This window comes from Curtobacterium sp. RM9 (genome assembly GCF_054956955.1).
Genome location: NZ_CM143271.1, coordinates 1189149 through 1246819 on the forward strand (window position 1 = coordinate 1189149; position 57671 = coordinate 1246819).

Below are 57671 nucleotides of genomic sequence, written 5' to 3' on the forward strand. Positions count from 1 at the left end.
CTCGTGACCATGCTGCGGGACGTGGTGATCGCGGAGACGGCGCAGCCCGACCACGTCGTCGACCCCGCCGCGGCTGCGGTACCGGCAGCGGGTGCTGCGCCGACCGGGTCGATCGGCACCGGGGCACCGGCGCCCGCTGCCGCTGCCGCCCCCGCCGCTGCCGGTCCGGCGCACCCGAGCCCCGCCCGCCCGGCGACCCTCGACCTGCTCCCCGAGGAGGCCCTGCAGCGCACGACCGCCATGGCCGCCCGGCTCTTCGACGCGCCGATCGCCCTCGTCGAGGTGCTCGACGAGGACCGGGAGTGGTCGCAGTCCTGGATCGCTGAGGGGGTGGACGACGCCGCCCGCAACATCAGCTTCCGCAACGGCTTCGCCCCGGTACCGGTGCCCGTGGTGATCCCGGACGGTTCGACGCACCCGGAGATGCGGGAGAGCTCGCTCGTGACCGGCCCACTCGGCATCCGGTTCTACGTCAGCGTGCCGCTCCTCACCCACGAGGGGACCGCGATCGGCACCCTCGCCGTGCTCGACACCCGGGCGCGCGAGGCCACCGAGGCCGACCTGGCGAACCTCCGCGACCTCGCCGCGCTGGCGGTCACGCAGCTCGAGATCCGGCAGGAGTCCCTCCGCACCACGAGCGACGCGCTGCCCGTGAGCCGCGGGGACGGCACCGCGGCCTGACGCCTGACGCCTCGCGCCTGACGCCCCGCGCCGCGCCGCCGCCGCGCCCTACCCCTCCGTCAGCGCCGCCGCGTACGCCCGCACCGACCGGTGGTACCGCGGGAGCGTCGGCTCCAGCGTCTCGACGGCGACCCGCAGCGCCTCGTCCACGCGCCCCGCACTGTGCAGCGCGAGCGCGAGGAACACCCGCGGCGCCGCCCCCGTCGACGGGTGCTCGGGAGCATCTCGCAGCATCGCGATCGCCTCCTCCACCCGCCCGAGGTTCCGCAGCGTCGACGCGTGCTGCACGACGAGCTGCGCCGCACGTCCGGGATCGACCCGGTCGAGCCCGGCAGCGGTCGCGGCGGCGTACTGCTCGTCGGCCTCCGCCTCGTGGCCGGTCGAGTCGAACGCCCCGCCGAGCTCGAACGCCCCGAGCGCCGGGTGCGGCGCGGCCGCGGCGAGCGCGCGCATGCGCGCGACCAACGCGTCGTCCGCCACGTCCTCAGCCCAGAGCGCGGCGACCTCCGCTTCCCACGCCGTACCGGACGGGAGGCGCGGTGCGGCGCCGCCCCGCGCCTCCCGTCCGTCGTCGGCGCCGGTCCGGTCCGTGGTGGTGTCCGTCTCGTTCGTCACGGTGCGAGGCTAGTGGGCCGACCGTCCGCGACGGTGACCCGGAAGGAGCGCACCAGGGGCGTGCCCGGCCAGACCGTCTGCGGTGCCTCCCAGGCGAGCGCGGAGCCGAGCGCGGGGTACTCGGCCACGCGGACGAACCACGGGTCGTCGTGGCCGAGGGCCTCGAGGCGGACCGTCGCCGGGCGACCGTCGAAGCGTGCCGACCACTCCACCCACGGCGTCCGCGAGCCGTGCACCGCCGCCTCGTCGCTGCTCGTCGCGGTGCGGACGTGGACGTCCTCGCACGGTGGGAACCGCCAGGTCAGGCCGCCGTACCCGGCGCCGGCGCGGCCGTGGCTGCCCGGGCTGCCGAGGGTGACCGGTGCGTGTCCCGGCGCGACGAGCGCAGTGGTCCACGTGCCCGTCCAGCCGTCGGCCGTCGCGGCGACGCCGAGGGTCCGTTGCTCGTGCAGGAGGACCGCGCCGTCCGGACCGCGCCAGGCGAGCTCCTGGTCGAGGCCGTCGGCGGGGTGCGTCGCGCCGAGGACGGGCTGCGTCGCGCGGAGGACGGGGTGCGGCGCGCGCACCGGGAGCGTCGTGCGGAGGACCTCCACCCGGCCGTGGTCCTCGCGCCACCGGTAGCCGGTGCCGTGCTCGTACGTCGGGCCGCCCCAGCAGTTCCGGCCGTCGACGTCGGGGATCGCGACGCTCACCCCTGCGTGCCAGGGGTGGTCGACGGGCGCGACCGCCGTGAGGACGGTGCCGCCGAGGGTCCGCACGGGGTGCAGGTACGGGCGCGGGGCATGCTCGGGTGGCAGGTCGGTGCCGTCGTGGAGCTCGGCGACGACGGTGCCGTCGACGAGGAGGTCCCGCGCGCCGTCGCCCATGTCGTCGACACTACCGGGAGGAGCACGGCGGGGTGGTCGCGGTCAGGCGCGGCGGACGAGCACCACGCTGTCGACCGTCTCGTGGGTGGCGCCGTCCGGGGTCGTCGTGGTGCGCGGGCGGAGCTCGGCCGTGACGACCGTCCAGGCGTCGGCCGTGACGACCGTCCAGGCGTCGGCCGTGTCGGCCGCGTCAGCCGTGTCGGCGGCGTCGGCCGTGTCGGCCCTGCCACGTGCCTCGACCCCGCCGAGACCGATCGCCTCGAGGTCACCCGCCGGCGTCGGGAACCGGTACCCGTGCATCTCCTCCGGCAGGTCCCCGTGCGGCGGCGCCCCGTGCGCGGTCACGAGCAGGAACCCGCCCGGGGCGACGAGGTCCCGCGCCCGCCGGAGGATGGCCGCCCGCGGGATCTCCGCCGGCCACGACTGCAGGAACGACGCCGTGACGAGGTCGTACGTCGTCCCCGCTGCCGGTGCCCAGGTCGCGAGGTCGGCCGCGACGAAGGTCGTGCGCTCGGGGACGTCCTCGATCACCGAAGCCCGCCGTGCCCGCTCGACCGCCGTCGGGGAGAGATCGACCCCGGTCACCTCCCACCCGTGCTCGGCGAGCCAGATCACGTCGGCTCCCTCGCCGCAGCCGAGGTCGAGCGCCCGCGGCGCGTTGCCGGACCACACGGGCAGCGACGGGACGGTCGCCGCCAGGACGGCGTTCACCCGGCCGGACCAGACACCGTCGGAGTCCGCGTACCGCTGCTCCCACCACGTCGCGGGGTCGGGCGTGTGGGCGGTGGCGGGGGCGTCGGCGTGCTCGTGTCCGTGCATCCGGTCAGTGCACCGCGTCCGACCCGCTTCGCGCAAGTCCGCGTGCCGGTCCGGCAACGTGAGCCTGAGGCGTCAGGCCTCGTCGACCGGGACCGGCTCGGCGTTCTCGATGCGGGCGCTCGCCGTGGCCATGTGCGCGTCCATTGCTCGCTGCACCGCGAGGACGTCGCGATCGCGCAGCGCGTCGAGGATCGCACGGTGCTCGTCGTACGCGGCCTCGGTGGCCTGCCGCGTCCGGACCCGACGGCCGACCCACACGCTGAGCATCGACCGGAGGCTCTGCAGCAGGTCGGCGAGCACCTCGTTGCCGGCAGCCCGCGCGAGCAGCACGTGGAAGCGAACGTCGGCGTCGATGAAGGCGTCCGGGTCGTCGAGCGCGGCCTCCTGGCGATCGAGGTAGGTCTGGAGCTCTGCGAGCTGCTCGGGGGTGGCGCGTTGCGCGGCGAGGATCGCGGCGGTCCGCTCGAGCGACGAGCGGACCTCGAGCAGCTCCCGTGTCCGGTTCGACGCGAGCATGAGCCCCCACGACAGCGTCGTCGGCAGGAGGTCGGACGTCCCACCGCGCAGGTAGGTGCCGGAGCCAGGGCGCACCTGCACGATGCCGAGGATCTCGAGCGCCGCGAGGGCCTCGCGGACCGCGGACCGGCCGACGCCGAGTCGCTCGGCGAGCAGGCGTTCGGCGGGCAACCGCGACCCGGGCGCGAGGTCGCCGGCGGTGAGCAGCGCGACGAGCTGCCGGGCGACCTCGGACGCGGGGGAGCCGACGGGCACGGACTCCAGCTCGAGGCGGATGTTGAGCGGATCGTCCGGGCTGAACGCGGGCATGGTCCGAGCGTACCGGTCGGTCAACCGGTTCCGGCGGCTGCTCGCCGTCGGTGCGATCGCGATGTCTGGTCAACCGGTTGACAACTTGACCGGGTCCACGCACACTGGTGTCCGGCGCACCGAAGCGCCCGCTCCGTGCCGAGCGCAGCAGCCCGGCCGACGAGCGCGAACCCCCACCGAGCAGGAGTCATCGTGGACATCCCCGCCACGCGAGGCATCCCCACCTCGGTCGTCGAGAAGACGGCCATCCGCAAGATCGCGATCCGCATCGTGCCGTTCGTGGCACTCATGTTCTTCATCAACTTCCTCGACCGGACCGCGATCTCCTTCGCGGCGCCGAACGGCATGGAGGCCGACCTCGGTCTCACCGCCGCCCAGTTCGGCTTCGCGTCGGGGGTGTTCTTCATCGGCTACCTCGTGCTCGAGGTGCCCTCCAACCTCGCCCTGCACAAGTTCGGCGCCCGCGTCTGGCTCGCCCGGATCATGATCACCTGGGGCATCGTCTCGCTGCTCTTCACGTGGGTGCAGAACTACCCGCAGCTCGTCGGCCTGCGCTTCCTGCTCGGTGTCGCCGAGGCCGGCTTCTTCCCGGGCGCGATCCTGTTCCTCTCGACGTGGGTGCCCGCCCGACACCGCGGCAAGATGCTCGCGCTGTTCTACCTGGCGCAGCCGCTCACGAGCGTGATCGGCTCCCCGCTGGCGGGCTGGCTGATGACCCACGAGGGGCTGCTCGGTGGACTGGCCGGCTGGCGCTTCATGTTCCTCTGCGTCTCGATCCCGGCGATCGTCGTCGGCGTGCTCTGCCTCTTCGTGCTGAAGGACAAGCCGTCGCAGGCGAAGTGGCTGGACGACGACGAGCGCACCTGGCTCGAGTCCGCGCTCGCCAAGGAGAACGCGGCGAAGGAGACCGCGGGCGGCGCCCACGGCAAGGGCGGCCTGCGTGCGGCCTTCGGCTCCGGCCGGGTCTGGATGCTCGCGGCCGTGTACTTCGGCTTCATCTACGGCCTCTACGCGCTGAGCTTCTTCCTGCCGACGATCATCGACGGCTTCCAGGAGCAGTTCGGCACCAGGTTCGACCTGTTCCAGAAGGGGCTCATCACGGCGATCCCGTACGTGCCCGCCGCGGTCGTCCTCTACTTCTGGTCGCGTGACGCCTTCCGCCGCGGCGTGCGCGTCTGGCACATCGCGGTCCCGGCGCTCGTCGGCGGCCTGAGCATCCCGGTCGCGCTGTACATGAACAGCCCGGCCGCCACCGTCGCCGTCATCGCGGTCACGGCGTGCTCGATCTTCGCGGCGCTGCCGAACTTCTGGACCGTGCCGACGCAGTTCCTCACGGGTGCAGCAGCGGCAGCGGGCGTGGCGCTCATCAACACGGTCGGCAACCTGGGTGGCTTCGCGGCCCCGTACATCACCGGCGCGGTGAGCGAGTGGACCGGCGGCTACCAGGTGCCGATGTTCATCGTCGGCTTCTTCATGCTCCTGTCGAGCCTCCTCATGGTCCTGCTCGCCCGGAACACCCGGAAGGCCGGCGGAACCCTGAACGGCACCACCGGCACCACCGGCACCACCGGCACCGCCGGCACCGCCGGCACCGCCGGCACCGCCGGTACCGAGCGCGCCATCGCGACCGAGGCCGGCGCATGACCCGGCTGTACAACGACCCCGCGGACTTCGCGGACGAGATGGTCGCCGGCTTCGTCGCCGCGAACGGCCGCTGGGTCCGGAAGGTGCACGGCGGGGTGGCCCGCGCCACCGCGAGCCCGGACGGCACGGTCGCCGTGGTGATCGGCGGCGGCTCCGGCCACTACCCGGCCTTCGGCGGTCTCGTCGGCCACGGCCTGGCAGCCGGTGCCGCGATGGGCAACCTCTTCGCGAGCCCGTCCGCCCAGCAGGTCACCGCGGTCGCGCAGGCGGCCGAGCACGGCGGCGGAGTGCTCCTCTCCTACGGCAACTACGCCGGCGACGTCCTGAACTTCGACGCCGCCGCCCGTGCCCTCGACGCGCAGGGCATCCCGGTCCGCACGGTCCGGGTGACCGACGACGTGGCGAGCGCCTCCGCTGCCGAGGCGCACCAGCGTCGCGGCATCGCCGGTGACCTCTGCGTCTTCAAGGTCGCGGGGGCCGCAGCCGAGCGCGGGGACGACCTCGACACCGTCACCGCGATCGCGGAGCGGGCCAACGCCCGGACCCGCAGCTTCGGCGTCGCGTTCTCGGGCTGCTCGCTGCCGGGCGCCGACGAGCCGCTCTTCACCGTCCCCGAGGGACGGATGGCGATCGGCATGGGCATCCACGGTGAGCGCGGCATCGCCGAGGCCGAGGTCCCGTCCGCCGCGGGGCTCGCGGAGCTGCTCGTCGAGCGGCTCCTCACCGAGCTCCCCGAGGGCGTGGCCGTCGACGGTGCTCGGGTCGTGCCGGTCCTCAACGGACTCGGCAGCGTGAAGTACGAGGAGCTCTTCGTGGTCTTCGGCACCGTCCAGCGGCTCCTCACGGCGGCCGGCGCGGTCGTGGTGGAGCCCGAGGTCGGTGAACTCGTCACGAGTTTCGACATGGCCGGTGTCTCGCTGACCCTGTTCTGGCTCGACGACGAACTCGAGGAACTCTGGGCCGCACCCGCAGACAGCCCGGCGTACCGGAAGGGCGGTTCGGTCCCACAGGAGCGCCTGCCCGAGCACGAGCTGGTGGCCGGCGAGCGCGTCCCCGTCATCCCCGGATCGACGGCGTCACAGGCCGCCGCCGTCCGTGTCGCCGCCGCCGTCGGCGCGGTCCGTCGCGTCGTCGACGAGCACGTCGACGAACTCGGCCGCATCGACGCGGTCGCCGGGGACGGCGACCACGGCATCGGCATGCAGCGCGGGTCGACCGCCGCGGACGCTGCCGCCCAGGACGCGGCGGGCCGAGGCGCCGGTGCAGGATCCGTCCTCGCGATCGCGGGGGACGCCTGGTCGGACAAGGCCGGTGGGACGTCCGGTGCGATCTGGGGCGCCGCCCTGGAGGCGCTCGGTCGCGTCGTCGGGGACGAGTCGCGTCCGTCGTCGACGACGGTCGCGGACGCGGTGCGCGCCGCCACCGAGGCGGTGCTGGCCTTCGGGGCCGTGCCCGGCGACAAGACCATGGTCGACGCCCTCGTGCCGTTCGACGACGTCCTCACCGCCCGTGTCACCGCGGGCGACGACCTGCCGACCGCATGGGCCGCCGCGTCCGCCGCCGCACGCGAGGCCGCTGACGCGACGGCGGCCCTGCTGCCGCGGAAGGGCCGTGCCCGGACCCACGGCGAGGACGCGGTCGGCACGCCGGACGCGGGCGCCGTGTCGTTCGCACTCATCACGGCCGCGGTCCTCGCGACCCTCACCACGCAGAAGGAAGAGCAGCATGTCTGAAACCGCGACCCCCGAGCAGCAGTTCCGCCTCGTCGTCGGCTCCGACGACGCCGGGTTCGAGTACAAGGAGACGATCAAGCGCGACCTCGAGGCCGACCCGCGCGTGGTGAGCGTGGTGGACGTCGGCGTCGATGCGGACGGGCACACCGCCTACCCGCACGTCGCCGTCGACGCCGCGAAGCTCGTCGCCGACGGCGAGGCGGACCGGGCGATCCTGATCTGCGGTACCGGGCTCGGGGTCGCGATCGCGGCGAACAAGGTGCCGGGCATCCGGGCGGTGACGGCGCACGACTCGTTCAGCGTCGAGCGCTCGGTCCTGTCGAACGACGCGCAGGTGCTCTGCATGGGGCAGCGGGTCGTCGGGGTCGAGGTCGCGCGGCGGATGGCGAAGGAGTGGCTCGGCTACACGTTCGACACGAGCTCGGCCAGCGCCGAGAAGGTCGCCGCCATCTGTGAGTACGACGGCTCCGCGCCGGTCGGGACCGACGCGCCGTGACGCTCGTCGGGGTGTCGCTGAAGATGTACTTCTCGCACGCCAGGACCCTCGAGTGGACGGCGGCCGTCGTCGAGCTCGCCCGCACCCACCCCGCGGTGCGGTCCGGCGCGGTCGAGCTCTTCGTCGTCCCGACCTTCCCCTCACTCGTCCCGGTGCGCGAGGTGATCGGCGATGCCCCGGTCCTCCTCGGCGCGCAGGACCTGTCGTGGGCCGACGAGGGCGCCTTCACCGGCGAGGTCTCCGGCCGCGAGCTCGCGGAGATCGGCGTCGACCTCGTCGAGATCGCCCACGCGGAGCGGCGGACCCTGTTCCACGAGTCGGACGACGACCTCGCCGGCAAGGTGCACGCCGCCTTCCGCAACGGGCTGCGTCCGCTCATCTGCGTCGGCGAGACCGAGCGCACGGCCGACGGCGACCCCGCGCCCGCGATCGCCGAGGTCACCGCGCAGCTCGACCGCTTCCTCGCGACGGCGACCGCGGACCACCTCGCCGGTCCGGTCGTCGCGGCGTACGAGCCGGTGTGGGCGATCGGTGCACCGGCGCCCGCTCCCGACGCGCACATCGTCGCGGTGCTCGCCGGCATCGAGGAGCACCTCGCGGCACGTCCGGACCTCGCGGGCAGCGTGGCGATCTACGGCGGCAGCGCCGGTCCGGGGCTCCTCACCCGGGGCCAGGGTCGCATCGGCGGACTCTTCCTCGGCCGCTTCGCGCACGACCCGGCCGCCGTCGCGACGATCCTCGACGAGGCACTCGCCCTGCAGCCGAGCGGAGCCGACCGATGACCTCCCTGCTCGGCCTCTCGACCTACGCCTACGTCTGGCGGATGTCGGACCGCGTCCCGGAGCCGATGTCGCTCCACGACGCGATGCGCGACGCGGCGTCCCACGACGGCGTCGACCTCTTCCAGATCTGCGACCACCTGCCGCTCGACACGGCCACGGACGAGCGGCTCACGGCGATCCGGGCCCTGGCCGACGAACTCGGGCTGGTCCTCGAGGTCGGCACCCGCGGTACCCGTCCGGAGCACCTCGCCCGGTACCTCCACGTGGCGCAGCAGCTCGGCGCGACGCTCGTGCGCAGCATGTGGACGAGCGGCGACGACCAGCCCGACGCCGCGGAGACCGAGCGACGCCTGCGGCAGGCGCTCCCCGCCTACGAGCGCGCGGGTGTGACCCTCGCGCTGGAGACGTACGAGGTCGTCGCCACCGCCGACCTCGTCGCCGTCGTCGAACGCGTCGGGAGCGCAGCGCTCGGCGTCTGCCTCGACCCGGCGAACACCGTCGCCCGGCTCGAACACCCCGCGGACGTCGTCGCGCTCACCGCCCCGCACGTGGCGAACTGGCACGTCAAGGACTCCGGGTTCACCCGATCACCCGGCTGGGTCGGGTTCCAGTACACCGGCGTCCGCACCGGCACCGGGGTGCTCGACTACGACGCCGTCCGCACCGCGATCGACCCGGACACCCGTGGGATCAACCGCGTCATCGAGTTCTGGCTGCCGTGGCAGGACGAGCACGCGGACGCCGACCCGCTGCCGGAGGAGACGCCCGCCGAGACCACCACCCGCACCGAGGCGGCGTGGACCGAACACACCATCGAGTACATCAGGAGCAAGGAATCATGACCGACACCGACACCGCCACCACCACCCACACCGTCGCTGCCGGTTCCGGCACCGCCGACGTCACCGTCGCCGTGATCGGTGCCGGCGGCAAGATGGGCACCCGCGTCTCGAACAACTTCGCCAAGAGCGAGTACACGACGCTCTACAGCGAGGCCTCGCCCGCCGGGCAGGAGCGCATCCAGGAGCTCGGCCGCACGCTGACCGACAGCATCGAGGCCGCGAAGGTCGCCGACGTCGTCGTGCTCGCCGTCCCGGACGTCGTGCTCGGCACGGTCTCCGAGCAGCTCGTCCCGGTGATGAAGCCCGGCGCGACGATCCTCACGCTCGACCCGGCCGCCGCCTACGCCGGCCTGCTGGCGGAGCGAAAGGACGTCCACTACGCGGTCGCGCACCCGTGCCACCCCTCGGTGTTCCTCGAGCGCACCACCAAGGAGGAGTGGGACGACACCTTCGGCGGCATCGCCGCGCCGCAGGAGGTCATCGCCGCCTTCGACGCCTCCGAGTCGCTCGGCGACGCGGGCGACGCCGCGAAGACGATCGCCGAGGCCGTCATCACGACGATGTACGCCCCGGTCATCCGCGTGCACTGGGTCACGGTCAAGCAGCTGGCCGTGCTCGAGCCCACCCTCGTCGAGACGATCGCGTGCATGATCGGCGACTTCCTCAACGACGCCCTCGAGGAGACCGTCACCGGCGTCGGGGTGCCGCGCGAGGCCGCCCGCGCCATGCTGCACGGCCACACCTGGATCGCGCTCACGAACGGCCTCCGGGGCTCGAACCCGTTCTCCGATGCGTGCCACATCGCGATGGGCTACGGCCGCGAGAAGCTCATCAAGGAGGACTGGAAGCAGGTCTTCGACGACAGCGAGCTCGACTCGGTGATCGCGAAGATGCTCAAGATCGACGCCGTCAAGCGCTGACCGACCCGTCGACGGCGGCGGCCGCCGGCGTGCGCGTCCCGTCGGACGCGACCACGCCGCGCGGCCCCCACGCCTCGGCGAGCGTGATCGTGGCCACCCCCGGCACCGAGAGCGCCTCGACCGACGCGGCGGACCACGCTCCGGCGGCGGCCGAGTGCTGCCCCGGGTCCGTGGCGTCCGGCACGCTCTCCGGTCCGTACCCGCCGTCGACGCTCGCCGTCGTCGCCACCCGTCGCGGCGACGTCGCGACCGCGTTGCACCGCGGTCGGAGCGTCACCGGTCCGACGTGCAGCGGCCTGCCGGCGCGGAGGACCGGCACCCGCGGTGGACGACGTCGGCGACCTCGGATCCGCGGAGGCGGAGCGACCACGGTCCGACGCGGACCTCCTCGTCCGGACCGGTCGGGTCGTCCCACGTGTCGTCGTCGGTCACGGCCCCTTGCTACCAGTCGGTCGGCCCGTCGGTCGCGCACCAGGCCGGCGCCTGCGCCGACCCCGAGCGGAGAGTCCGGATGACGCGGGTCCCGGGACGGGCCGTGCCGGGGCCACGGTCGCTGCGTAGCGTCACGCGCATCGACGAGCCCGTCCTGCGCACCGCGGACGCGGACCCGAGACGGGCCCGCCCCGGCTCGCGATCCTGGCGAGAACGCATCAGGGAGCGTGCCATGTCCAGCTACGAATCGAACGACGACGTCCAACCGGTCCGCGTGACCACCTACCGGCACCTGCGCAAGGCGTCGCGGCGTGGGTGGGCGATGCCCGCACAGGCCGAGCCCTCGCTGGCGGACCTGGTGAGCGACCGGTCCCGGCCCGCACGTCCCGGCCGTGGACGATCGGTCGGGACGTGACCGCCGCACCGGACCCCGACCCCGGTCCGTCCGGGGCGGAGGCCGGTGCGGCTCCCGAGCCGGACGCCGTGACCCGCCGGGCCTCGGTCCGCGAGAGCATCGTCTCCGGCACCGAGCCCGGCGACGCGGCCGAGTACCTCCGCGGGGTCGTCGGGGCCCGCGAACTCCGCTTCGGCACGGCGAGCGCGGCCCCGGACGACCATGGCTTCGCCTTCCGCTACCGGTCCACCGGAGACGGCAGCGTCAGCCTCCGCACCGCCTCGTGCGCCACCGCCTGCTCGGGGTGGTTCCTCCTCGAGCGGCAGTACGTGCTCGCGTGGACCACCGGCAGCGCGGTGTCGATCGACGACGATCGCGAGAGCTCGACCACCCTCCGCACCGGCGCCCCCGTCATGCTGCCCGTCGGGCGCCCCTTCCACGCCGCCGCCGAGGCCGGCACGGTCCACCTCGTGCACTTCGACGCCGCCTTCCTCGAGGCGGTGTCCGTCGTCGACAGCGAGGCCGGACCCGCACCGCTCCGCTTCCCCGTCGAGGTCGGGCCCGAACGGCTCGCGCTGCTGCAGGCCGTCCTGCGCGAGGTCGCGCGCCCCCTCCTCGACGTCTCGGTCACCGACGGCGACCGCGCGGTGCTCGACCTCCGGCTCGCCGAGGCCGCCCTGGAGTCCTTCCGCCCCGTCCCGGACGGCGGCGACCACGAGGCCCCGGTCGGGACCGTCGCCCGCGCCAAGGCGTTCATCGAGGCGCACTTCGACCGTCCCCTCACCGCGACCTCGATCGCCGCGGCAGCCGAGGTGAGCGTCCGCACGCTCCAGGAGTCCTTCCAACGCCACGAGGGGACGACGCCGATGAACCACCTCCGTGACCTCCGGCTCGAGAAGGCGCGGATCGGGCTGCAGCTCGCGGACCCGCGCGAGACCTCCGTCGCGGCCGTGGCGCAGGCGTGTGGCTTCCGGCACATGGGCAGGTTCTCCGGCGCCTACGTCGCCGCCTACGGCGAGTACCCGGGCGACACCCTGCGCGGGCAGCGGCTCGCCGACGTCGGCCGGCGCTGACGTCGCGCGTCGGCTGTGCCGACCATCAGGTCGACCGGGAGGCGCGCACCGCCCTGCGTGGTCCCGCCCAGCCCGTCCATCGGTCGCCTGGGTAGTTTCGGATGATGCAGCCCGAGACCCGTCCAGCCGCCACCGTGGCCGCAGCCGAGGTCGCCGTCCGTGGCACCGGCACCCCGGTGCTGGTGGTGCACGGCACCCCCGGCGGGATCGACGTCGCGCAGATCATGGGGCGCTTCCTGCCGTCGTCGGACTTCCGCGTCGTCACGCTGTCCCGCCCGGGGTACCTGGGGACCCCGCTCTCCGGTCCGGAGGCGACGCTCGACGACGAGGCCGACCTGTTCGCCGCCGTCCTCGACGACCTCGGCATCGAGCGCGCCGCGGTGCTGGCCTGGTCGGGCGGGGGACCGGCCGCCTACCGGTTCGCCGTCCGGCACCCGGAGCGCCTCCGGTCGCTCGTCGTCGCGGCCGGGCTGACCGACCGGTGGGTCCCGCCGACGGTCTCCCTGCCCGAACGGCTCGTCGGTGGTTCCGCCCTCGGTGCCGTCCTCGCCCGCGCAGCCGCCCGGCTCCTGCCGTCGACGGTCGTCCGCCTGGCGGTGTCCGGCGTCAGCTCGCTCCGGGGACGGGCGCTCCACGAGCACGTGCAGGGCGTCCTCGGCGACCCCGAGCGGCGGGCCTTCGTGCTCGACCTCGCGCGGACCGGCAACACCTCCGGCCCGCACCGCGCCGGGTGGGACGCCGACGTCCGCAACCTGGGTGCGGTCCACGACCTCGGCCTCGCCGGGGTGCAGGCCCCGACGCTGCTCGTGCACGGCAGCGCCGACACGGACGTCGAACCCACGCACAGCGCCCGCGCGCTCGCCGAGGTCCCGCACGTCGAGCTCGTGACGCTGCCCGGCGGCACCCACTTCGCGCTGTGGGACCACCCGGACGCCCCGACCGTGCAGCAGCGGGTGCGAGAACACTTCGCCGCGCGAGCCTGAGACGAACCGCAGGAACCTCCGGGGAGCGCTCAGCCGCGAGCCGGTCCGTGACCAATACGTTATCTTCCCGAGTCGCCTCGTCAGAGGGCGTCGCGAACCGGAAGGAACCATGGGACGTCACGCCCTGCCCGCAGCCCACGACGGCCACGAGCGACAGTCGGCGCCCGCCGCCACCTCCGCGTCCCCGACCGCTCCCGCCTCGGTGACCGCTCCCGCCGACCTGCGCCGCCCGCGTGGCCGCCGCGCCGCATCCGTCCCCGCCGTCGCCCGGTCCACCTTCGTGGAGCACACGCGTCCCGCCCGGACCGGGACGCTCGCCCAGGGGCACGTCGCCTCGACCGCCGTCGCCGGCGCCGTGGTGCTCAGCCGGACGGCGTCGCTCCGGGCGGAGCGCGCGACCGATCCCCGGCACATGCGTCGGGCCGCGAACGCCAAGCGCGCCGCGATCCTGCTCGCCCCGGCCCTCGCCGTGACCTCGAGCCTGACGCTCGCCCTGCCCGCGAACGCGGCCACCCCGTCCACCGACGCGCACAGCGGTACGACCACCACGCAGCCGACGCAACGCTTCACGGTCGCGCGCGACGTCAAGGTGCCCGTCGTCTCGACCGACGGTATGACGACCACCACCACGATCGTCTCCTACCCGACCATCGTCACGAAGTACGGCGTCTCGACGCAGCAGGCGGAGGACGCCATCTCGGCGGTCCTCTCCGCGGGCGGCGAGCGGGCCACGATCGTGTCCACCGCCCTGCAGTACATGGGCGACCCGTACGTCGAGGGCGGTGCGAGCCACGAGGGCATCGACTGCTCCGGCCTGACGATGGTGGCCTACGCCGCCGTCGGGATCCCGCTCGTGCACTACGTACCGACGCAGGACGACGCCGCGACGACCATCCCGGAGTCCGAGGCGAAGCCGGGCGACCTCGTGGTGTTCGACGACCAGGACCACGTCGGGATCTTCCTCGGCGACGGCCTCGTGCTGCAGGCCCCGCACCCGGGCGACCCGGTCGACATCGTCCCGATGTACCCGAACGCCCACCACTTCGCCCGCCTGCTGCCCGCCGGGAAGTGAGCCGGGCGGTGGGGCCGACCGCCCGACCGCGTGCGGGACGTCGTCGACGGGTTGCGCGCCTCCCGTAAGCTGGAGTGATGGCCACCGACACCCGCACCCCGTTCGAGGAGCAGCGCTCCGCGCGCCCGCAGGTGCGTCCGCGCACCGAGGGCTGGACGCAGGCGCAGGACACCGAGGGCCGTCCCCTCCTGCAGTTCGCGTCCCCGAAGCGGGGCAAGCCGCCCGTGCACCTGGCGGACCTGACCGTCGAGGAGCGCGTCGAGAAGGTCAAGGAGCTCGGGCTGCCCGGCTTCCGCGCCAAGCAGCTCTCGACCCACTACTTCACGCACTACTCGTCCGACCCGGCGACGATGACCGACCTGCCGGCCGCCCAGCGCGAGGATCTCGTCGCGGGCATGCTGCCGCCGCTGCTCACCGAGACCCGGCGCCTGGCGACCGACAACGGCGACACCATCAAGTTCCTCTGGAAGCTGCACGACGGTGCCCTGGTCGAGTCGGTGCTCATGCGGTACCCCGGCCGGATCACGCTCTGCGTGTCGTCGCAGGCCGGGTGCGGCATGAACTGCCCGTTCTGCGCGACCGGGCAGGCGGGACTCACCCGCAACATGTCCACCGCCGAGATCATCGAGCAGATCGTCCGGGCCAACGCGGCCATCGCCGCGGGTGAGCTCGGGGGCGACCCGCGCAAGGGCGGGCAGGACCGCGTCGACGCCGAGCGGGTGACGAACATCGTGTTCATGGGCATGGGGGAGCCGCTCGCCAACTACAAGCGCGTGATGGACGCCGTCCGCACGATGATCGCGCCGCAGCCGAACGGCCTCGGCATGAGCGCCCGCGGCATCACGGTGTCGACCGTCGGCCTGGTGCCGGCGATCAAGAAGCTCGCGGACGAGGACATCCCGCTGACCTTCGCGCTCTCGCTGCACGCGCCCGACGACGAGCTCCGCGACGAGCTCATCCCGGTGAACTCGCGATGGAAGGCCGACGAGGCCATCGACGCCGCGTACGAGTACTACGCCAAGACGGGCCGACGCGTCTCGATCGAGTACGCGCTCATCAAGGACATGAACGACCACGCCTGGCGTGCGGACCTGCTCGCCGACAAGCTGAACGCGCGCGGCAAGGGGTGGGTGCACGTCAACCCGATCCCGCTCAACCCGACGCCCGGCTCCGTCTGGACCTCGTCGGAGCCGCACGTGCAGGACGAGTTCGTCCGCCGGCTCAACGCCGCGGGCATCCCGACGACCCTCCGTGACACCCGCGGCAAGGAGATCGACGGCGCCTGTGGGCAGCTGGCGGCAGCCGAGTAGGCAGCTGGTCCGGTGACTCCCGGGAGGCACGGTGCGTGTCCGCACCGTGCCTTCCGTCGTTCCCGGGTTCACTCGCGCTGGCCGCTCGGGGGCGCGACACGCCCGGGTGTCGGGTTGGTTGGCGGTGGTGGGGGTGCGCGCGTATGGTTATCTCTCGTTGCCCCGGCGGCGGAGAACGGAACGGCTGATTGGTCGTCCGAGTCTCGCCCGGGTAGCAGGAACTCCAGCCCCTCTGGCGGAATCCGATTCGTCGGGTCGAGTGGGGGGTGCGTCTGGTCCTTGAGAACTCAACAGCGTGCACATTGTCAATGCCAATTTATTGACCCCGTGCGACCGCAGCTTCGGTTGTGGTCGTCGGAGACAATTCCTTTTGGATTGAATTGATTGTCAGTAGACAGTCTTTACAGTCAGTTTCAACTCGCTGACACTTCGGTGTTGGTTGTAATTTTTTTACGGAGAGTTTGATCCTGGCTCAGGACGAACGCTGGCGGCGTGCTTAACACATGCAAGTCGAACGATGATCAGGAGCTTGCTCCTGTGATTAGTGGCGAACGGGTGAGTAACACGTGAGTAACCTGCCCCTGACTCTGGGATAAGCGTTGGAAACGACGTCTAATACTGGATATGACTACTGGCCGCATGGTCTGGTGGTGGAAAGATTTTTTGGTTGGGGATGGACTCGCGGCCTATCAGCTTGTTGGTGAGGTAATGGCTCACCAAGGCGACGACGGGTAGCCGGCCTGAGAGGGTGACCGGCCACACTGGGACTGAGACACGGCCCAGACTCCTACGGGAGGCAGCAGTGGGGAATATTGCACAATGGGCGAAAGCCTGATGCAGCAACGCCGCGTGAGGGATGACGGCCTTCGGGTTGTAAACCTCTTTTAGTAGGGAAGAAGCGAAAGTGACGGTACCTGCAGAAAAAGCACCGGCTAACTACGTGCCAGCAGCCGCGGTAATACGTAGGGTGCAAGCGTTGTCCGGAATTATTGGGCGTAAAGAGCTCGTAGGCGGTTTGTCGCGTCTGCTGTGAAATCCCGAGGCTCAACCTCGGGCTTGCAGTGGGTACGGGCAGACTAGAGTGCGGTAGGGGAGATTGGAATTCCTGGTGTAGCGGTGGAATGCGCAGATATCAGGAGGAACACCGATGGCGAAGGCAGATCTCTGGGCCGTAACTGACGCTGAGGAGCGAAAGCGTGGGGAGCGAACAGGATTAGATACCCTGGTAGTCCACGCCGTAAACGTTGGGCGCTAGATGTAGGGACCTTTCCACGGTTTCTGTGTCGTAGCTAACGCATTAAGCGCCCCGCCTGGGGAGTACGGCCGCAAGGCTAAAACTCAAAGGAATTGACGGGGGCCCGCACAAGCGGCGGAGCATGCGGATTAATTCGATGCAACGCGAAGAACCTTACCAAGGCTTGACATACACCGGAAACGGCCAGAGATGGTCGCCCCCTTGTGGTCGGTGTACAGGTGGTGCATGGTTGTCGTCAGCTCGTGTCGTGAGATGTTGGGTTAAGTCCCGCAACGAGCGCAACCCTCGTTCTATGTTGCCAGCGCGTTATGGCGGGGACTCATAGGAGACTGCCGGGGTCAACTCGGAGGAAGGTGGGGATGACGTCAAATCATCATGCCCCTTATGTCTTGGGCTTCACGCATGCTACAATGGCCGGTACAAAGGGCTGCGATACCGTAAGGTGGAGCGAATCCCAAAAAGCCGGTCTCAGTTCGGATTGAGGTCTGCAACTCGACCTCATGAAGTCGGAGTCGCTAGTAATCGCAGATCAGCAACGCTGCGGTGAATACGTTCCCGGGCCTTGTACACACCGCCCGTCAAGTCATGAAAGTCGGTAACACCCGAAGCCGGTGGCCTAACCCTTGTGGAAGGAGCCGTCGAAGGTGGGATCGGTGATTAGGACTAAGTCGTAACAAGGTAGCCGTACCGGAAGGTGCGGCTGGATCACCTCCTTTCTAAGGAGCATCTGGCACCGTTTGGTGTCCAGGCGCCGGATCGAGACGAACGTTCTCGCCGGTAGCTCATGGGTGGAACATTGACAGTGCAGTCGGGAGCGTAGCTTCTGGCCTGAGTACGTCTGCTTCTTCGGGGGTGGGTTGGAACGGGTCGGGGTGAGCGGGTCGGCTGGTGCACGTTGTTGGGTCCTGAGGGACCAGGCTTCTCCTGCCGGTTGGTGGGAGGGTTGAGCCGTGTTGGGGAGTTGATCTTCCTGGCGGGTTCTTCGGTGGGCTGCATGAAGCTGACGCGTTGTGTGTTGGTGGAGTGTGGTGCCGATCGTATGTTGAGAACTACACAGTGGACGCGAGCATCTTAGATCGCTCGTGACGATGATGACGCCTTTCGGGGTGGTTGTTGTTGTTCGAGTCGATCGCAATTTTAATCTTTGTGGTCAAGTTTCTAAGAGCAAACGGTGGATGCCTTGGCATCTGGAGCCGAAGAAGGACGTAGAAATCTGCGATAAGCCTCGGGGAGCTGATAATCGAGCTGTGAGCCGAGGATTTCCGAATGGGGAAACCCCGCTGGGCGCTTTTGTGACCTGGTGACTCCCGCCTGAATATATAGGGCGGGTAGAGGGAACGTGGGGAAGTGAAACATCTCAGTACCCACAGGAAGAGAAAACAACATGTGATTCCGTGAGTAGTGGCGAGCGAAAGCGGATGAGGCTAAACCGATCATGTGTGATAGCCGGCGGGCGTTGCATGGTCGGGGTTGTGGGACACGTCGCTCAGTTCTGCCGGACTGGGGCGGTTACAGCGCATCATAGTCGAACCGGTTTGAAAGCCGGGCCGTAGTGGGTGCCAGCCCCGTAGACGAAATGGTGTTATGGCCGGATGTGTATCCCAAGTAGCACGGGGCCCGAGAAATCCCGTGTGAATCTGTCAGGACCACCTGATAAGCCTAAATACTCCCAGATGACCGATAGCGGACAAGTACCGTGAGGGAAAGGTGAAAAGTACCCCGGGAGGGGAGTGAAATAGTACCTGAAACCGTTTGCTTACAAACCGTCGGAGCATCCTTGTTGATGTGACGGCGTGCCTTTTGAAGAATGAGCCTGCGAGTTAGTGATATGTGGCGAGGTTAACCCGTGTGGGGCAGCCGTAGCGAAAGCGAGTCTGAATAGGGCGATTCAGTCGCATGTCCTAGACCCGAAGCGAAGTGATCTATCCATGGCCAGGTTGAAGCGACGGTAAGACGTCGTGGAGGACCGAACCCACTTCAGTTGAAAATGGAGGGGATGAGCTGTGGATAGGGGTGAAAGGCCAATCAAACTTCGTGATAGCTGGTTCTCTCCGAAATGCATTTAGGTGCAGCGTTGCGTGTTTCTCGCCGGAGGTAGAGCTACTGGATGGCCGATGGGCCTCAACAGGTTACTGACGTCAGCCAAACTCCGAATGCCGGTGAGTGAGAGCGCAGCAGTGAGACGGTGGGGGATAAGCTTCATCGTCGAGAGGGAAACAACCCAGACTACCAACTAAGGCCCCTAAGCGTGTGCTAAGTGGGAAAGGATGTGGAGTTGCACAGACAACCAGGAGGTTGGCTTAGAAGCAGCCACCCTTGAAAGAGTGCGTAATAGCTCACTGGTCAAGTGATTCCGCGCCGACAATGTAACGGGGCTCAAGCACACCGCCGAAGTTGTAGATTTCGCACACAGACAAGCCTTCGTGGTTCAGTCGTGCGGAGTGGTAGGAGAGCGTCGTGTGGCGAGTGAAGCGGCGGAGTAATCCAGCCGTGGACGCCACACGAGTGAGAATGCAGGCATGAGTAGCGAAAGACGGGTGAGAAACCCGTCCTCCGAAAGACCAAGGGTTCCAGGGCCAGGTTAATCCGCCCTGGGTAAGTCGGGACCTAAGGCGAGGCCGACAGGCGTAGTCGATGGACAACGGGTTGATATTCCCGTACCGGCGAACAACCGCCCAAGCTAATCCAGTGGTGCTAAGAGTCCTAACCCGGACTGTCCGGATCCCTTCGGGGTGATGGTGGCCGGTCTAACGCTCGACCCCATGCTGGTGCGGCTAGCGTATGAACAGGTGTGACGCAGGAAGGTAGCTGAGCCAGGCGATGGTATCCGTAAGGTGAACCTGGTGTAAGGATGTAGGGCTGACGATAGGCAAATCCGTCGTCTATATGCCTGAGACCCGACGCGTACCCGTAAGGGGAAATCAGTGATCCTATGCTGCCGAGAAAAGCATCGACGCGAGGTTGCAGCCGCCCGTACCCGAAACCGACTCAGGTGGTCAGGTAGAGAATACCAAGGAGATCGAGATAATCGTGGTTAAGGAACTCGGCAAAATGCCCCCGTAACTTCGGGAGAAGGGGGGCCGGACACGTGACACGACTTCTCGTTGTGGAGCGTTGAAGGCCGCAGAGACCAGTGGGAAGCGACTGTTTACTAAAAACACAGGTCCGTGCGAAGTCGCAAGACGATGTATACGGACTGACGCCTGCCCGGTGCTGGAAGGTTAAGAGGAGGGGTTAGCCTTTGGGCGAAGCTCTGAATTTAAGCCCCAGTAAACGGCGGTGGTAACTATAACCATCCTAAGGTAGCGAAATTCCTTGTCGGGTAAGTTCCGACCTGCACGAATGGCGTAACGACTTCCCAGCTGTCTCAACCGCGAACTCGGCGAAATTGCACTACGAGTAAAGATGCTCGTTACGCGCAGCAGGACGGAAAGACCCCGTGACCTTTACTACAGCTTGGTATTGGTGTTCGGTGTGGCTTGTGTAGGATAGGTGGGAGACTGTGAAGCGGGCACGCTAGTGTTCGTGGAGTCATTGTTGAAATACCACTCTGGTCACTCTGGATGTCTAACGTAGGACCCTGATCGGGTTCATGGACAGTGCCTGGTGGGTAGTTTAACTGGGGCGGTTGCCTCCCAAAGAGTAACGGAGGCGCCCAAAGGTTCCCTCAACCTGGTTGGCAATCAGGTGGCGAGTGTAAGTGCACAAGGGAGCTTGACTGTGAGACTGACAGGTCGAGCAGGGACGAAAGTCGGGACTAGTGATCCGGCAGTGGCTTGTGGAAGCGCTGTCGCTCAACGGATAAAAGGTACCTCGGGGATAACAGGCTGATCTTGCCCAAGAGTCCATATCGACGGCATGGTTTGGCACCTCGATGTCGGCTCGTCGCATCCTGGGGCTGGAGTAGGTCCCAAGGGTTGGGCTGTTCGCCCATTAAAGCGGTACGCGAGCTGGGTTTAGAACGTCGTGAGACAGTTCGGTCCCTATCCGCTGCGCGCGTTGGAAATTTGAGAAGATCTATCCCTAGTACGAGAGGACCGGGATGGACGAACCTCTGGTGTGTCAGTTGTTCTGCCAAGGGCACCGCTGATTAGCTACGTTCGGACCGGATAACCGCTGAAAGCATCTAAGCGGGAAGCCGTCTTCGAGATGAGATTTCCATGCACCTTGAGTGTGAGAGGCTCCCAGCAGACTACTGGGTTGATAGGCCGGATGTGGAAGCGGGGACTAACGACCCGTGGAGCTGACCGGTACTAATAAGCCGAAGACTTGACAACACACTTTTTACCCACACCATCCGTGGTGTGGGGCTCGCGTCCACTTTGTGGTTCCCGACAGACGATCGGGAACACGAGAACTGAACACCGCAATGCATGCGGGAACAGCTTTCTTGATCCAAGGGTCAAGTCGAAGGTGTTCCGGTGGTCATAGCGAGAGGGAAACGCCCGGTCACATTCCGAACCCGGAAGCTAAGCCTCTCAGCGCCGATGGTACTGCAAGGGGGACCTTGTGGGAGAGTAGGACGCCGCCGGACTCAAACATTGCACCACCAGGAAACCCCTGACCGGCACCGGTCAGGGGTTTTCTGCGTTCCAGGGACCTGTCGGGTCCATCGGCGGCAGTAGGATCGGCCGACGACGAAGGAGAGCGATGACCGGTCACCTCGAGGTCGCGCCGCCGGAGCCGGGAGCCGCTTGGCCGGTGCTGACCGATGCCACTCGTGCGGCCCTGCGCGAGATCCTCGTGCACGGTGTGCTGTCCCGGGCCGAGATCGCCCGGGCGCTCGGGCTGTCGCGGGCGAGCCTGACGCGTGCGGTCCGGACGCTCCAGGAGCACGGGTTCGTGGTGGACGTCGGGACCGGTGTCCGCGGCGTCACCGGGCGACCGTCGGAGCTGCTGCGGGCCAGCGCGGGTGCGTGGGAGTTCCTCGGCATCAAGCTCACGCCGGACCGTGTCTACGCGGCCGTGACGGACCTGGGCGGGCGCGTGCTCGCACTGCACGAGGAGGCGCTGCGGAACACCGAGCCCGGGGCACTGGTGGCGCAGGTGGCAGCAGTCGTGCGGGAACTCCGTCGGGCATCACCGGCGATCTGCGCGCTCGGGGTGTCCGTGCCCGGAGACGTCGTCACCCGCGACGGGATCACCGTGGTCGAGGTCTCGCAGTTCCTGGGATGGCGGGACGTCCCGCTGTCCGGGCTGCTCGAGACTGCGACCGGGCTCGTGACGCACACGTCGAACGACGTGGACGCACTGACCGCCAAGGAGCACTGGATCGGGGCCGGTGCGGGGGTCCGCTCGATGGCGCTCGTCACGGTCGGTACCGGCGTCGGCTTCGGGCTCGTCACGAACGGCGAGGTGTCCGAGGGCGCGCACGGGCGGTTCGGCCGGGTCGGGCACCTGCCGGTGTACGGCGGCGGTCCCGACTGCGGCGTGGGGCACCACGGGTGCGTCTCGAGCTACCTGCCGAGTTCGATCATCGCGCGGAACGCCGGTGCGGCCGATGACGCCTACGACGAGGTGGTCGAGCGTGCCAGGACGGGCGACCCTCGTGCGGTGCAGGCCTTCCGCGCCGCCGGCACGGCCCTCGGGGCGCTGCTCTCCTCGGTCGTGACGCTCGTGGACCCGGAGTCGATCGTCCTCACCGGCGACGGACTGCCGGTGTACGACATCGCCCGGGCCGAGGTCGACGAGGCATTCCGGCAGGGCCTGCGCCCGTACGACGCCGACGTCACCGTCGTCGTCCAGCCGTTCGAGTTCTCCGAGTGGGCCCGCGCCGCCGCCGTCCTCGCCGTCCGCCGCTCGCTCCGGTACTGAGGTCTTGCGCGCTTAGTTACACAAGTTGACAAACGTCGTCGCCGGACGGGATGCTGGTCATGTCCACCGTCGAAGGAGATGTCGTGACCGCTGCCCGTTCCGTGCCCTGGCCCACCGAGGGTCTGTCCTTCGGAGGTGACTACAGTCCCGAGCAGTGGCCGCGCGAGGTCTGGGACGAGGACGTCCGCCTCATGCGTGAGGCCGGGGTGAACCTGGTCACCGTCGGGGTGTTCTCGTGGGCACTGCTCGAGCGGTCGCCGGGGGAGTACACGTGGTCCTGGCTGGACGACGCGCTCGACCTGCTGCACGCCAACGGCATCGCGGTCGACCTCGCCACGCCCACCGCGGCGCCGCCGAACTGGCTCCTCACCGCGCACCCAGAGGTCCTGCCGGTGGACGCGACCGAGCGCCGTGAACGCCCTGGCGGACGACTCGGATGGTGCCCGGCGTCGCCGGTGTTCCGGGAGCACGCCCTGCGCATCGTCGGCGCGATCGCCGAGCGCTACGGGAAGCACCCGGCGGTCCGGTTGTGGCATGTCAGCAACGAGCTCGGTGGCGGCAACGGCCGCTGCTTCTGCGACGTGTCGGCAGCGGACTTCCGGCGTTGGCTCCGCGACCGGTACGCCGACGTCGACTCGGCGAACGCGGCGTGGGGCACGGCCTTCTGGGGGCACACCTACACGTCCTTCGACGAGGTGTCGCCGCCGCGCGGGGTCGGCGGTGCGCCGAACCCGGGACTCGCGCTCGACTTCGAGCGGTACTCGTCGGATGCGCTGCTCGCGCACTTCACGGCCGAGCGCGAGGTCATCGAGCGGCACTCGGACGTGCCGGTCACGACGAACTTCATGGTCGGCGCCGGCTCCCAGGTCGTCGACTACGCCGAGTGGGCCCGGCACGTCGCGATCCCGGCGAACGACCACTACACGCTGGTCGACGACCCGGACCGCGCGGAGGACCTCGCGGTGTCGGCGGACCGGATGCGCGGGATCACCAGGGGCCGCTCGCCCTGGTTGCTCATGGAGCACTCGACCGGTGGCCCGAGCTGGCAGCAGCGCAACCGGGCGAAGGAGCCCGGCGAATTGGTCCGGAACTCGCTCGCGCACGTCGCCCGTGGTTCCGACGGGGCGCTGTTCTTCCAGTGGCGCGCGTCGACCGCCGGAGCGGAGCAGTTCCACTCCGCGATGGTCCCGCACGCCGGCACGCGGACGCGGGTCTGGCGCGAGGTGTGCGCCCTCGGCCGGGCGCTCGAGGCGCTCGCCCAGGTGCAGGGCGCTCCGGTGGAACACGCACGGGTCGCGATCGTCGTGGACGAGGCGTCCGGCTGGGCGCTGCAGGCCGGACTGAAGCCGCACCGCGGGCTCCGGTACGGGCACGAGGTCCGGGCCTGGCACACCGCGTTCTGGCGTCGACAGGTGACCACCGACGTGGTGCCGCTCGACGCCGACCTGACCGGGTACGACGTGGTCGTCCTGCCGACCCTGTTCGTCGTCGACGAGGCCTCGGCCGTGCGGATCCGCGCCGTGGTCGACCGCGGCGCGACACTGCTCGTCACCTACGCCTCGGGCATCGTCGACGAGACCGCGCGGGTGCTCGCCGGGGGCTACCCGGGCGCCTTCCGTGCCGTGCTCGGCGTCTGGGCGGAGGAGTTCGTGCCGCTGCAGCGCGACCAGCACGTGCGGCTCGACGACGGCACCGTGGTCACCGACTGGGCCGAGGACCTCGTGGTCGAGGACGCCGTCGTCGTGCTGCGTCACGTGGACGGCCCGCTCGCCGGCCGACCGGCGGTCACCCGCCGTGCCGCGGGCGGCGGGGTCTGGTACGTGTCCGCGATGCTCGACCAGGACGGCGTGCAGCGGATCGTGGACCGCGTCGTCGAGGAGCGGGCGGTCCCGCGGACGGTCACCGCGCCTCCCGGCCTGGAGGCGGTACGCCGCGTCCGCCAGGACGGTGCGGGGGTCCTGTTCCTCCTCAACCACCGCGCGGACGACGTCACGGTCGTCGCGTCCGGTACGGACCTGATCGACGGCTCCGGGCAGGGCCCGGAGACCGTCGTCCCCGCGGGCGGCGTCCGCGTGCTGCTCGAGGCGGCCACGGCATGACCGTCGTGGACCGCGACCCCGCGGCCACCGCGCTGCCCGAGCGGATCGTGCACGTCCTCCGTGGTGGTGGCGTCGGACTGGTGCTCGCCGCCCGTCCGGACGGCCTGCCCGAGGTGCTGCACTGGGGTCGGGACACCGGCCCGGTGTCGGCGTCGGACGCGGCCGACCTCGTGCTGGCGCAGGACCGAGCGGTCTCGCCGAGCGCCTACGACGCCGCCTGGCCGCTGACGCTGCTGCCGACCGAGCACGACGGCTGGGAGGGCCGACCGGCGATCGCCGGGCAGGTCGGCGGACGGCCGCTCGTGCCGGTCTGGCACCGGGTCACCGTGGCCGAGGCGGAAGGGTCGCTCGTCGTCGACGCGGTCTCGGCCGAGCTGACGCTGTCCGTCGTGCTCGCGCTCGACGCGGCCGGGGTCCTCCGGGTCCGGCAGACGGTCACGAACACCGGCGCCGAGGACGTCGAGCTGTCGGCGTTCGAGGCGGTGCTGCCGATCGGGGACCGTGCGGCGGAGGTGCTCGACCTGGCCGGCAAGTGGACCCGTGAGCGGACACCGCAGCGGCGGGCGCTGACCGAGGGGGTGCACGTGCGCGAGAGCCGTCGCGGACGCACGGGCCACGACGCCCCGACGCTGACGGTGCTCGGCACGGCCGGCTTCGACGACGCGCTCGGCGAGGTCTGGGCCGTCCACCCGGCGTGGAGCGCCGACGCCGTGCACCGCATCGACCGGCTGGCGGAGGCTCGGACCCTGCTCGGTGCCGGGGAACTGCTGCGGCCGGGCGAGGTGGTCCTCCGACCGGGGGAGGGCTTCGCCGCGCCCGAGGCCGTCTTCGTCTGGAGCGACGCCGGGCTGGACGGGCTGTCGGCGCGCCTGCACGACTCGCTCCGTGCCCGGCCGGGACACCCGCGCACGCCGCGCCCGGTGGTCCTCAACACGTGGGAGGCGGTCTACTTCCGGCAGGAGCTGGAGCCGCTGCTCGACCTGGCCCGGGTGGCCGCGGACGTCGGGGTCGAGCGGTTCGTGCTCGACGACGGGTGGTTCACCGGCCGCCGGTCCGACACGACCTCGCTCGGGGACTGGTCCGTGGACGCCGAGGTCTGGCCGGACGGGCTCGGTCCGCTGGTCGACGGGGTGCGCGCACTGGGCATGGACTTCGGGCTCTGGTTCGAGCCGGAGTGCGTCAGCCCGGTGTCGGCCCTCGCCGAGGCACACCCGGACTGGTTCCTGCAGGATCCCGGTGACGCCCGGACCTGGCGGCACGAGTACACGCTCGACTTCGCGGACCCGGACGTCCGCGCACACGTCCTCGACCGCATGTCCGCGGTGATCGAGGAGCACCACGTCGACTTCGTGAAGTGGGACCAGAACCGGGACGTCGTGCAGACCGTGCACGCGGGACGGGTCGGCCTCGGCGACCACACCCGCGGCGTCTACGCGGTGATGGACGAGCTCCGTCGTCGGCACCCGTGGCTGGAGATCGAGGCGTGCGCGTCCGGCGGTGCCCGGGTCGACCTCGGCGTGCTCGAGCGGACCGACCGCGTCTGGGCCTCGGACTCGAACGACGCCATGGAGCGGCTGGCGATCCAACGGTGGACCGAGCTGCTGCTGCCGCCGGAGCTCATCGGGTCGCACGTCGGCCCCGAGGTCGCGCACACCACGGGCCGGCACCTCGACCTCGACTTCCGGATGGCGGTGTCGCTCTTCGGCAGCGCCGGCATCGAGACCGACGTCACGCGCTGCACGCCCGCCGAACGCGACCGGCTGCGCGAGTGGACCGCACTGTACAAGCGGGAGCGGAGATTGCTGCACACCGGGCGGGTGCACCACGTCGACGTGGGCGACCCGGGACTCGGGACGACGGTCGTCGTCGCCGCGGACCGGTCTCGGGCACTGGCGCGGGTGGTGCGGACCGAGACCGGGCCGCGGGCGCTCGCCGTCCCGCTGCGGTTCCGCGGGCTCGATCGCGAGCGGCGCTACCGGCTGGCGCCGGTGACCGGACTGCGCGTGCCGAAGGGCGTCGACGTCACGCGGACGCCGTGGCTGGAGCGGGGCAGCGTCGAACTGCCCGGGGCGGTGCTCGAGGACCTGGGTGTCCGGCTCCCGTCGCTCACGCCCGGCACCGCCCTGGTGCTCGAGGTACAGGCGCTCTGACGGGACGACGAGAGGGGGCCGCGCACGTGCGCGGCCCCCTTCCGTCGTGGCACCCGTCGTCGCTGGCGGGTCAGGGGAGCAGGTCGCCGGTGTGCCGGAGGACGAGCGGCCCGACGAGCGCCTCGGCGTCGACACCGGGCGCGCGCGTCACCGTGAACACCACCTGCTCGCCCGGGAGCAGCGACACCAGTCCGTCGTCCACCCGGGCGGTCGGCACGATCCGGTCCGGGAAGAGCGACAGGTCGCGGACGTACCCGGTCGCCGTCACCGTGACCCGGGCCCCGTCCGTCGTGGTGGCCACCTCGGTCGTGAACGGCCGACGCTCGAGGCGCTGGTCGACCACCTCGGCGAGGTCGTGCACCCGCCGACCGGACGACGAACCGGAGACGACGAGGACCTCGCCGGCGGGGTCCTCCGACCGGGCGACCTCGACGGGGAGCAGGAGCCGTGCGGCATCGGCCGGCCCGACGGTCACGGACGCGCGCACCGTCGCCAGCACCGTCCCGTCGAAGGACCGTCGCTCCACGACGAGGGTGTCCTCGACCGTCCCGGCACCCGCGTTGACGACGACGACCTCGGTGCCGGTGGCGTCCTCGGACCGCTGCACGGTGGCGAGGACCGGACGGTAGGCCTGCCGCACCGCGTACCAGACCGGCTTGCGGTGGCCGGCGTGGTCGACGAGCGCCCAGGAGACCACGGGCCAGTCGTCGTTGAGCTGCCAGACGACCATGCCGGTGTTGTCCGGGGTGCGGGACCGGAACCACTCCATGCCGAACCGGATCGCGTGCGCCTGGTTGAGCTGCGCCGCCCAGTGCCAGTCCTCGATGCTCCGCGGCTCGGGCAGGTGGCCGCGCATGCCGTCGGCGAGCTTCCGGTTCCCCTCGTGGGCCTTCTGGTGCACGAGCATCTCGTGGCCGTCCGGGTCGAGGGGCTCGTCGTGCACGACCGCGGTCAGGGTCGACCAGGCCGGGGGACCCTGGTACCCGAACTCGGCGACGAACCGGGGGTGCCAGTCGGCGTAGGCGGTGTAGTCCTTCGTGTTCCAGACGTCCCAGATGTGCACCGTGCCGTTCCGGTCGTCGTTCGGGTGCAGGTACTCGTCGAACGAAAACGGTGAGCCGGGCGTGTACGGGCGGGTCGGGTCGAGTTCCGCGACGATCGCGGGCAGCACGGAGCGGTAGTACCCGTCTCCCCAGGTGCGTCCGACGAGCGAGGGCCGCCAGCCCCACTCGGCGTAGGCGACGAGGTTCTCGTTGTTGCCGTTCCAGACCACGAGCGAGGGGTGCGGGCTGAGGCGGGTGACGGCCTCGCGGACCTCGGGCTCCACCTCGTCGGCGAGCCAGGGCTCCTCGGCGTAGGCGGCGCAGGCGAACAGGAAGTCCTGCCACACCAGCACGCCGAGCTCGTCGCAGCGGTCGTAGAGGTCGTCGGACTCGTAGATGCCGCCGCCCCAGATCCGGAGCAGGTTGACGTTCGCCGCGACGGCGTCGTCGATCCGCTCGGCGTACCGCTCAGGGGTCATCTCGGTCAGGTAGGCGTGGTCCGGGATCCAGTTGACACCGCGCACGATCACCGGCTCGTCGTTCACGCGGAGCAGGAACGGCGCCCCGCCGGCGTCCGCCGCGGTGTCGAGCGTGACCGTCCGGAAGCCGACGCGGCCGGTCCAGACGTCGTCGCCGACCTCGACGCGGACGTCGTACAGGGGCTGCTCGCCGTGGCCGCGGGGCCACCAGACCGCCACGTCGGGCAGCTCGAGGCGGACCGCAGCGGACCCGGCGGCGCGACCACCGGTGACGGGGCGCGACCCCGTGACGGACGTGCCGTGTCCGGACACGGTGATCCGCGCCTCCAGGCCGGTGCCGGTGGTGCCCTCGACCACCGGGGCCGAGCCGATGTGCTGGCGGAACCCGCCGGCGGTGCCCGCGTATTCGATGTCGACGTGCGCCGTGAGCACGCCGGTGGTCCCGTCGACGCCGACGAGCGGACGGACCGCGGCGATCCGCACGCCGCTCCACGACTCGATGCCGATCGACCGCCAGATGCCGCTCGTCGCGACGTCGACGCCCCAGTCCCAGCCGAAGTTCGACGCGTTCTTGCGGAGCGCGTTGTACGGGTGGTGGTTCACGTGGGGGAGTTCGCCACCGTGCAGCTCCGACAGCCGCACGGCTGCCGGGACGGGCGCGTCGAAGGTGACCACGAGCTCGTTCTCCCCCGGTCGGAGGAGGTGCCCGACCGGGAACCGGTAGGACCGGTGCTGGTTCGCGGTCGTGCCGACGACCAGGCCGTTCAGCTCGACGGTGGCCAGGGTGTCGAGTCCCTCGGCCACGAGGTCGTGCCGTTCGTCGCCCCCGCTGCCGTCCCAGTCGAAGGTCCGCCGGTACCGCCAGACGGTGTCGCCGATCCACTGCGTCGCCGCCTCGCCGTCGCCGTCGAACGGGTCCGGGATCCGCCCGGCGCGCAGGAGGTCGGTGTGCACGCATCCGGGCACCACCGCCTCGATGGGGGACCGGAACGGCTCGGACGCGCTCGGTCCGGTCACCGCCTCGAGGGTCCAGGGGCCGTCCAGTGTCGTGCGCTCCATCGCGCCTCCTCAGATCGTCGTGCCAGTGCTTGACCGGGTTAGTTTAGCCGTGTAACAATCGCCGTCAACGAACAGGACTGCGACGGAGCAGACCGAGAGGACAACGATGTCAGCACTCAAGCGTTCACGGCGGCTCGCCATCGCAGCCGCGGCCATCGTCACCACCGCCGGGCTCGCCCTGACCGGCTGCAGCTCGAGCGGGAACGCGGCGTCGTCCGACTCGGCGTCGACCCTCGTCGCCTACACCGGACAGTCGGGCGACTACCAGATCAACTTCAACCCGTGGTCCCCGTCGAACATCGGCGGCATCGGGACCGTCTACGAGAGCCTCTTCTTCATCACGAACGTGAACACCGAGGACCCGAAGCCGCTCCTCGGCACGAGCTACGCGTGGAACGCGGACGGAACGCAGCTCACCATCGACCTGCGCAAGGGCGTGCAGTGGAGCGACGGCAAGCCCTTCACGTCGAAGGACGTCGTGTTCACGCTCGACATGCTCAAAAAGGACAAGTCCCTCAACTCCATCGGGTACACCGGCACCGCGAAGGCTGAGGGCGACGAGAAGGTCGTCGTCTCGTTCGACGAGCCCTCGTTCGTGCTCGGCCCGAACCTGCTCGGCAAGACCTGGATCGTGCCCGAGCACCTGTGGAAGGACATCGACCCGGCCACCGACGTGATGCGCGAGCCGGTCGGCACCGGGCCGTACACGCTCGGCAGCTTCAAGGCACAGGCGTTCACCCTCACCGCGAACAAGGACTACTGGGGCGGCGCCCCGGCCGTGAAGACGGTCCGCTACCTGTCCCTCTCCGGCAACACCGCCGGAGCGGATGCCCTCAAGCAGGGCTCGATCGACTGGCAGACCGGCCCCGTCCCGAACATGGACGACATCAAGGGCAACTACCCCGGCTACGACGGCATCACGATCGGGCAGAACCAGATGGCCCTGATCACCTGCGCGAACACCGACCTCGGGTGCACCGGACCGCAGACCGACCCGGCCGTCCGACACGCCGTCGCCGACGCGATCAACCGCAAGCAGCTCAACTCGCTCGCGTTCGCGAACACCGCGAGCGACATCTCGCCGACCTTCGCGCTGACCACCACGCAGGAGGACAAGATCTCGAAGGACGTGTCGCCCGCGGTGATGCCGGACAGCGCCGACACCGACGCGGCCGCCTCGACCCTCGAGGGCGCCGGGTGGAAGAAGGGCTCCGACGGCATCTACGCCAAGGACGGGCAGAAGCTCTCGCTGACCGTCGAGGTCGTGACCGGCTGGACCGACTACATCACCGCCATCGACACGATGACTCAGCAGCTCAAGGCGGCGGGCATCGAGCTCAAGGCACAGCAGTCCTCGTGGAACGAGTGGACCGACAAGAAGACGAAGGGCCAGTTCCAGCTCGCGATCGACTCGCTCGGCCAGGGCCCGACCGCGAACCCGTACTACCTGTACAACAACAACCTCGCCACGTCGAACACGGCGAAGGTCGGTGAGGCCGCAGCGACGAACCTGTCCCGCTACAGCAACCCCGACGTCGACGGGGCGCTCGCGAAGCTCAAGGCGATCAACCCCGAGGACACCGCGGCCACCCAGCCCGAACTCGACACCATCCAGCAGCACCTCGTCGAGGACATGCCGTACATCCCGATCCTCACCGGCGGCACGACGAGCGAGGTGCACACGGCGAAGTTCACCGGCTGGCCGACCCAGGACGACCTGTACGCCTTCCCGGCGATCTGGGCGAGCCCGGACAACGCCGAGGTGTTCAAGGCCCTGAAGCCCGTCAAGGGCTGACGGCGGACCGCGACCGAGGAGCACTCGTATGCAGTACTTCCTGCGCAAGATCGGCTTCTACGTCGTCGCCCTCTGGGCGGCGCTGACGCTGAACTTCATCATCCCCCGGCTCCTGCCCGGGAACCCGGTGGACATCCTGCTCGCCAAGCTCCAGCAGCGCGGCGGCCAGATCACCCCGGAGACCAGGGAGGCGTACCAGCTGCTCCTCGGTGGCGACTCCTCGCAGCCGCTCATCGTGCAGTACGGCCAGTACCTCGGCAACGTCTTCCGCGGTGACCTCGGGGTGTCGGTGAGCTACTTCCCGGCACCCGTGACCGAGGTCATCGGGAGCTCGCTGCCGTGGACCATCGCGCTGGTCGGGATCGCCACGGTCCTGGCCGCCGTGATCGGGGTCGGCCTCGGCGCCTTCGTGGGCTGGAAGCCCGGCACCTGGCTCGACTCGTTCGTGCCGGCGACCACCCTGCTCGCCGCGGTGCCGTACTTCTGGCTCGCGCTGATCCTCGTCTACTTCTTCGCGACCGGACTCCACCTGTTCCCGGCGCAGGGCGGCTACGACGTCGTCCTGGACCCCGGGTTCAACGGTCCGTTCCTCATGTCGGCGCTCGAGTACGGGGTGCTGCCTGCGGCGACGATCGTGCTCGCCTCGCTCGGCGGCTGGCTGCTCGGGATGCGCAACATGATGGTCTCGACGCTGTCCGAGGACTACATCACGACGGCGCTCGCGAAGGGCCTGGCCCCCGGCAAGGTGCTCCGCAACTACGCCGCCCGCAACGCCGTGCTGCCGTCGGTGGCCGGGTTCGCGATCTCGCTCGGGTTCATCGTCTCCGGCTCGGTCGTCACCGAGCAGGTGTTCTCGTACCCGGGCATCGGCTCGAAGCTCCTGTCCGCGGTCACGAACAACGACTACGCGCTCATGCAGGGCATCTTCCTGTTCATCACCCTCGCGGTGCTCGGCGCGAACCTCGTCGTCGACCTGCTGTACGGGCTCATCGACCCGCGCACCCGGGCCCGGAGCTAGGAGGACACGACCGTGACCAACATCCAAGAGGACACCGAGCCCACGATCGGCGCGCTCGCCGAGGAGGCCGACGGCGCCTCCACCCGGAGCATCGCGACCGCCCGCTCCGCTCGCCGGACCGGCGGCCTGCGCCGGTTCCTGCCCACCATGACGCCGTGGCTCGTCGCCGGCATCGTGCTCATCGTGGGCGTGACCCTGTTCGGCCTGCTCGGCCCGTTCCTGGTGGGCGACCCGAACGCGATCCGGGACTCCGGCATGCAGCCGCCGAGCGGGGACAACCTGCTCGGCACCACCCAGACCGGCCAGGACGTCCTGGCGCAACTGGCGTACGCCACCCGCGGCAGCCTGCAGATCGGGCTGATCGTCGGGGTGCTCGCGACCGTGCTGTCCGCGTTCTTCGGCATCCTCGGGGCGTACCTCGGCGGGATCATGGACGAGGCGTTCTCGCTCTTCTCGAACGTCTTCCTCGTGATCCCGGGCCTGCCGCTCGTCATCGTCATCTCGGGCCTCGTCCCGCAGGAGGCGCGCGGGCTCTGGACGATCGCGATCGTCCTCGCCATCACGTCGTGGGCCGGGTCCGCCCGGGTGCTCCGGGCGCAGACGATGTCGATCCGCAGCCGCGACTACGTGTCGGCCGCCCGCGTCGCGGGCGAACGACCGTGGCGGGTCATCGCGGTCGAGATCCTGCCGAACCTGCTGCCGGTGCTCGCGTCGCAGTTCGTGTTCGCGGTGATCGCCGCGATCCTCGGCGAGGCCGGGCTGTCCTTCCTCGGCCTCGGCGCGTCGAACTCGTCGACGCTCGGCACGATGCTCTTCTACGCGCAGAACGGGTTCGCACTCGCGCAGGGTGCCTGGTGGTGGTTCGTGCCGCCGGGGCTGCTCATCGCGCTGCTCGGCATGGGCCTGTCCCTCGTCAACTTCTCGATCGACGAGGTCATCAACCCGCGACTCGCGAACGTGCGGGCGCAGCGGCGGCGGGAGCGGCAGGCCCGTTCTCGCTCTGGAGGCGCGGCTCGCCTCGACGACACCACCACCGACCGGAAGGGGGTCGCCTCGTGACCCGGGACGCCGTCCTCACCATCGACCACCTCGACGTCGTCTACGAGACCGAACGGCCCGTGCACGCCGTCAGGGACGTGTCGCTCACGCTGGCGCCGGGGGAGATCCTCGGGCTCGCGGGGGAGTCCGGCTGCGGCAAGACGACCCTCGCCTACGCCATCACCCGGCTGCACAAGCCGCCGGCGAAGGTGACGAGCGGCAGCATCACCTTCCACGACCGCGACGGCAGCGACGTCGACCTGCTCGGCCTGAGCGACGAACGACTCCGGGCCGTCCGCTGGTCGAAGCTCTCGATGGTGTTCCAGGGCGCGATGAACGCGCTCAACCCGGTCACCACGATCCGCGCGCAGCTCGACGACGCGCTCGTCGAGCACCGCCGGGGGATGCCCAAGAAGGAACGGCGGGCGATCGCCGAGGACGCCCTGCGTCGCGTCGGCGTCGACCCGGCCCGCATCACCGCGTACCCGCACGAACTGTCCGGCGGCATGCGGCAGCGCGTGATGATCGCGATGGCGATGCTGCTCGAGCCGCAGGTGATGATCATGGACGAGCCGACCACGGCGCTCGACGTCGTCGTGCAGCGGGAGATCCTGCGGGAGATCGTGCGGCTGCGGGACGAACTCGGCTTCGCGGTCGTGTTCATCACGCACGACCTGCCGCTGCTGCTCGAGATCAGCGACCGGATCGCGATCATGCTCCGCGGCGAGGTCGTCGAGTGCGCCACCGCCGCGCGGATCCAGCACGAGCCGCAGCACCCGTACACGCAGCGTCTGCTGCGCTCGTTCCCGAGCCTGTCCGGCGCCCGTGGCGACTTCATCCGCACCGGCACCGGCTTCGAGGAGGTCGCATCGTGACCAGCGTCACCGTCACCCACCTGACCAAGGACTTCCACGTCCGCAAGGGGCTGCGCCGGAACACCCTCCGCGCCGTCGACGACGTGTCCTTCGAGCTCCTGCCCGGGCGGACCGTCGCGCTCGTCGGGGAGTCCGGCTCGGGCAAGTCCACGATCGCGCGGATGCTCGCCAAGCTGGAGACCGTCTCGAGCGGCTCGATCGACGTGCGGCTCGAGGACGGCACCCCGGTGGTCGGCAGCATGTACCGGCGGCACGTGCAGATGGTGTTCCAGGACCCCTTCGCCTCGCTCAACCCGTTCCACTCGATCGAGCACCACATCGCCCGGCCGCTGCAGCTGCACCACCGCACACGTGGTGCGGAGGAGACCCGGGAGCGGGTCCGCGAGCTGCTCGACCGGGTGAACCTCGACGAGGAGTTCGCCACGCGGCGCCCGCACGAGCTGTCCGGCGGCCAGCGGCAGCGCGTCGCCATCGCCCGCGCACTGGCACCCGGCGCACAGGTGCTCGTCGCCGACGAACCGGTGTCGATGCTCGACGTGTCGATCCGCCTCAGCGTGCTCAACCTGATGGGGCGGCTGCAGCGGGAGGACCACCTCGCCGTGCTCTACATCACGCACGACCTGGCGACCGCCCGGCACTTCTCGGACGAGATCCTCGTGCTCTACCGCGGCCGCGTCGTCGAGCGCGGGCCGTCCGACGCGGTGATCCTCGACCCGCACCACGACTACACGCGGCTGCTCGCCGACGCCGCACCCGACCCCGAGCGGATCGACCGGCGGGTGACGGCCGGGCCGGTGGCGGACCGGTCGGCGATCGACAACACCACCTTTTACGACCACGGCCTCGGTGCGTGGGTCGACGCGCCGGTCGCTCCCGTGGCGGCGCGGTGACCGACGGGGTGATCGGCGGCGCGGGCGGCGGTCCGGAGGGGCCGGCATCGGTTGACTGGGTGACGTCCGGGTTCGCCGCCCGGTTCCGGGTCGCGTTGGACGGGCCGGTGGCGCTCGTGTCGTTCGTCCGGTCGGAGGACCCGCTTGCTGACGGGCCTGAGGACCCGCAGCCGCTCGTCGAGCTGTCGACGGTCGGGCACGGGCGTTTCCCGGGTGGGTACCGGCACGTGGACACGACGATCGGAGCGCGACTGCGGTACGTGTCGCACGACACCGAGCCGCACCCGAGCCCGTCGCGGATCGACGTGGCCCGCGGTGGAGACGCGAGCGGGGCGGTGGACGGGACCGACGTCTGGTTCCGGATCGTGCAGGAGGACGCGGCCACGCGCCTCCAGACCGTGTCGGTGTTCCGGGCCCGCGACGGGGTCGCCGCGTTCCAGACCTGGACCGAGGTGTCCGCGACCGAGGGGACCCACGTCCTCGACGCCGTGTCCTCCTTCGCGACCGGCGCGTTCACCATCGACTCCGGCGCCGACGTCGACGCGATGGCGCTGCTGCACGCGGACGACGACTGGGCGGCCGAGAGCCGCTGGCGGACCGACCCACTCCGGGAGATCGGACTCGCCCGCATCGACCGCGAGGCCCAGCACCACCCGCCCCGCAGCCGCGCGGTCGTGCAGAACCGCGGTTCGTGGTCGACCGGCGAGGCGCTGCCGATCGGCGTGCTCACCGCCCCCGGCTACGCCCTCGTGTGGCAGGTCGAACACAACGGTCCGTGGCTGTACGAGCTGGGCGAGACCCGGCGGCACGCGTACCTGCTGTGCAGCGGGCCGACCGACCAGGAGCACCAGTGGACCACGGGCGTCGCACCAGGGTCTCCCTTCGTCTCGGTGCCGGTGTCGGTCGGGATCGCCCGGTCGGTGGACGGAGCGTTCGCGGTGCTGACGGCGCAGCGGCGCGCTCGCCGGGTCCTCCGACCGGCGGACCACGACCTGCCGCTCGTGTTCAACGACTACATGAACACGCTCATGGGCGACCCGACCACCGCGAAGCTGCTCCCGCTGATCGACGCGGCCGCAGACGCTGGCGCCGACCTGTTCTGCATCGACGCCGGCTGGTACGCGGAGGGGCACTGGTGGGACACCGTGGGCGCGTGGGAACCCGCGGCGTCGCGCTTCCCGGGCGGGATCGAGGTCGTGCTCGACCACATCCGAGCACGGGGCATGCGAGCGGGGCTCTGGCTCGAACCCGAGGTCGTCGGCATCCACTCGCCGCTCGCGACCACCCTGCCCGACGACGCGTTCGTGCAGCACCACGGCGTCCGGGTCGCCGAGCACGGTCGGCACCTGCTCGACCTGCGGTCACCCGTCGCACGGGCGCACCTCGACGCGGTCGCCGACCGGTTGTTCGGCACGCTCGGCGTGACCTTCTGCAAGATGGACGACAACACGATGACGGGGCCGTTCCCGGGCATGCTCGAGCACCAGCGCGCGCTGCTCGACTGGCTCGACGGTGTGCAGGCGCGACACCCGGAGCTGCTCGTCGAGAACTGTGCGTCCGGGGCCATGCGTGCGGACGCCGCGATGCTGTCGCGGTTGCACCTGCAGTCCACGTCCGACCAGCAGGACCCGGTGCTCTCCGCGAGCATCGTGGCCGCTGCTCCCGCGGCGATGCTGCCCGAGCAGGCGGGGAACTGGGCCTACCCGGCACCGGGGATGTCGGAGGAGCGCTTCACGCTGTCGCTCGTCAACGGGGTGCTCGGTCGGATGTACCTGTCGGGATACCTCAACGAGATGTCCGACGCGCAGCGGGCGGCCGTGGGCGCTGCGATCGCGGCGCACCGGGAGGTGCTCGGCGTGGTCGAGACGGCGGTGCCGGTGTGGCCGCTCGGGCTGCCCGGGTGGGAGGACCCCTGGGTGGCGCTGGGGCTCCGGTCTGTTCAGGGGGACCTGTACCTGTCGGTGTGGTCGTTGCCGGGCGGACGGTCGTCGGTCGCGGTGCCGATACCCGACCTGGTCGGGCGGCCGGTGTCGGTCACGCCGCTGTTCCCGACCGTGGTCGCGCCATGGGACGTCCGGTGGGACGCGGCAGCGGGGGTGCTGCACGTCGACGACGGCGGCGGCGAGCCGACCGCCAGGGTGTTCCGTGTCCGGAGCGAGGTGGCGGACACGGAGCGGTGAGGACGCGCCACGGATGGCAGCCGGAGTGCGTCTCGGACGGGAGGAACGGTGCGGGCAGGCACCGCGCCTCCCGTCCGCTGCGCTGCACGCCGGTCGCCGTTCGGCGCGACCCGGCCGGACAGCCGGACTTGGCGCGGTGACACCGGGTGCGGGAAGATCGGCGCATGGTGGGGACCGCAGGGCTGTTCGTGCGAGAACCGATGCAGTGGCGGCTCCGCGGCGATCCCTGGCTGTGGCGCGCCCTGGCCGAACGGCTCCGGGACGAGCCACTCCCGGCCACCCGTGGCGCACTCGACGCCGTGCTCCGGACGGCGTTCGCTCGGGAGGTCGGCCGACCGCTCACGTCCCCGCACGAGGACTCCGTCGTCGTCCCGCGGTTCGCCCACGGCGGGATGTCCTCCGGCCTCGTGTCGCTGCCCTGGTGGCGGGACACCGGCCTGCCGGAGCTCCTCCGCAGAGCGGGACTGCCGGGCGCGGAGGTCCGACTCCGGGCCACCCGGGAGGACGACTGGGCGGCGGTCCGGGCACTGCGACTCCGGAACGCCGCGGACAACCCGATCTCGTACGGTGCGACGCTCGCCGTGACCGAGGCGATGACCGAGGACGACTGGCGACTGCGTGCACGCCGCGGCACGGCCACCGACGCCACGAGCGTGGTCGCCCTCGACCGGCGCGGGCGGTGGGTCGGGATGATGAGCGCGCAGGAGCACGCCGCCGACGGCGACGGGGCGCTGCTCACGGGTGTGTACGTCGAGCCCTCCCACCGCGGGCGGCGTGTCGGCGTGGCCGACGCGCTCGCCGCGGAGGTCCTCGCGTGGGCGTCCCTGCACGCTGCGGTGCTGCGGCTGTGGGTGGACGCCGGGCCGGAGGGTGCTCCCGCTCGGGCCTTCTACGAGCGTCACGGCTTCCAGCCGAGCGGGCGCCGGCAGCCCCTCGGCGGCGGGTTCGCCGGCGAGCAGCTCGAGATGGAGCGGCGGCTGTAGTCAGATCAGAGCAGGCCGAGTTCCATCGCCCGGGTCACGGCCCGGGTGCGGTCGCCCACGCCGAGCTTCTCGAACACGTGCCCGAGGTGCGTCTTCACGGTGGTCTCGCTGAGGAAGAGGTGGCGCCCGATGGCCGGGTTCGAGTTGCCCTGCGCCACGAGCTGCAGGACCTCGAGCTCGCGGGGTGACAGCGACGGACCGGCCGGTGCCTTCGCGGTGGCGCGACGGACGAGGGCGGCCGCCGCCGAGGGCGCGAGCGCCGTCTCGCCGCGGGCGGTCGCGCGGAGGCCCGCGAGGATCTCGGACTCCGGCGCGGCCTTGAGCAGGTAACCGGATGCGCCCGCCTCGATCGCGGCGAGGATCTGGTCGTCGGACTCGTACGTGGTGAGGATGAGCACGCGGACGCCGGGCGCGCGGGCGAGGATGCGCGCCGTCGCTTCATCGCCGTCGATGCCGGGCATGCGGAGGTCCATGAGCACGACGTCCGGCCGCTGCGCGAGGACGGTCGACACCGCGCCCTCGCCGTCGCTCGCCTGCCCGACGACCTCGACGTCGTCGGTGTCCTGCAGCAGCGCGACGATGCCGGCGCGGACGATCGGGTGGTCGTCGGCCACCACGACGCGGATCACGGTGTCACCTGGGCGAGCGGTGCTGCGACGGGTCGGTCCGGCACGACGTCGGCCCGGTCGTGCGACGGGTCGGTGGGGAGGTTCGGCTCTGGCCCGGTGGGGAGGCTCGCCTCGATGACGGTGCCCGTTCCGGGCGTCGAGGTCACCGTGCACGTTCCCCCGGCCAGGCCGAGGCGGTCGCGCAGGCCACGCAGGCCGTGGCCCGCGGTCGGGACCGACGCGTCGAAGCCGACCCCGTCGTCCTCGATCCGCAGGCGGACCTGCGGACCGTCCACGTGCACTGCGACCCGCACCGAGGCGGCGCGGGCGTGCGCGCGGACGTTGGCCAGTGCCTCCTGGGCGACACGGAGCAGGACGACCTGCGTGTCGCGGTCGAGCGGGTGGTCAGGGACGTCGACCGAGACGGGGACACCCGTCTCACGCGTGGAGCGTTCGGCGAGGCGGTGGAGAGCCGCACCGAGGCCGTCGCTCGCGATGCCCGCGGAGCCGGCCGCGACGAGCGTACGGGATTGTTCGAGCGCGGTGCGGGCGGCGTCCTCGAGCACGGCGAGGTGCTCGTCGACTCGGTCGAGACGCTCGGTCAGCAGATCGCCCCGCGCTCGCTCGGTCAGCATCACGATGCCGGCGAGGTCCTGCGCGACGGTGTCGTGGATCTCGCGCGCCAGCCGTTCGCGTTCGCTCGTGACGCCGGCGGTGCGGTGTGCCTCGGCGAGGGAGTCCTGCGCGTCGCGGAGTTCGTCGAGCAGGCGCCGACGTTCCTCGGCGAGGGTGGCGACCCGCGTCATCCAGATGCCCATCGCGCACGCCCCGACCACGCTCACGGTCTCGATGAGCACCGTGCTGGTCAGTGCCTGAGGGCCGCCGGACACCAGGAGGCCGAGCGCACTGGCGAGCCCCACGACGCCCGAGAGCAACACGGCGTTCCGGACCCGGTCGACCTGACACCAGACGAGCGGGAAGACGATGCACTGCACGAACGCGGTCGTCGGCGCCACGGCCGGCAGGACGAACGCGACCGCGAGAGCGATCGGCAGGAACGCCGCGGCCGCACGGCGCTGGTCGTACCCGCGCCAGCCGTAGGCCGCGTACGCCACGGCGAACACGACGAGCGCGGCGAACGCCGGCCACCGCGACGCCCACGGCGACCATCCGAACGCCGCGATGACGCCGGTCAGCACCACGGTCGCGGCGAAGAACGCGTGCAGCCACGCGTTCCGCCGTGCGGTGATCGGTTCCTCGTCCATGCCCACAGCATCCCATCCCGTCCGGGCCTCGAGCCGGTTCTCCACAGGGCGGATCACCCGTCTCGACGGTTCCACCGGAAGGTGAGGAGGCAGGCCGCCGTGCCCCCGATCAGCCACGCTGTCAGGACGAGGGCGCCGAGACCGAGGTGCCACGCGCCTCCCGGCTCGGCCGACGCGAACGCGTCGGGCAGGAAGACGGACCGCATGCCGGATGCCATCCACCGGAGGGGGAACGCGCTCGCGACGTTCTGCAGCCAGTCCGGGAGCTGCGTGAACGGCAGGTACACGCCGGAGATGAACTGGAGGACCAGGACGATGGGGACGATCGTGGCCGTGGCGCGGCGACCCTCGCGGGGGAGCGCCGAGATCGCGATGCCGAGCACGCTGCTCGTCGCGACCCCGAGCAGCAGGACGCCGGCGAAGCGGGTCCACGCGCCGCCGTCGGTCGGTAGGTCCACGCCGAACACCAGGGCGGCGATGCCGAGGAGCAGCCCGGTCTGCACGATCGTCGTGACCAGGACCATGCCGAGCTTGCCGACGAAGTACGACAGCACGGGCAGGGGTGTGCCGCCGAGTCGCTTCAGGGTGCCGTCGCTGCGCTCGCCCGCGATGTCCACGCCGAGGGACTGCGTGCCGGAGAGCAGGATGCCCGTCGCCACGAGGCCGGGTAGGTAGTAGGTGGCGTAGTCGACGCTCGTGCCCGGGCCGGCCTGGATGTCGGGCGCGCTGCTGAACGCGACGGAGAACAGGGCGAGCATGACGATCGGGAACAGGAAGGTGAAGAAGACGGCGTCGGGAGCGCGGAAGTAGGAGCGGAGTTCGTACCCGATGCGGTGGACGGCGGTGTTCATGCTGCGGCTCCGGCGATCATGTCGAGGTAGACGTCTTCAAGTGACGGGCGGATGACCTCGAGGTCGTACATCGCGCCCGTGTTGCCGCGGACCAGTGTGGTGGGGTCGGCGGTCCGCTCCTCGTGGGCGACACCGGTCTCGTCCCGCCACCGGACCCGCGGCGTCCTCGCCTCGGCACCACCGATCTCGTCGATCGGCGCGATGTCGAGCAAGCGGCCGTCGGCGATCACGGCAGCCCGGTCGGCCAGGTGCGCCGCCTCGTCGAGGTAGTGCGTGGTGAGCAGGACGGTCGTGCCCTCCGCCCGGACGCGCGCGATCAGGCCCCAGAACTGCCGGCGCGCCTCGGGGTCGAAACCCGTCGTCGGCTCGTCGAGGAACAGGACCTCCGGGCGGCCGATGATCCCCAGGGCGACGTCCACCCGTCGGCGCTGTCCTCCGGAGAGCCGGCTGATCCGGGTGTTGCGCTGCTGCTCGAGGCCGGTTGCGGTGAGGAGCTCCTCGACGCTGCGCGCACGCGGGTAGAACGTCGCGAAGTGCCGGAGCTGTTCGGCGACCGTGACGTTCGGCGACTCCGCGCTGGTCTGCAGGACGATGCCGACGCGGGCGTTGTGACTCCGGCTGCTCCGCGCGGGGTCGTGGCCGAGCACGCGGGCGTCGCCGCCCGTTCGTGTGCGGAAGCCTTCGAGGATCTCGACCGTGGTCGACTTGCCGGCGCCGTTCGGACCGAGGAGGGCGAACGTCTCACCGGGAGCGATGGCGAAGGACACGTCGTCGACGGCGAGCCTGCCGGTCGGGTAGCGCTTGGCGAGGTGGCGGACCTCGATGGCTGTGGTGTCGGGCATGGGTCCAGCCTCGCGGGCCGTGCTGCCTTCCGGATCGGAGGAGCGGTCGGAGCCGCATCCTCCGATCGGAGGATACGGCGGTCGTTCCTCCGCCCCGCCGAACCAGTGTCGACGAGGCGACCGGATGCGATGAGGCGACCGGATGCGGTGGACTCGACCGACCGGCGGACGGGAGGCGCGGTGCGGGCTCGCACCGCGCCTCCCGTCGGTCGGCGGTGCCGGCTGGTCAGCGGCCGAGCGCCGCCCGCAGGTACGGTGCGGTCCGGCTGTCTGCCGACGCCGCCACCTCGGCCGGCGAGCCCGACGCCACCACGCGACCACCGTCGTCCCCGCCCGCCGGCCCCATGTCGACGACGTGGTCGGCCTGTGCGACGACGGACATCACGTGCTCGACCACGACGACGGTGTTGCCGGCATCGGTCAGCCGCGCGAGCTGCGCGGTGAGCAGTTCCACGTCCGCCGGGTGCAGCCCCGTGGTCGGCTCGTCGAGCAGGTAGAGCGTGTGACCAGTCCGCGCACGCTGGAGTTCGGTGGCGAGCTTGATGCGCTGCGCCTCGCCGCCGGAGAGCTCCGGCGCGGGCTGCCCGAGGCGGAGGTAGCCGAGGCCGACGCTGCGCAGGGCGTCGAGCGCGCGTGTGGCGGCAGGGAGGTCGTCGAGTGCCTCGGCTGCCTCGTCGACCGTCATGCCGAGCACGTCCGCGATGGTCGCGTCGTTGCGGCGGACCTCGAGGGTCTCGGCGTTGTACCGAGTGCCGTGGCACTCCGGGCAGGGCGCCCAACTGCCCGGCAGGAAGAGGAGCTCGACGGAGACGGAGCCTTCGCCCTGGCAGACCTCGCACCGGCCGCCCTCGACGTTGAACGAGAAGCGCCCGGCGGTCCAGCCGCGTTCCCGGGCGTCCGCTGTCGCCGCGAACGCCTGCCGCACGGCGTCGAACATGCCCGTGTAGGTGGCGAGGTTCGACCGGGGTGTGCGGCCGATCGGCTTCTGGTCGACCTCGACCACGCGGCTCACGAGGGGGTGCTGGGCCGCGACCGATCGGAGGACCCCGCCGACGAGCGACGACTTGCCGGAGCCGGAGACGCCGGTCACCGCGGTCATCACCCCGAGGGGCAGGTCGACGTCGAGGTGGTCCAGGTTGTGGAGGGTCGCGTCGCGGATCTCGAGGGTGCCGACCGGCGGACGCGGCTCGTGCTCGGGGCGCTCGCCGCCGGGCTGCAGGTAGCGACGGGTGACGCTCTCCGACACCTCGGCGAGGCCCTCGGGCGGGCCGCTGTAGAGCACCCTGCCGCCACCGGAACCCGCGCCCGGTCCGACGTCGACGATCCAGTCGGCCTGTCGGACGATGTCCATGTCGTGCTCGACCACGAACACGCTGTTGCCGCTCGCGCGGAGGTCCTCGAGCACCTGGACGAGGGACTCCGCGTCCGCCGGGTGCAGGCCGGCGCTCGGCTCGTCGAGCACGTAGACCACGCCGAACAGCCCCGACCGGAGCTGCGTGGCGATCCGGAGGCGCTGCGTCTCACCGGGGGAGAGCGTCGGCGTCGCCCGGTCGAGCCCGAGGTAGCCCAGCCCGAGCCCGGTCAGCACCTCGACGCGGGCGAGCAGGTCCGCGGCGATCGACTTCGCCACCTCGGACCGTTCGCCGGACGTGACCCGGCTCTGCGCGGGGGACGGGTCGGTCAGTGTCGCTGCAGGGCGGAGGACCTCGGCGACCTCGGAGAGTGGCAGCGCGTTGAACTCGGCGATGCTCCGTCCGCCGAAGGTCACCGCGAGGGCCGCCCGGGTCAACCCGGACCCGTGGCAGAGCTGGCACGGCCCGGACTCCACGAAGCGCAGCGCCTTGTTCCGCTGCGTCTCGCTCTGCGAGTCGGCGAGGGTGTGCAGCGTGTACTGCCGAGCGCTCCAGAAGCGGCCCTTGTACGGCTTCGCCACCCGGTCACGCTTCGGGTGCACCTCGACGACGGGCTGCTCCTCGGTGAACAGGAGCCAGTCACGGTCCGCCTGCGGCAGATCCCGCCACGGCCGCTCGATGTCGTAGCCGAGCACCGCCGTCACGTCACGGAGGTTCTTGCCCTGCCATGCCCCCGGCCATGCGGTGATCGCGCCGTCGCGGATGGAGAGCGACGGGTCGTGCACCGCGGAGTCCTCGGTCACCTCGTGGGCGATGCCCAGACCGTGGCAGCGCGGACAGGCTCCGGTGACGGTGTTCGGGGAGAACGAGTCCGAGTAGAGCTGCGTCGCGCCCTCCGGGTAGGTGCCGGCGCGCGAGTACAGCATGCGGACCGAGTTGCTCAGCGTCGTGAGCGTGCCGACGGTCGAGCGGGTGCTCGGGGCGCCGCGGCGCTGCTGCAGGGCGACCGCCGGGGGGAGACCGGTGATCTCGTCGACGTGGGGTGTGCTGCCCTGCGCGATGAGCCGGCGCGCGTACGGGGCGACGGACTCGAGGAAGCGGCGCTGGGCCTCGGCGAAGACGGTGCCGAACGCAAGGCTCGACTTGCCGGAGCCGGAGACGCCCGTGAAGGCGACGATGCGGTCGCGGGGGATGTCGACGTCGATGTCCTGCAGGTTGTGCTCACGGGCGCCGCGGACGCGGATGAACGGGTCGGGTTCGGAGCCGGCGGCGGACGTGGGGTGGTGCGGGGCGGCCATTCACCCGAGCGTAGGCGGGGCGGCTGGGTCGCGACCGGCGTGCTCTCGTGGTGACCCTGGGGCGGACGGGAGGCGCGGGGCGGGCGGGTGGCGCGCCTCCTGTCCGGTGCGGGGGCACCCTCAGGGCATCGCCCGCGCCCGGTGGTGAGCGCCCGTGATCGCCGCCCAGGAGTCGAGCGCTCGTTCGACTGCGTCCGCGGCAGCGGCCGTGTCCTCGTGCTCCCACGCCCGGATGACGCGCCAGCCCTCCGAGAGGAGAACGGCGTCGTGCTCGGCGTCGCGCTGCCGGTTGGCGAGGAGCTTCGTCCGCCACAGCTCGGCATTGGACTTCGGGAGATGGGTGTGTTCCTCGCAGTGGTGCCAGAAGCAGCCGTCGACGAAGACGGCGATGCGCGCCCGAGGGAAGACGAGGTCGGGGCGGGCGCGCGTCCGTCTGCTGACCATGCGGTCGACGAAGAACCGGCGGCCGCGGGCGTGCAGGAGCCGACGGAGGGCGAGCTCCGGAGCGGTGTCACGGCGGCCGAAGCGAGCCATGTGACGCCGCCGTTCGTCGGACGCCTCCCACCGCTGCATCCTCCGACGGTAGGCCGCCCGGCCTTCGCGGTGGTGACCGCCGTGTGGATCTGTGGAGGAGCGGTGACTGCGACCCCAGGACGGACGGGAGGCGCGGTGTCGACTGGCACCGCACCTCCCGGCCGACAGGTGGCACAGACGGTGCCCGGGTAGACCGGGAGGATGCAGGTCGTCGGAGTCGAAACGTTCGGAGGGCCCGAAGCCCTCGCCGTCCACGAGGTCCCGGAGCCGCACGCCGGCTCGGGCACCGTCCGGATCCGGGTGCAGGCGTTCGCCGTCAACCCGACCGACACGGGGGTGCGAGCGGGGGAGCGGGACTCGTCGAAGGCCTCGCCCCCGTACGTCCCCGGGATGGACGCCGCCGGCACCATCGACGAGGTCGGCGAAGGCGTCGAGGGCTGGGAGGTCGGCGACCAGGTCATGGCGATGGCACTCCCGCTGTCGGAGCACGGCGGGGCGTACGTCGAACACCTGGTCGCGCCGGTCGGGTCGTTCACGCGGATCCCGGCGGGGCTGTCGATCGACGAGGCCGCGACCGTTCCGATGAACGGGCTCACTGCGCTGCAGATCCTCGCCCGCGCCGGGCTGTCCGAGGGCGACACGCTCGCCGTCACCGGTGCTGCAGGCCTGCTCGGCAACTACGTCGTGCAGCTCGCGAAGCAGCGGGGCATCACGGTGATCGCCGACGCTGCGCCGAAGGACGAGGACCTCGTGCGCTCCCTCGAGCCTGACCACGTCGTGCGGCGTGGCGACGGGTTCGCCGCAGCGGTACGCGCCGTCGTGCCCGACGGAGTCGACGCGCTCGCCGACGCCGCGGTGCAGCGGGAGGAGGTCGTCGACGCGGTCCGCGACGGAGGCTTCTTCGCTGACGTGCGGGGCTGGGAGGGCAACGGCGCCCGCGGCATCCGGTTCGAGCGGATCATGGTGTTCTCGGAGTACACGTCGTTCGACCTGCTCGAGGAGCTGCGGCAGGCGGTGGAGGACGGGGTCCTCACACCGCGCGTCGCTGAGGTGCTGCCCGCTGCGCGGGCGGCGGAGGCGCACGAGCGGCTCGAGGCGGGCGGGACGCGGGGGCGGTTCGTGCTCACCTGGTGAGGTCGGGTCGCCTCGGCGACCGACGATCGGACTGGAGGCGCGGTGCCAGCTGGCACCGCGCCTCCAATCCGTCATTTTGGTCCGGTCTCAGGCGACGCGCCTCGACGCGATCCCGCGCGCCTGATCGGTGGCGCGCCGTTCGCGCCCGGGCGCCATCGGGATACCGACAGTGCGGCTTGCCCGGCCTCGACGATCGTCCCGCTACCATCGGGCCGCGTGAGCAGCGACGTGACGCCTGGGCGGTACCGGCACTTCAAAGGCGCGGAGTACGAAGTAGTCCTCGTGGCGAAGGACGTCGAGACCGAGGAACCGGTCGTCGTGTACCGGGCGCTGTACGGAGAGCGGGGGCACTGGGTCCGGTCGCTGGCTGACTTCACGTCGACCGTGTCCCGCGCCGGGTACGAGGGGCCACGCTTCTCCCGTCTGTCGTGACCATCAGCCAGGCCGGTCCGACGAAGGAGTGAATCGCTCAAGCGGGCCGCGTCGTCGACGATTTCTGAGCAGTTCGGCCGCGACGAACGCGAGCGTGACGCCGATGAACCAGACGATCGTCGCGCCACCCGTCGACGCTGCCGCGAGGTCGGATCCGCCACCGACCGAGGCAGTGACGAGGCCGGGAATACGAGTAGGTACCTCGGTGATGGCAGCGAGGCTCGTCGTGACGATCACCGCGACGACGAGTGTCACGGCGCTGGCGATCATCGACGCGAGAACGACGAGCGTGAAGCGCAACGGGGTCATGGTGTCTCCTGACGACTGGTGATGTCGAACTGCGGCCCTTCGCCGCGATGCAAGTTCTAGCTCCTCCTAGCTGAAACATCAATACCGAGCGGTCCGGCTGGTGACAGCCCTGCGGCGCGGTGCCGGCTGTGGCGCGGCGCCTCCAGTTCGTTGCCGAGTCCGGTCTCAGGCGAGACGCGTCGACGCGATGCCGCCGTCGACGTCGATGGCGCCGCCGTGCAGGAAGGCGGCCTCATCCGACACCGCCCAGCGGACCGCGCGGGCGATGTCGACCGGCTGTACCGGGACGCCCGCGGGGGTGCCCTGCGTCATCGCCGCGAGGACCTCCGCCGCATCCGCGTTCCCCGGCGTCGCGGTCGCGCCAGGCGCCACGGTGACGACGCGGACGCCGCGCTGCCCGTACTCCGCCGCCCAGGCACGAGTGAGCTGTTCGACCGCTGCCTTCGTCGCCGGGTATAGCGCCATGAACGGCACGCCGACCCGGGCCATCCACGATCCGATGTTCACGATGTTGCCGCTGCCGCGCTCGACCATCGCGGGAGCGAGCGCGCCGACGAGGACGTGCGGCGCCCGGATGTTCGTGGCGAGGAGGGCGTCGACAGTGGCGTCGTCGATCGACTCGGTCGGCCCGCCGGGGTAGATGCCGGCGTTGTTCACGAGCACGTCGACGTGTCCTCCGAGCAGGTCACGCGCGGTGGTGGCGAGGGTGCGGACGTCGTCGGCGCTGCTGGAGAGGTCGGCGGTGACGGCGACGGCGCGACCGCCCTGTCGGACGATGTCCTCGGCGACAGCACGAGTGCGGTGTTCGTCGCGGCCGTGCACGGCTACGGTGAGGCCGGCGGCGGCGAGTTCGCGGGCGATCGCCTCGCCGATGCCGCTCGAGGCGCCGGTGACGAGGGCGGTGCGCGGGGTGCTCTGGGCGTCCTGGGTGTTCCGGGGGTTTTGGGTGTTCGTCGTGGTCATGGGTCGATCGTCGGCCGGCCCGAGGTCATGGTCGTTGCCTGGACCCGGAGGATGCTTGCCGGATCCCGTGATCCTCCGATCGGAGGACCCTCGCTGGTTAGGTTGGGTCCGTGAACGACCTCACCGAGCAGCACCTCGACCGGGCGGCCGCGATCGCGTCCTCCCACGCTGCGGTGCTGCACCCCTCGTCGACCGCCGAGGTGTCGGCTCGTCCGGGGTCTGCGCATCACGCCGACGCGCTCGGCCTGACCGTGTCGCGGGAGCACGAGCCGACCGGGATGTTCGACCGGCGGTACGTGCCGTCGCTGTCGGTCGTCCTGCGCGGGCGCAAGCGGTCGATCGTCGGGGAGGACGACCAGCAGTGGGGGCGGGAGCACTTCATCATCACGCCGGTCGACCTGCCGGTCGTCGCGGGGGTGATCGACACCGCGGGAGAGGACGGGTTCGTGTCCGCGGTGTGGAAGCTCGATCCGATCGTGGTGGGGGAGGTCGTGGCGTCGATGGCGGTCGCCGGGGCTGGAGCGGGCGCTCTGGGGGCTTCGGTCCCTCGACTCGGCTCGTGGACGGCGCCGCTCGCCGATGCGTTCGCTCGGCTCCTCGCGCTGCTCGACGCGCCGGAGGAGATCCCGGTGCTGTTCCCGCTCGTCTCGCGCGAGATCGTTCTCCGGTTGCTCCAGACGCCCCAGGCACCCCGGATCACCGCGGCGCTCGACGGGACCGGCAGCTCGGTCGTGGCCGGGGCGACGGCGCTGCTCAACGGTCGGATGGACGAGTCGTGGTCGATGGACCGGCTCGCGCGGGAGCTCCGGGTGAGCGAGTCGACGTTGTTCGCCCGGTTCAAGGAGGCGACGGGGATGTCGCCGGCGCAGTACCTCAAGCGGACGCGGCTGGGGGAGGCGCGGCGGCGGATGGTCGTGCACGGTGCCACCGCGGCGGCGGCTGCCGCCGCGGTGGGATTCCGGAGTGCGTCGCACTTCTCGCGGGACTACCGGGAGGCGTACGGGCGGCCGCCGGCGGCGGATGCGGTGGTGGTGCGGGGAGAGTTGGGGTTGGCTGCGGCGGTTTGAACGGTTGCCATCCGGGAGCGCGCCGGCAGAGTCGGGCAGGCGTCAGGCGCGGCCGGTGCGCTGTTCCATGAGCTTTCGAACAACGCTCACGAGGGAGGGACTGTAGTCAGCCCAGACTTTGTCGATCTGCGAGATGTCGACTTTGCCGGTATGGATCTGCTCGCAGAGTCGAACCCAGGCTTCGCCGGCTGCGTACGTCAAAGCGGCTGCTACCGAAGCGCTCACCGCGCTTCCGGCACCCGGAATCAGCTTGATGAAACTACGAGCCAGAGCCTTGCCAGCGATCTGAGCACCGAGTTGCGCGACGGTCGTCACGGAGAGCATGGTCTTGAACTCGAGGTCGTAGATGGCCGCGATCCGCCCCATCATTCCGAGTTGGATCGGCGCGAGCGTGACTGCGTCGGCGACTGGAATCGGGACGGCCGCCGCGGCAGCTGCCGCTGTAGCAGCCGCAGCGACGACTGGACGAGCGAGCTGGCGCTTCCAAGGAAGGTTGAGGCGTTGTGCGACACGAAACGCGTCCTTCGCGTCGTCGGGTGAAAGGGCAAGCGTCTCCGTCAGCAGATCGCCGAGTCCATGACCCGAGCCCTTTCCGTTCCTGCCTTGGGTTGCGGTGAGGACGATGCTCCGCAGCGGAATCTCTATCGAGTGCTCATCGCTGTCTTTCGGGTCCTCGAGCCATGCCCGGAACTCGTCGACGCCGCGTGGTGCCTTGTAATCCCCGCTCAGGGTCTTCGTCCACGCGACTTTCGTGAGAACGAGTACGACCGGTAGCCCGGCCGAGTCAAGTTCGCGGATCATCTCGATGTCGGCGATCGTCAACCTGTCCGCAGTGGAATTGACGCAGTACCAGACCACGGCGATCTGCTGTTCAGGAGGCTGCGCCGCGATCGATCGCAGGTGATGGCGTAGCGCTACTGCTGGACTGGTCCGCGAACCGATCTCGAAGCCTTCGACATCCCAAATTCCGAGTGTCTGATCGCTGTAGTAGTGCACACCTTCCGTCACGGGCATGCCCTTGCCGACCTTCGCAAGGTCTCGACCGAATACTGCGTTCACCAAGGAGGACTTGCCGACGCCAGTCCCTCCGACGACCGCGAGGTTGAAGCGACCGATTTTGCTCTTGGCGCTCGAGTTAGCTTCGAAGAACGGACTGCTGTCGACTTCAGGAGCGTCATCGGCGCGCTTCTTGGGGTGGTCGGCCATCGGTGCGATTGATCCTCTCGGAAACGGATTGCGGTCGATCACGACCTGCGTGCAAAAGTACCGCAAGCGCCCCGACTCGGAGGCCGAGCCGCGGCGGACGACGGGATCAGCCGACCGCCGCGCCCTTTCGACGGTTGCACGGCCCGCAGAGTATCTGCAGGTTCTTCGCTTCGTTGCTTCCGCCGCGCGAGACGGGGATGACGTGGTCGTACTGCAACTCGTTGGTGTCGCCGCAGATCGCGCACCGGCCGCCATCGCGAGCCCAGACGAGTTGCTTGACGTCCGCTCGGATTGCCCCACGTCGATAACGGACTGGCTCAGTCGGCGTGTTGGCGATGGTGTGCGCTCGAGCGATTGTCGACGCTTGGCGACGGTCGCGGGACACCAGTAAAGCGAAGACCTGCTCGGGGGTGAGCCGATCATTGTCCCAGAACCATCGGTTGCGCAAGCGCCAGTACTGCCGCTCCTTGACTCGACCGATGTAGACCGGCCTGTCCATGGACTGCTCGATCGCAGCGCCGAACTCTTGCTTGCGGAGCTTGCTGCCGACGTAGTAAGTCTGGCGACCAAGCGTCATCTGCACCCGTCCGCGCCGCGTGAGCAGATTGACGCGGTGTTTGATCGAGATGTTCTCGGCCCTGCGCAGCACGAAGCTCTTCCCCTGTCCGTGTCGCTCAGATGCTCGACACGGAATCGATCTTCCCGCCCGATCGCAAGGTCACGGTAGAACCCGTTCGGGGGCGTGACCACGCGGTTCCGCCGCGGCTACTTTCGTTTCTCGTCCCTGGTCCAGCAGACTGTCACCTGCCGCACGACGAGGAGCTGACCTGTGACCCGAGCTGAGAATCGACTCGAGCGGCTCCGTGCCGCGCTTCGCTTCCTCGACGAGCAAGGCGGGAGCGGAGCCAGGCTGGATGTCTGGGAGCACGTGAAGACGCTCGTGCCCCTCGAAGGCGACGAGCTGAAGCCCAATTCAAAGGACAAGCCGCTCGGTGACTCGGATTTTTTTTGGGGCTCGGCAGGCCTGGTCAACGCAGGCTTTCTCGAGAAGCCGCGACGCGGCGAATGGCGCGTGACGGATCTCGGTCGGGAGTACAGCGGCATCGACGTGTCGACCGAGGACTTCGGCGCGGTCCTCAACGCGCGGCAGCGGGAGTTCGACAGGCAGCGCAAAGAGAACCTTGAGCTTCGGCTCGCGACGGAGATCGTTCCCCCGAACTGGCGCGCGGAGATGATCCGTTCGACCAGCGCAATCTTCGTCGACCGTGGCCTCTGTCAGCTCGACTCGGTCTTCGCCCCGGGGCGAGGCGTCTGGCGCGGCGAAGTCGTCGCTGAACTTCGCAGTCGTTTCATCGGGAGGCCCGAGGTCGACGGCGCGGTGTTCCTCGAGAAGGTGGCGACCCAGTTCGACGGCGCCAGCGACGACGCGAAGCTCCTCATGGCTGAATTGCTGTGCTGGCAGGTCCTCCCGCTCGAACAACCAGGGGAGCGGAAGAAGCGCGAGCGGGTGACGTTCCTGCTCGAGCGGATGGAGCACCCAGTCACCATCCCGGCCGAGATCGACGAGGCATTCCGCTCGTGGAGCTTCAACCCCGGGCAGGGCATCTCCGGGCACATGTTCGCGGCGACGTCCGTCCTCATCGAATGTGTCGACGCGTGGCTCCGGCTCGGTGAGGAGGAGCGCGACCGGGCGCTCGATGATCCCACGGCATGGCGAGATGTCGTCACGGCCCTGCCTGGAACGTCCCTGCCCATCCAACGCAATGAGCTCCTCCTACTTGTGCATCCCGGATTCTTCGGGGAGGTCGTTTCCAGTGACGACCGCGCAGCGATCCGCTCTGCGTTCGCAGGTGAGATCGAAGGACAGATGGAAGACGACCCGGACGAGGCCTTCCAGCAGGTCACCATCGCGCTGCAGCAGAAGGCGAAGGGGGCGGCGCTCTTCTACAAGAATCCGCTGCTCTCGCGGTGGCGCATAGCACCGACGCCACCGGGGCCGCTGCCGCACCCGGGTCCTCTTCAGGGTCCGGTCGATCCTCATCTGAAGCAGGGCGTCCGGACCCCCTTCACACACGTGAATGGTGAGTTGGCCGCCGCCCTCCATATGCCCGCGCTGTGGCTCCAGGACACCCTCGACCTCATCGAGCGCCGCAAGCAGGTCATCCTCTACGGCCCACCCGGTACCGGCAAGACCTTTCTCGCCCAGGCTTTGTCGAAGCACGTCACCGACGGCACGGACGGCGACACGATCATCGTCCAGTTCCACCCCACGTACTCGTACGAGGACTTCTTTGAGGGCTTCCGGCCCGTCGCGAACGACGAGAGCGGCAACCTCGCTTTCACGCTCCGCAAGGGCCCGCTCCGCCGACTCGCGGACGCAGCCGCCGCCAACCCTGAGGCGAACTACTTCCTCGTCATCGACGAGATCAACCGCGGCAACATCGCAAAGGTGTTCGGCGAGCTCTACTTCCTGCTCGAGTACCGCGACAGCGAGATCTCGCTGCTCTATAGCGACGAGCCCTTCACCCTGCCGAGCAACATCTTCGTCATCGGCACCATGAACACTGCCGACCGCTCGATCGCGATGCTCGACGCCGCCATGCGGCGGCGCTTCGCTTTCATCGAGCTGCATCCGGAAACCAGCCCCGTCGACAACGTGCTGGCTGGCTGGGTCGCGACTCAGCGCCTCCAGGACGACCGCCCTGAACTGCTGCGCCGTCTCAACGCAGCCATCTCGGACTACGACGCCAAGGTGGGCCCGTCCTTCCTGATGCGCGACCTCGACGACGGCGGCATCGCCGACGTGTGGCGGTACGAGATCCTGCCGCTCCTCGCAGAGCACCACTACGGCGCCGGCGTCGACCTGGAGGCGCGGTACGGCCTGGCAGCGCTGCGTCGCCAGGCGGCGCCCTCCGTCGCGGACGGGGCCGAAGGTGCCGACGCCGCGGGTTGAGCTGCGGGAGGCGGACCAACCGACGCTGCATCGGATGCCGCGCGAGGTCGCGGCCGGTCTCGTCGCCGCGCGGATCGCCGATGTCTCACCGACCTTCGTCGCCGATGAGTACCGCGTCAGCGGTGTGCGGAAGGTCGGGGTCGTGCGGATCGCCGGCCACGACGTGTGGATCCGGCCGAAGACGCCGGTGCGACGGCTGTTCGCGATGCTCGGGTATGCGCGCGCAGGGAGTGCGATCTGGGAGGGCGAGGACTTCGGCTTCGCGGCCGACGAGGACCTCGTGCCCGCGCTGGCGCACGCGTTCGAGCGGCAGGCCTCGCGGGCGCTCGCCGGTGGTGCACTCCGGGGGTACGTGACGCGGGACGATGCGCTGCCGCTCGTGCGGGGTCGGTGGCGGATCGGGGACCAACTCACCCGGCGGGGCGGGCAGCCGCTGCCGGTCGAGGTGTCGTTCGACGACTACGTGGAGGACATCGCGGAGAACCAGCTCGTGCTGACCGCGGCGACGCGCTTGCTGCGGCTGCCAGGGGTCCCAGCCGACGTCGTCGGGCGGTTGCGGCGGGTTGTGCGTGTGCTCGACGGGGTGACGGTGATCCCGTTCGGAGCGCCGGTGCTCGTGGTCCGCCCGGATCGGCGGAACGCACGGTACTCGGCGGTGCTGCCATTGGCATCGCTCGTGTTGTCGGGAGCGTCAATCGAGCAGCGTGCCGGGTCGCTTGTGGGTGCCGGGTTCCTCGTCGACATGTGGTCGGTGTTCGAGGACTTCGTGACCGCTGCGCTGCGGGAGGCTTTCCGGCCGTACGGGGGAGAGCTCGTGGCGCAGTACGCGTCGACGCTCGATGTCGAGGGGACGGTGAAGATCGCGCCGGACCTCGTGTGGCTCGTCGACGGGGAGGTGCGGGCGTGCATCGACGTGAAGTACAAGGTCGAGAAGCACGGGCAGTACCCGAATGCAGATCTGTACCAGATGGCGGCGTACTGCCGGAGGTTCGGGTTGGACGTCGGGCATCTGGTTTACGTGGCGGATCGAGGACATGAGGGTCGCTCGCAGCTCCTCAACGGTCCGTCAATCTGGCTGCACGCGGTGCGGGTCGACGCTGCCCCTCCTGTTCTGGTCGGACAGATCGGTGACATGACCCGGGTAGTTGCGCGCCCGTGATGGATACCCGTGTAATTCCTTCAACCGCGATTGCTTGGTCGCGTTGACGTCGGCATCGCCCGGCGGCGGCATCCCTCGGATCAGCGCATTAGCCGCGCCGCTCGCTGGCCCTATCGCTCAACTGCTCGGCGTGTTACAGCACCTGAGGACGTTTGGGCGCGGCTTGCCCCTCATCCGCCGTTTAGACGTCCTTCGCCTGCTGGAAATCGAGCAAGCTTCAATCAGGACGGCCGCATTGAACGCCTCCATTACCTCGGTCGTCGTCTCCGCAACCGTCTTGCTCTCCGGGTCGTGACACAGTTTTGGCCGTTCGACTGACCCGCCCGCGTGCTCTGAGCCAGCGACTGCTATCCGTTCGCTCCCTTCGAGGAGCGCCCGGCATGACCCCCCGGAGTTACATCAACGAGAACGAGGCTCGGCGGTAAGCCATTGGCTGGGGCGCCAACGGGGGCATCGTTGCTCGCGATGCCACAGTCGTTGCTTCGCCGCGATTTCCATCTCATACGGGAGTGCTGAACTGAGCGTCGGGCGGCGGTCGCCGTCACGGCACGGGCAGTTTAACCGTTAGCGACGGTGGTATGGCGGTGGATAACGACCTCAAACGGAGAGCAAACTCTCGACACCACGGTGAGCGCCGATAGTCGCGAGTCTTCGTACCGTCTCTCGTATGTGTTGTTTGCGTCGGTTAGGCGCCTTACTCCATTGGCTTTACTCGAGACTCGATGAACTCGACCTCTGCCGCGTCGAGCTTGTACTTCGCGTACAGCTGCTGGTCGATGTCAAGGATCGACCTGCTCCAATCAATGTCTGATGTCTCCGTGAAGTTCTGAAGCGGAACGTGCTTCCAAACCTTCGCTGGGTTGTGCTGCGTAATCTTCAGGATGCCGAGCATGGCGCGCGCAAATTTGGTTTTCACATAGTTGAGGCAGGCTCGAGCATGGGCTTGATCCTCAAACGCCCCGATCGTTATGAACGTCTGAGTAACGGCAACCTCCGGCTCCGCCACAAGCGGATTCGAAAGCACTTCACCAAGAGCTCCGGACCCATTCGCTGCTGGCAGAACGACCTTGAAGCTATGGAAGCTCGCCGGACCGGTCATATACTCCTTGAGGATCCAACGTGTGAGCCGGCGGTTCTTGACAAGACCAAGTACGCGAACATAATCGTTTCCGTCATGGGGCTGTATTGCATGATACAGGAAAGAAAACTGCTCGAACGTGTTCGTGTTCACCAGAGCTGCGTTGCCATCCGGGCGGAGCGCTCGTGCCTGAGGGTGCTCCCCGTACAATGCATCGGTGTAGCGGAACGAGCGCGAGCTTGTGATGGCAGGGGCAATCGACCTACCGTTGGCCGCGTTCACCTTGTGGAGAATTTGGTTGAGCTCGGGGTAGCTGGTGAACGTGTCGATCGGCTCATCGTCACGCTCTTCGTCCCAGTAGGTGACCGCGATTCCACCCTTGATGTCGGTTCCCGGGAAAAGGTCGTTGCTATTGGGTACGTAGTGCGGAACGCTCAGGTGCCGGTCTGCGAGCATTTTCTCGTTCCACGCCTTCGGGGTGAACCCGGCGTCGAAAAGGAAGCGGGCCGGCGTGATAAGCACTGCTTTGCTGGCGACCTCGTAGGCCGCGTTCATGAACTGGTGGTAGACGGGCGTGTCACGAGTGCCGTCTCCCTGCGCCTCCTCTTGGTAAGGAGGGTTGCCAATCACGACGTCGAACTTCCTGCCCATAATCAGTTGCCTTCCTTCAGCATGTCGTCGATTGTTTGGGCGCGCTGCGCGCTGGTCATCTTCGCGAGATTACCGACCTTGAAGTGGCTGGATTCCTCGAGCCACCGCTTGCGCTTGGCCACCCCGCCGGAGACCGCTTCGAGGGTAATCTCATGGAGGATCCTGTTGTGGCTCATTTCGAATAGCTGCGAGGTGAGGATGTGCTTGAGCCGCTCGTCCTGGTCCGGTATTTGGCCGGCGAGGCCACCATCGAGGCGACGCACGAGCTCCATTAGGAACAGCCCAGCGGTAGAGAACAGGTCGGCGAAGGTTCTCTCGGGATCCGTGAAGATCCCGGGATTCTCGGCCTCGAGGATGTCGACCATTCGCTTCACGACCGGCTGCGGAGTGAAGACGAGGGAGGTCTTCTGCTGCGGGATGTATGCGAAGATGCTTTCCGTCTGCGCGTCGTCGAAGTAGTCGGCGAGGGCTTCCTTCTTGTCGAGGAACTCCTGGATTGACTGGTCAAACACCGCCCGGTCGAAGAGCCCAGGGATACTGGAAACTGTGCCGTCTTCCTCGGTTACATCCTGTCCGTCGCGCAGCAGGCGGAACTCTGCCTCGCTAATGCCGGTGATCTCCTCGAAGATGTCGTCGGGGGTGTAGTCGTCAAAGTTCGACAGGTGAATATCCCGGTCGCCATAGGCCATGAGGAACATCGGGATCGTACGAGCGAAGCCACGCAGGTGCGAACGGGCGTCGTCCATGGTCTGGTCGGCGCGCCTCTGCTCCTTCTTCTTCTCCTCACGCTCGACGACTGTCCGGGTGACCGCCTCGGTCGTCTCCATGAGGATCTTGGCAATGCTCTCCTGAAAAGCCATCTCCTGCTCGGCCTTCTTCGCCATGAGCACGACGGCACCGGCCTCGGTGGGAACCTGGGCCAGCTCGTCGGCGAGGTGCTTGGAGGCAATCTCGTACTCGACACGCACGCGTTCATACTTACGCACGACTTCTGACTCGGTGGCCTTCTCGTCGCGTTCAACCTGCTTGTCCGTCAGGCCATATTCGGTCTGGAGTTTGTCGCGAGTGTCGCGCGTCTTCCCGGTGACGAGCTTCGCAAGCTTCCTCGCTACGACGGCGGTAGGAGCCTGCGGGTCGGTCGTCGGAACGTCTTCGACGCGCCACACGGGAGCGCCCAGCTCGGCGATCTTGGGATTGATGACGGTCTCGACGTCGACCTCAGCGTTGCCGTCGCGGTCGACGTGCGGCAGCGGTTCGGGAAGGTCGAGTTCTTTCTTCTTGAGCTTGCCCTGCTCGGCGGTCGGAAGTTTGTCGAGGATTTCCTTGACGTGCTCGGAATAGCGGAAGATACCTGCGACGTTCGCGAACAGCAGGTTCGACAGGAAACCGCGGCGTACGACCTCTCGGGCCTTGAAGACCTTCGGGAACGTCAGGACCTGCGAGGCGTCGAGCTCGGCCATCCGACCCTCGGCGTCTTCGCCGAGCACCGGGAAGAAGTTCAGCAGCGTGCGGATGTTCTCTTGCCGCACGGCCGGGTCGCTCGAGGAGTTCGTGTGGAGGTTGTTTGCGAACTCATCGAAGATCGTAAGCGTGCGCTCGGGAGCAAAGTCGAAGATGTAGGCGTTCTTCTTCTGGAAGACCTTGTCGCCCCGGTCGAAGGTGCACGGGTTTTGCGCGCGGAAGGCGGCCTGCATATACAGCGCCGGCGAAGTTACGTTTGAGAGCATCACGACCGCCGTCCACTCGGGAACAGTCACACCCGTGGTGAGCTGACCGACTGAGAGCGTGATCGTCCGACCGCCGG

Annotated in this window: 46 protein-coding genes and 3 rRNA genes (2 of these 49 cut by a window edge); 30 read left to right on the forward strand and 19 right to left on the reverse strand. The window is 69.7% G+C overall.

From position 1 onward, the window contains the following. Positions 1-681, forward strand: partial view of a protein kinase domain-containing protein gene (locus ACY3FI_RS05640; protein ID WP_462549802.1) — the final stretch only. It extends 807 nt beyond the left edge of the window; only the last 681 of its 1488 coding nucleotides appear in the window; its start codon lies beyond the left edge, outside the window; the stop codon is at positions 679-681. A gap of 48 nt (positions 682-729) precedes the next feature. Here the strand turns inward: ACY3FI_RS05640 and ACY3FI_RS05645 are convergent, their stop codons facing one another. The 4 genes from ACY3FI_RS05645 to ACY3FI_RS05660 form a co-directional block, all read right to left on the reverse strand. Further along, positions 730-1296, reverse strand: a complete 567-nt coding sequence (locus tag ACY3FI_RS05645) for a tetratricopeptide repeat protein (protein ID WP_462549803.1) — start codon at positions 1294-1296, stop codon at positions 730-732. Further along, a complete protein-coding gene (locus ACY3FI_RS05650; protein ID WP_462549804.1) occupies positions 1293-2162 on the reverse strand; it encodes a DUF6807 domain-containing protein in 870 nt (289 codons plus the stop codon). The genes ACY3FI_RS05645 and ACY3FI_RS05650 overlap by 4 nt, the downstream gene beginning before the upstream one ends. Before the next feature lie 42 nt (positions 2163-2204). Beyond that, positions 2205-2981, reverse strand: a complete 777-nt coding sequence (locus ACY3FI_RS05655; RefSeq protein WP_462549805.1) for a class I SAM-dependent methyltransferase — start codon at positions 2979-2981, stop codon at positions 2205-2207. A 72-nt stretch (positions 2982-3053) separates the two neighbouring features. Then, positions 3054-3806, reverse strand: a complete 753-nt coding sequence (locus tag ACY3FI_RS05660; protein ID WP_462549806.1) for a FadR/GntR family transcriptional regulator — start codon at positions 3804-3806, stop codon at positions 3054-3056. A 192-nt stretch (positions 3807-3998) separates the two neighbouring features. Here ACY3FI_RS05660 and ACY3FI_RS05665 point away from each other — a divergent pair, with 192 nt between their 5' ends. From ACY3FI_RS05665 to ACY3FI_RS05690, 6 genes are read left to right on the forward strand one after another with little or no spacing between them, the layout of a single operon-like run. Continuing rightward, positions 3999-5450 carry an MFS transporter gene (locus ACY3FI_RS05665; protein WP_462549807.1) on the forward strand — a complete coding sequence of 484 codons (1452 nt, stop codon included), beginning with the start codon at positions 3999-4001 and terminating at the stop codon, positions 5448-5450. Continuing rightward, positions 5447-7183, forward strand: a complete 1737-nt coding sequence (locus tag ACY3FI_RS05670; RefSeq protein ID WP_462549808.1) for a dihydroxyacetone kinase family protein — start codon at positions 5447-5449, stop codon at positions 7181-7183. The genes ACY3FI_RS05665 and ACY3FI_RS05670 overlap by 4 nt, the downstream gene beginning before the upstream one ends. Next, positions 7176-7679, forward strand: a complete 504-nt coding sequence (locus tag ACY3FI_RS05675) for a ribose-5-phosphate isomerase (protein WP_462549809.1) — start codon at positions 7176-7178, stop codon at positions 7677-7679. The genes ACY3FI_RS05670 and ACY3FI_RS05675 overlap by 8 nt, the downstream gene beginning before the upstream one ends. Continuing rightward, positions 7676-8461, forward strand: a complete 786-nt coding sequence (locus ACY3FI_RS05680; RefSeq protein WP_462549810.1) for a triose-phosphate isomerase family protein — start codon at positions 7676-7678, stop codon at positions 8459-8461. The genes ACY3FI_RS05675 and ACY3FI_RS05680 overlap by 4 nt, the downstream gene beginning before the upstream one ends. Continuing rightward, positions 8458-9303, forward strand: a complete 846-nt coding sequence (locus ACY3FI_RS05685) for a sugar phosphate isomerase/epimerase family protein (protein WP_462549811.1) — start codon at positions 8458-8460, stop codon at positions 9301-9303. Before ACY3FI_RS05680 ends, ACY3FI_RS05685 begins: the two co-directional genes overlap by 4 nt. Further along, positions 9300-10223 (forward strand): phosphogluconate dehydrogenase C-terminal domain-containing protein, encoded by a 924-nt coding sequence (locus ACY3FI_RS05690; RefSeq protein WP_462549812.1) that lies wholly within the window; start codon positions 9300-9302, stop codon positions 10221-10223. The genes ACY3FI_RS05685 and ACY3FI_RS05690 overlap by 4 nt, the downstream gene beginning before the upstream one ends. Here ACY3FI_RS05690 and ACY3FI_RS05695 read toward each other — a convergent pair. After that, the gene (locus ACY3FI_RS05695) at positions 10213-10500 is read right to left on the reverse strand and encodes a D-apionate lactonase family protein (RefSeq protein ID WP_462549813.1); all 288 of its coding nucleotides are present in this window, start codon (positions 10498-10500) and stop codon (positions 10213-10215) included. The two genes, ACY3FI_RS05690 and ACY3FI_RS05695, sit on opposite strands and share 11 nt — an antisense overlap. Next, the gene (locus ACY3FI_RS05700) at positions 10497-10655 is read right to left on the reverse strand and encodes a hypothetical protein (protein WP_462549814.1); all 159 of its coding nucleotides are present in this window, start codon (positions 10653-10655) and stop codon (positions 10497-10499) included. Before ACY3FI_RS05700 ends, ACY3FI_RS05695 begins: the two co-directional genes overlap by 4 nt. 232 nt (positions 10656-10887) lie before the next feature. Between ACY3FI_RS05700 and ACY3FI_RS05705 the strand changes: the two genes are divergently transcribed. The 11 genes from ACY3FI_RS05705 to ACY3FI_RS05755 all read left to right on the forward strand — a co-directional run bounded on the left by ACY3FI_RS05705 (position 10888) and on the right by ACY3FI_RS05755 (position 26805). Further along, positions 10888-11070 carry a hypothetical protein gene (locus tag ACY3FI_RS05705; RefSeq protein WP_462549815.1) on the forward strand — a complete coding sequence of 61 codons (183 nt, stop codon included), beginning with the start codon at positions 10888-10890 and terminating at the stop codon, positions 11068-11070. After that, positions 11067-12122 carry an AraC family transcriptional regulator gene (locus tag ACY3FI_RS05710; RefSeq protein ID WP_462549816.1) on the forward strand — a complete coding sequence of 352 codons (1056 nt, stop codon included), beginning with the start codon at positions 11067-11069 and terminating at the stop codon, positions 12120-12122. The genes ACY3FI_RS05705 and ACY3FI_RS05710 overlap by 4 nt, the downstream gene beginning before the upstream one ends. Positions 12123-12223: 101 nt before the next feature. Continuing rightward, positions 12224-13105, forward strand: a complete 882-nt coding sequence (locus ACY3FI_RS05715) for an alpha/beta fold hydrolase (protein ID WP_462549817.1) — start codon at positions 12224-12226, stop codon at positions 13103-13105. A 109-nt stretch (positions 13106-13214) separates the two neighbouring features. Then, the gene (locus ACY3FI_RS05720; RefSeq protein ID WP_462549818.1) at positions 13215-14177 is read left to right on the forward strand and encodes a C40 family peptidase; all 963 of its coding nucleotides are present in this window, start codon (positions 13215-13217) and stop codon (positions 14175-14177) included. A 77-nt stretch (positions 14178-14254) separates the two neighbouring features. Continuing rightward, positions 14255-15487 carry a dual-specificity RNA methyltransferase RlmN gene (rlmN, locus tag ACY3FI_RS05725; protein WP_462549819.1) on the forward strand — a complete coding sequence of 411 codons (1233 nt, stop codon included), beginning with the start codon at positions 14255-14257 and terminating at the stop codon, positions 15485-15487. Between the two features lie 449 nt (positions 15488-15936). Next, positions 15937-17458 (forward strand): 16S ribosomal RNA (locus ACY3FI_RS05730). Between the two features lie 432 nt (positions 17459-17890). Next, positions 17891-21019, forward strand: a 23S ribosomal RNA gene (locus tag ACY3FI_RS05735). Positions 21020-21159: 140 nt separating this feature from the next. Beyond that, positions 21160-21276: ribosomal RNA gene (gene rrf, locus ACY3FI_RS05740) — 5S ribosomal RNA — on the forward strand. The 16S, 23S and 5S rRNA genes sit together here, the layout of an rRNA operon. Positions 21277-21392: 116 nt before the next feature. After that, positions 21393-22556: an ROK family transcriptional regulator gene (locus ACY3FI_RS05745; protein WP_462549820.1), complete on the forward strand. Its 1164-nt coding sequence runs from the start codon at positions 21393-21395 to the stop codon at positions 22554-22556. Between the two features lie 83 nt (positions 22557-22639). After that, positions 22640-24655: a beta-galactosidase gene (locus tag ACY3FI_RS05750; protein WP_462549821.1), complete on the forward strand. Its 2016-nt coding sequence runs from the start codon at positions 22640-22642 to the stop codon at positions 24653-24655. After that, the gene (locus tag ACY3FI_RS05755) at positions 24652-26805 is read left to right on the forward strand and encodes an alpha-galactosidase (RefSeq protein ID WP_462549822.1); all 2154 of its coding nucleotides are present in this window, start codon (positions 24652-24654) and stop codon (positions 26803-26805) included. The genes ACY3FI_RS05750 and ACY3FI_RS05755 overlap by 4 nt, the downstream gene beginning before the upstream one ends. 70 nt (positions 26806-26875) lie before the next feature. On the opposite strand, the gene ACY3FI_RS05760 is transcribed toward ACY3FI_RS05755, so the two are convergent. Then, entirely contained in the window at positions 26876-29386 is a 2511-nt protein-coding gene (locus tag ACY3FI_RS05760) for a glycoside hydrolase family 2 protein (RefSeq protein WP_462549823.1), read from the reverse strand. A 106-nt stretch (positions 29387-29492) separates the two neighbouring features. Between ACY3FI_RS05760 and ACY3FI_RS05765 the strand changes: the two genes are divergently transcribed. The 7 genes from ACY3FI_RS05765 (at position 29493) to ACY3FI_RS05795 (ending at position 38165) form a co-directional block, all read left to right on the forward strand. Next, on the forward strand, positions 29493-31181 hold the full coding sequence (locus ACY3FI_RS05765) for an ABC transporter substrate-binding protein (RefSeq protein WP_462549824.1): 1689 nt from the start codon (positions 29493-29495) through the stop codon (positions 31179-31181). A gap of 28 nt (positions 31182-31209) precedes the next feature. After that, positions 31210-32199 carry an ABC transporter permease gene (locus tag ACY3FI_RS05770; protein WP_462549825.1) on the forward strand — a complete coding sequence of 330 codons (990 nt, stop codon included), beginning with the start codon at positions 31210-31212 and terminating at the stop codon, positions 32197-32199. 12 nt (positions 32200-32211) lie between these two features. After that, positions 32212-33258 carry an ABC transporter permease gene (locus tag ACY3FI_RS05775; protein WP_462549826.1) on the forward strand — a complete coding sequence of 349 codons (1047 nt, stop codon included), beginning with the start codon at positions 32212-32214 and terminating at the stop codon, positions 33256-33258. Next, on the forward strand, positions 33255-34112 hold the full coding sequence (locus ACY3FI_RS05780) for an ABC transporter ATP-binding protein (RefSeq protein WP_462549827.1): 858 nt from the start codon (positions 33255-33257) through the stop codon (positions 34110-34112). The genes ACY3FI_RS05775 and ACY3FI_RS05780 overlap by 4 nt, the downstream gene beginning before the upstream one ends. Further along, positions 34109-35002: an ABC transporter ATP-binding protein gene (locus tag ACY3FI_RS05785; protein WP_462549828.1), complete on the forward strand. Its 894-nt coding sequence runs from the start codon at positions 34109-34111 to the stop codon at positions 35000-35002. The genes ACY3FI_RS05780 and ACY3FI_RS05785 overlap by 4 nt, the downstream gene beginning before the upstream one ends. After that, entirely contained in the window at positions 34999-37182 is a 2184-nt protein-coding gene (locus ACY3FI_RS05790) for a glycoside hydrolase family 36 protein (RefSeq protein ID WP_462549829.1), read from the forward strand. The genes ACY3FI_RS05785 and ACY3FI_RS05790 overlap by 4 nt, the downstream gene beginning before the upstream one ends. A gap of 164 nt (positions 37183-37346) precedes the next feature. Further along, on the forward strand, positions 37347-38165 hold the full coding sequence (locus ACY3FI_RS05795; protein ID WP_462549830.1) for a GNAT family N-acetyltransferase: 819 nt from the start codon (positions 37347-37349) through the stop codon (positions 38163-38165). A 5-nt stretch (positions 38166-38170) separates the two neighbouring features. Here ACY3FI_RS05795 and ACY3FI_RS05800 read toward each other — a convergent pair whose 3' ends face one another. The 6 genes from ACY3FI_RS05800 to ACY3FI_RS05825 form a co-directional block, all read right to left on the reverse strand. After that, positions 38171-38794, reverse strand: coding sequence for a response regulator transcription factor (locus ACY3FI_RS05800; protein ID WP_462549831.1), 624 nt, complete (start codon positions 38792-38794; stop codon positions 38171-38173). Continuing rightward, positions 38791-40038 (reverse strand): sensor histidine kinase, encoded by a 1248-nt coding sequence (locus tag ACY3FI_RS05805; protein ID WP_462549832.1) that lies wholly within the window; start codon positions 40036-40038, stop codon positions 38791-38793. The genes ACY3FI_RS05800 and ACY3FI_RS05805 overlap by 4 nt, the downstream gene beginning before the upstream one ends. Before the next feature lie 53 nt (positions 40039-40091). Beyond that, positions 40092-40889: an ABC transporter permease gene (locus ACY3FI_RS05810; RefSeq protein WP_462549833.1), complete on the reverse strand. Its 798-nt coding sequence runs from the start codon at positions 40887-40889 to the stop codon at positions 40092-40094. Further along, positions 40886-41731, reverse strand: coding sequence for an ABC transporter ATP-binding protein (locus ACY3FI_RS05815; RefSeq protein WP_462549834.1), 846 nt, complete (start codon positions 41729-41731; stop codon positions 40886-40888). The genes ACY3FI_RS05810 and ACY3FI_RS05815 overlap by 4 nt, the downstream gene beginning before the upstream one ends. A gap of 226 nt (positions 41732-41957) precedes the next feature. Further along, entirely contained in the window at positions 41958-44381 is a 2424-nt protein-coding gene (locus ACY3FI_RS05820) for an ATP-binding cassette domain-containing protein (RefSeq protein WP_462549835.1), read from the reverse strand. A 120-nt stretch (positions 44382-44501) separates the two neighbouring features. Then, positions 44502-44954 carry a very short patch repair endonuclease gene (locus ACY3FI_RS05825; RefSeq protein ID WP_462549836.1) on the reverse strand — a complete coding sequence of 151 codons (453 nt, stop codon included), beginning with the start codon at positions 44952-44954 and terminating at the stop codon, positions 44502-44504. Between the two features lie 162 nt (positions 44955-45116). On the opposite strand from ACY3FI_RS05825, the gene ACY3FI_RS05830 reads away from it, so the two are divergent. Next, positions 45117-46049 carry an NADP-dependent oxidoreductase gene (locus tag ACY3FI_RS05830; RefSeq protein WP_462549837.1) on the forward strand — a complete coding sequence of 311 codons (933 nt, stop codon included), beginning with the start codon at positions 45117-45119 and terminating at the stop codon, positions 46047-46049. Between the two features lie 216 nt (positions 46050-46265). Then, the gene (locus tag ACY3FI_RS05835; RefSeq protein WP_462549838.1) at positions 46266-46481 is read left to right on the forward strand and encodes a DUF1653 domain-containing protein; all 216 of its coding nucleotides are present in this window, start codon (positions 46266-46268) and stop codon (positions 46479-46481) included. A 3-nt stretch (positions 46482-46484) separates the two neighbouring features. Here ACY3FI_RS05835 and ACY3FI_RS05840 read toward each other — a convergent pair whose 3' ends face one another. Both ACY3FI_RS05840 and ACY3FI_RS05845 read right to left on the reverse strand, forming a co-directional pair. Beyond that, positions 46485-46790, reverse strand: a complete 306-nt coding sequence (locus ACY3FI_RS05840; protein ID WP_462549839.1) for a hypothetical protein — start codon at positions 46788-46790, stop codon at positions 46485-46487. A 165-nt stretch (positions 46791-46955) separates the two neighbouring features. Then, positions 46956-47753: an SDR family NAD(P)-dependent oxidoreductase gene (locus ACY3FI_RS05845; protein WP_462549840.1), complete on the reverse strand. Its 798-nt coding sequence runs from the start codon at positions 47751-47753 to the stop codon at positions 46956-46958. A 110-nt stretch (positions 47754-47863) separates the two neighbouring features. On the opposite strand from ACY3FI_RS05845, the gene ACY3FI_RS05850 reads away from it, so the two are divergent. Further along, positions 47864-48820: an AraC family transcriptional regulator gene (locus tag ACY3FI_RS05850; protein WP_462549841.1), complete on the forward strand. Its 957-nt coding sequence runs from the start codon at positions 47864-47866 to the stop codon at positions 48818-48820. Positions 48821-48862: 42 nt separating this feature from the next. Here ACY3FI_RS05850 and ACY3FI_RS05855 read toward each other — a convergent pair whose 3' ends face one another. Together ACY3FI_RS05855 and ACY3FI_RS05860 are read right to left on the reverse strand one after the other, a co-directional pair. Next, positions 48863-50026 (reverse strand): DUF697 domain-containing protein, encoded by a 1164-nt coding sequence (locus ACY3FI_RS05855; protein WP_462549842.1) that lies wholly within the window; start codon positions 50024-50026, stop codon positions 48863-48865. Between the two features lie 106 nt (positions 50027-50132). Beyond that, positions 50133-50675: an HNH endonuclease gene (locus ACY3FI_RS05860; RefSeq protein ID WP_462549843.1), complete on the reverse strand. Its 543-nt coding sequence runs from the start codon at positions 50673-50675 to the stop codon at positions 50133-50135. 180 nt (positions 50676-50855) lie between these two features. Here ACY3FI_RS05860 and ACY3FI_RS05865 point away from each other — a divergent pair, with 180 nt between their 5' ends. Beyond that, on the forward strand, positions 50856-52979 hold the full coding sequence (locus ACY3FI_RS05865; protein WP_462549844.1) for an AAA family ATPase: 2124 nt from the start codon (positions 50856-50858) through the stop codon (positions 52977-52979). A gap of 34 nt (positions 52980-53013) precedes the next feature. Beyond that, a complete protein-coding gene (locus ACY3FI_RS05870; RefSeq protein WP_462549845.1) occupies positions 53014-54138 on the forward strand; it encodes an McrC family protein in 1125 nt (374 codons plus the stop codon). A 694-nt stretch (positions 54139-54832) separates the two neighbouring features. Here the strand turns inward: ACY3FI_RS05870 and ACY3FI_RS05875 are convergent. Together ACY3FI_RS05875 and ACY3FI_RS05880 are read right to left on the reverse strand one after the other, a co-directional pair. Beyond that, a complete protein-coding gene (locus ACY3FI_RS05875; protein WP_462549846.1) occupies positions 54833-55867 on the reverse strand; it encodes an Eco57I restriction-modification methylase domain-containing protein in 1035 nt (344 codons plus the stop codon). 2 nt (positions 55868-55869) lie between these two features. Then, positions 55870-57671 carry the 3' portion of a DEAD/DEAH box helicase gene (locus ACY3FI_RS05880; protein WP_462549847.1) on the reverse strand. It continues 1510 nt past the right edge of the window, so 1802 of the gene's 3312 nt are visible here — the last part of the coding sequence; its start codon lies off the right edge, out of view; the stop codon is at positions 55870-55872.

What these genes read in the sequence shown, in the direction of transcription:
- ACY3FI_RS05810 (WP_462549833.1), bottom strand. Translation starts at nt 40,889, where the DNA reads ATGAACACCGCCGTCCACCGCATCGGGTACGAACTCCGCTCCTACTTC.
- ACY3FI_RS05830 (WP_462549837.1), top strand. Translation starts at nt 45,117, where the DNA reads ATGCAGGTCGTCGGAGTCGAAACGTTCGGAGGGCCCGAAGCCCTCGCC.
- ACY3FI_RS05815 (WP_462549834.1), bottom strand. Translation starts at nt 41,731, where the DNA reads ATGCCCGACACCACAGCCATCGAGGTCCGCCACCTCGCCAAGCGCTAC.
- ACY3FI_RS05765 (WP_462549824.1), top strand. Translation starts at nt 29,493, where the DNA reads ATGTCAGCACTCAAGCGTTCACGGCGGCTCGCCATCGCAGCCGCGGCC.
- ACY3FI_RS05875 (WP_462549846.1), bottom strand. Translation starts at nt 55,867, where the DNA reads ATGGGCAGGAAGTTCGACGTCGTGATTGGCAACCCTCCTTACCAAGAG.
- ACY3FI_RS05820 (WP_462549835.1), bottom strand. Translation starts at nt 44,381, where the DNA reads ATGGCCGCCCCGCACCACCCCACGTCCGCCGCCGGCTCCGAACCCGAC.
- ACY3FI_RS05690 (WP_462549812.1), top strand. Translation starts at nt 9,300, where the DNA reads ATGACCGACACCGACACCGCCACCACCACCCACACCGTCGCTGCCGGT.
- ACY3FI_RS05705 (WP_462549815.1), top strand. Translation starts at nt 10,888, where the DNA reads ATGTCCAGCTACGAATCGAACGACGACGTCCAACCGGTCCGCGTGACC.
- ACY3FI_RS05755 (WP_462549822.1), top strand. Translation starts at nt 24,652, where the DNA reads ATGACCGTCGTGGACCGCGACCCCGCGGCCACCGCGCTGCCCGAGCGG.
- ACY3FI_RS05685 (WP_462549811.1), top strand. Translation starts at nt 8,458, where the DNA reads ATGACCTCCCTGCTCGGCCTCTCGACCTACGCCTACGTCTGGCGGATG.
- ACY3FI_RS05660 (WP_462549806.1), bottom strand. Translation starts at nt 3,806, where the DNA reads ATGCCCGCGTTCAGCCCGGACGATCCGCTCAACATCCGCCTCGAGCTG.
- ACY3FI_RS05745 (WP_462549820.1), top strand. Translation starts at nt 21,393, where the DNA reads ATGACCGGTCACCTCGAGGTCGCGCCGCCGGAGCCGGGAGCCGCTTGG.
- ACY3FI_RS05840 (WP_462549839.1), bottom strand. Translation starts at nt 46,790, where the DNA reads ATGACCCCGTTGCGCTTCACGCTCGTCGTTCTCGCGTCGATGATCGCC.
- ACY3FI_RS05870 (WP_462549845.1), top strand. Translation starts at nt 53,014, where the DNA reads ATGCCGCGCGAGGTCGCGGCCGGTCTCGTCGCCGCGCGGATCGCCGAT.
- ACY3FI_RS05715 (WP_462549817.1), top strand. Translation starts at nt 12,224, where the DNA reads ATGATGCAGCCCGAGACCCGTCCAGCCGCCACCGTGGCCGCAGCCGAG.
- rlmN (WP_462549819.1), top strand. Translation starts at nt 14,255, where the DNA reads ATGGCCACCGACACCCGCACCCCGTTCGAGGAGCAGCGCTCCGCGCGC.
- ACY3FI_RS05670 (WP_462549808.1), top strand. Translation starts at nt 5,447, where the DNA reads ATGACCCGGCTGTACAACGACCCCGCGGACTTCGCGGACGAGATGGTC.
- ACY3FI_RS05855 (WP_462549842.1), bottom strand. Translation starts at nt 50,026, where the DNA reads ATGGCCGACCACCCCAAGAAGCGCGCCGATGACGCTCCTGAAGTCGAC.
- ACY3FI_RS05805 (WP_462549832.1), bottom strand. Translation starts at nt 40,038, where the DNA reads ATGGACGAGGAACCGATCACCGCACGGCGGAACGCGTGGCTGCACGCG.
- ACY3FI_RS05720 (WP_462549818.1), top strand. Translation starts at nt 13,215, where the DNA reads ATGGGACGTCACGCCCTGCCCGCAGCCCACGACGGCCACGAGCGACAG.
- ACY3FI_RS05825 (WP_462549836.1), bottom strand. Translation starts at nt 44,954, where the DNA reads ATGCAGCGGTGGGAGGCGTCCGACGAACGGCGGCGTCACATGGCTCGC.
- ACY3FI_RS05770 (WP_462549825.1), top strand. Translation starts at nt 31,210, where the DNA reads ATGCAGTACTTCCTGCGCAAGATCGGCTTCTACGTCGTCGCCCTCTGG.
- ACY3FI_RS05845 (WP_462549840.1), bottom strand. Translation starts at nt 47,753, where the DNA reads ATGACCACGACGAACACCCAAAACCCCCGGAACACCCAGGACGCCCAG.
- ACY3FI_RS05655 (WP_462549805.1), bottom strand. Translation starts at nt 2,981, where the DNA reads ATGCACGGACACGAGCACGCCGACGCCCCCGCCACCGCCCACACGCCC.
- ACY3FI_RS05675 (WP_462549809.1), top strand. Translation starts at nt 7,176, where the DNA reads ATGTCTGAAACCGCGACCCCCGAGCAGCAGTTCCGCCTCGTCGTCGGC.
- ACY3FI_RS05795 (WP_462549830.1), top strand. Translation starts at nt 37,347, where the DNA reads ATGGTGGGGACCGCAGGGCTGTTCGTGCGAGAACCGATGCAGTGGCGG.
- ACY3FI_RS05760 (WP_462549823.1), bottom strand. Translation starts at nt 29,386, where the DNA reads ATGGAGCGCACGACACTGGACGGCCCCTGGACCCTCGAGGCGGTGACC.
- ACY3FI_RS05650 (WP_462549804.1), bottom strand. Translation starts at nt 2,162, where the DNA reads ATGGGCGACGGCGCGCGGGACCTCCTCGTCGACGGCACCGTCGTCGCC.